Source organism: Trinickia sp. EG282A, from assembly GCF_040965455.1.
In the GTDB taxonomy this organism is placed as follows: Bacteria; Pseudomonadota; Gammaproteobacteria; order Burkholderiales; family Burkholderiaceae; genus Trinickia; species Trinickia symbiotica.
This window is the reverse complement of the sequence record NZ_JBFRCC010000007.1, coordinates 56,326-111,219: the sequence shown is the minus strand read 5'-3', so window position 1 is coordinate 111,219 and position 54,894 is coordinate 56,326. Positions and strand designations below refer to the sequence as shown.

The window sequence follows — 54,894 nt, the reverse complement described above, 5'->3', positions numbered from 1 at the left end:
CGGTTTTGGCTGTTTTTTGCCCAAGCGGTGACGGTGCTGCTCGCGCTCATGTTCATCGTGGTGACGCTCAAGCCGCAATGGCTGCAGCGGCAGGGGCAATTCGGCAAGCAGCTCGCCTCGCCGATCGTCGCGCTGCGGGAAGTCGCGCCGGGAACGGGCTCGAGCTCGGCCGTGACCTCGTATGCCGACGCCGCCCAAAAAGCGATGCCGGCCGTCGTCAACGTTTTCTCCGGCAAGGGTGGATCGTTGCCGCCGAATCCGCAAGCGAACGACCCGCTGTTCCGGTACTTCTTCGGCAATCCGAAAGGCGGCAAGGAGCCGCAGGACGAGCCGGCGACGAACCTCGGCTCGGGCGTCATCGTCAGCTCGGAAGGCTACATTCTAACGAACCAACATGTCGTCGACGGGGCAGACGAGATCGAAGTCGCGCTGGCCGACGGCCGCAGAACGAATGCGAAAGTAGTCGGCGTCGACCCCGAAACCGATCTCGCCGTGCTCAAGATCAACATGTCGAACCTGCCGACGATGACGCTCGGCAGGATGGACGAGGCCCGCGTGGGCGACGTCGTGCTCGCGATCGGCAACCCGTTCGGGGTCGGCCAAACCGTCACCATGGGCATCATCAGTGCGCTCGGGCGCAATCACCTCGGCATCAATACGTTCGAGAACTTCATTCAGACGGACGCGCCGATCAATCCCGGCAACTCGGGCGGCGCGCTGATCGATGCGCACGGCAATCTGCTCGGCATCAATACGGCGATCTACTCGCGCTCGGGCGGCTCGCTCGGGATCGGCTTCGCGATCCCGGTCTCGACGGCCAAGAGCGTGCTCGAAAGCATCATCACGACGGGCGCCGTCACGCGCGGCTGGATCGGCGTCGAGCCGCAGGATGTGACACCGGCCATCGCCGAGTCGTTCGGACTCGAGCAAAAGGGCACGATCGTGGCCGGCGTGCTTCAGGGCGGGCCTGCCGACAAGGCCGGCATCAAACCCGGTGACGTGTTGCTCAACGTGAACGGCCAGGACATAACGGATACCACGCGCCTTCTCAACGTGATCGCGCAGATCAAGCCTGGCACCGACGCCAAAATCCGCCTGAAGCGGAAGAACAAGGAAATGGAAGTCAAGGTGACGATCGGCAAGCGCCCGCCCCCGCCGAAGCAGGCCAGCGACGAGAATTCGCAGCCCGACGAATGAGCCGAGGCCGCAAGCCGAGCGCCGCGCGGGCGGCGCTCGATCAGCTCGCGGCGTGCTCTTTATCGGCGAGCGCGCGGTCCTTACCGACCAGGAACCGCGCCGCGATGATGCCGGCCTCGTAGAGGACGATCAGCGGCACGGCCAAAATCAACTGCGAGAAAACGTCGGGCGGCGTCACGACGGCCGCGACGATGAACGCCCCCACCACGACGTAGGGCCGGATCTCCTTCAGCTTCTTGATCGTCAGCACGCCCATCCGCACGAGCAAGACGACGACGATCGGCACTTCGAACGTCACCCCGAACGCAATGAACATCGTCAGCACGAAACTCAGGTAGTTGTTGATGTCCGTCGTCATCTCCGCGCCGAGCGGCGCGTTGTAGTGCGCCATGACGCGAAAGATCGTCGGGAATACGACGAAATAGGCAAAAGCCATCCCGCAGAGGAACAGCACATAGCTGCTGCCGACGAGCGGCGTGACGAGCCGCTTCTCGTGCTGATAAAGGCCCGGCGCGACGAACGCCCAGATCTGGTAAAGGACGAACGGCAAAGCGATCACGAGCGCCACGACCATCGTGACCTTCATCGGCACGAAGAATGAGCCCGTCACGTCGGTCACGATCATCTTCCCGCCGGCGGGCAGATTTTCCATCAGCGGCCGCGCAAGCAAGCGGAAAATGTCGGGCGCCCAATAGACGAGCGCGACGAAGACGACGATGACGGAAATCCCCGCCCGGATGATCCGGTCGCGCAGCTCGACGAGATGCGAGATGAAGGTTTCCTCGGGGCCCCCGTCGTTCGGATCGTTGGGGCTGTCGGGTTTGTTGGGGTCGCTCACACCGGCCCTCGTTGGAATATCGTCACTTGCGGCATCGAAAGGGGAAAGACGGGAAAGGCGGCTCGCACGCGCGCTCTGAATCAGAGAAAGCGCTTCGGCGTACGCAAGCTCGCCGGCGTGTGGCGCGCCACGCGCGCGGCGCCCGACTGTACGTGTATGCGGCGCGCCGTCGCGCGTTTATACCAGACGGGCGTGGCAAGCCGCTTCGCCCGCCAATTGCGCCGCTTCTCCGCGCCGAGCGCACCACCGCCGTTGCCGGGCATGCCGAATGGCGGCGGGTCGGCGGCGCCCGCCGTACCGGCGTCTTCGATGGCAGCGGACGCCCCGCTGGCGATGCTCGGCGACACCGAGGTGCCCGCCCGCCAAGCGTCGGTCAATTCGGTTTCCTCGCGCTGCACGGTCTCGTGGATCTTGTTTTCGACGTTGCGCGCCGCCGATTCGAAATCGGTCTTCATGCGGCGCAGCTCGTCGAGTTCAATTTCACGCGTGACTTCCGCCTTCACGTCGTTGATATAGCGCTGCGCGCGGCCGAAGAGCGCGCCCGCCGTGCGCGCGACGCGCGGCAGCCGCTCGGGGCCGAGCACGACCAGCGCCACCACGCCGATCAAGGCCATTTTGGTCAGACCGAGGTCGAGCATCGGCTTCGTTCTTCCGTCGTCAGGTCATCGGACGCCCACGCGAGCGGCCCGCATCAGCGATAGTCGCTCGAGCGAACCTTTTCCTTCGCCTCGACGTCCACGGCGCCGTTCGGCAACTCGCGCCGCTCGCTCGTCGATGCGGGGGAAGCGGGCGTCTCGCCTTCCTTCATCCCTTCCTTGAATCCCTTCACGGCGCTGCCCAGATCGCCGCCGATATTGCGCAGCTTCTTCGTCCCGAAGACGAGCGCCACGATCAAAAGCACGATCAGCCAGTGCCAAATGCTCAACGAACCCATGTGAATCTCCTGAAACCCTTGAAGAGCGCGACGCGCTTAACCCATCCGCTGCCACGGGCGCGGCCCGGCAAGCAGATGCGCGTGCAGATGGTAGACTTCCTGTCCCCCGCCTGGCCCCGTATTGATCACCGTGCGAAAACCCGTCTCGCCGCCGGTATAGGCGCAGCCGAGTTTATCGGCGAGGCGCGCCACCAGAACCATCATTCTACCAAGCAGCGGGGCATCGCTTTCATCGCAATTCGAGAGCGTATCGATGTGCCGGCGCGGAATCACGAGAATATGCGTGGCCGCGGCCGGGCGGATGTCCTTGAAAGCGAGAAATTCGTCGTCCTCGTGCACTTTCGTGCTCGGAATTTCGCCGGCGGCGATCTTGCAAAAGAGGCAGTTTTCGTGGCTCATGGTCTTCCCGGTGAATGGGGCGCGGCGGCGTCGATCAGAACCACGCGCGCGGCTCGAGCGGCTTGTTGTCGTACAGATACAGCCAGCCCTTGACGATACGGTACAGCATCCAGATGGAAACGGCTCCAAGGATGACAAAGCCGACGACGACGAAGACGAGGGCCCAGCCGATCACGTAGCCAATCAGCCCGAGCCAGAACGTCCGGATCTGCCATTCGAAGTGCGCCGCATACGGCGTCCCGGCCGCGTCTGGCCGCTTCACGTAGTCGATGATGATCGCGACGAGCCCGGAGATGCCGCCCGTGAACCAATGCACCGCATAGAGCCCATAAAGCACGTGCGTCAGCGTGCGAATGCGGTCCGCATCGGCCGTGCCGCCATACGAAACAGGTGAACGTCCGCCTGGATCTTCCATCTTCGCGCCTCTCCCCTTCCGAAACCGCTCGATCGATGATCGATCGAAGCTCGCTCGTGCCGATGTTGGCCGGTTGTTGCCTTCTAAATTTTATCCGCCGTTCTCTTCCCGTTCACGGCGCTTTCTCAACGCCTTCTCTTCGATGCCCGACATCCCCTCGCGGCGCTCGAGCTCCGCGATGACATCGGCCGGGCTCAGCTCGAAATGCGAGAGCATGACGAGGCAGTGGAACCAGAGATCGGCCACCTCGCCGACGAGCGCGGCCGGCGCGCCGCCCTGGCGCACATCCTTCGCGGCGAGCACGACCTCGGTCGCTTCCTCGCCGATCTTCTTCAGCACCGCATCGTCACCCTTGTGAAACAGGCGGGCAACGTACGAACTCTCGGGATCGCCGCCCTTGCGGCTATCGATCACGGCCGCAAGCCGCAGCAGCGTATCTTCGGTCGATTGCATCAGTGGTGTCGCTTCATTGAATCAGTGAATCGGAACCATGTCGATCGACGAGGCGGGCGAACCGGCCGGCTCCGTCGACACGATCGCTCAGCCGCGCCCGCAGCCGAGCTTATCGGTAAATATGCTCGGGGTCTTTCAGCACGGGATCGACGGCCACCCAGTCGCCCTCGTCGGCCGTGCCCTCGAATTTCTGAAAGAAGCAGGAATGTCGGCCCGTGTGGCAGGCGATGCCCGACACCTGCTCGACTTTCAGCAGCACGACGTCCTCGTCGCAGTCGAGCCGCACTTCGCGCACATGCTGCACATGGCCCGACTCCTCGCCCTTGAACCAGAGGCGCTGACGCGAGCGGGAAAAATAAACGGCGCGGCCCGTCTCGATCGTCTTTGCGAGAGCCTCACGGTTCATCCACGCGAACATCAGCACGTCGTTCGTCGAAGCTTCCTGTGCGATCACCGGAACCAGGCCGTTCGCGTCCCATTGAACCTTGTCGAGCCACGACTTGTCGGGCGCAATCATCTGAACCTCCGGGCAGCAGCGAATGGAATGAGCGTGAGCAATCGTTCCATCTCACTGTCTCACGGGAATGCCTTGTTCGGCCATGAAGCGCTTGGCCTCGCCCACCGTATGCTCGCCGTAGTGGAAGATGCTCGCGGCCAGCACGGCGTCCGCGTGGCCTTCGACGATGCCGTCGGCCAAGTCCTTCAGCGAGCCGACGCCGCCCGAAGCGATGACGGGCACCGGGACCGCGTCCGATACGGCGCGTGTCAGCGCAAGATCGAAGCCGCTCTTCGTCCCGTCGCGGTCCATGCTCGTCAACAGGATCTCGCCGGCACCGTAGTCGGCCATTTGCTTCGCCCACTGCACGGCATCGAGCCCGGTCGCCTTGCGCCCGCCATGCGTGAAGACCTCCCAACGCGGCGTCTCGCCTTCCGCCGAGACGCGCTTGGCGTCGATCGCGACGACGATGCACTGCGAGCCGTACTTGCCGGCCGCATCGCGCACCAATTGCGGATTGGCGACGGCCGACGAGTTCATGCTGATCTTGTCCGCGCCGGCGTTGAGCAGCCGCCGCACGTCTTCGACGGCGCGCACGCCGCCGCCGACCGTTAGCGGAATGAAGACCTGCGAAGCGACGGCCTCGATGATCGGCAGAATCAGATCGCGGCCGTCCGACGTGGCCGTAATGTCGAGAAACGTGAGCTCGTCGGCGCCTTGCTCGTCGTAACGATGCGCGATCTCGACCGGATCCCCGGCGTCGCGCAGCTCGACGAAGTTCACGCCTTTGACGACTCGCCCGGCGGTTACGTCGAGACAGGGAATGATGCGTTTAGCTAGTGCCATATTGGTGCAAGTGCCGCTGAAAGCCCGCCCGGCCAAGGCGGATGCCATCGTGAATGTTCGTGACCGGACCGGGCGGCCACACCTCTTGGGCGGGTAGCCGCCGGCCGCGGCAGCGCGCGAAGCGCCGTTCGGTCAAGCGTCGTCCGATTCCCGCAATGTATCGGCGCGCGTTTGCGCCTGGGCGAAATCGAGATCGCCCGAATAGATCGCGCGCCCACAAATGACGCCCTCGATGCCTTCGTCCTGGACCTCGCACAGTGCGTCGATATCGGCGATGCTCGAAAGCCCGCCGCTCGCGATCACCGGGATCTTGACCGCGCGCGCGAGGCGCACCGTCGCGTCGATATTGATGCCCTGCAGCATTCCGTCGCGGCCGATGTCGGTATAGATGATCGACTCGCAACCGTAATCCTCGAACTTGCGCGCCAGATCGACGACTTCGTGGCCGGTGAGCTTGCTCCAGCCGTCCGTCGCCACTTTCCCGTCCTTCGCGTCGAGCCCGACGATGATATGCCCGCCGAAAGCCGTGCAAGCATCCTGCAGGAAGCCGGGATTCTTCACGGCGGCCGTGCCGATGATCACGTACGAAAGGCCGTCGTCGAGATAACGCTCGATCGTCTCGAGATCCCGAATTCCGCCGCCCAGTTGAACGGGGATTTCGTTGCCGACTTCCTCGATGATCGCGCGAATCGCCTCCTCGTTCTTCGGCTTGCCCGCGAACGCGCCGTTCAAATCGACGAGATGCAGCCGCCGAGCGCCGCGCTCCACCCAGTGCCGCGCCATCGCCGCGGGATCCTCGGAGAATATCGTCGCTTGGTCCATATCGCCTTGTTTCAGGCGCACACACTGACCGTCCTTGAGGTCGATGGCGGGAATCAGCAGCATAGCAATCGCGTTAAGTCTGGGATGAGTTGGAGATCGGCGGCCCGGGCCGCGAACCGTTTCGCTAGTTTAGTACAGTCTCGAAGCGCTTCGGCCGGCGTGCCGGCGCAAAATCTGGCAAGCAAATTCACGAATTCATGGATTCCAATGCACGAAATTGCGGTAGACACGCAAGCCTGCGTCTGCGCTTTTTTCGGGGTGAAACTGGGTGGCGAACAAATTGTCGCGCGCCACGGCCGACGTAAATGGATTGCCGTAGTCCGTTTCCCCCACGCTATGCGCGCGATTGTCGGGCACGACGTAGTAACTGTGCACGAAATAAAAAAAGCTTCCGTCGGGCACGCCGTCCCAGAGCGGGTGCGAGTGCACCTGACGCACGCGGTTCCAGCCCATTTGCGGCACCTTGAAGCGCGAGCCGTCGTCCTGCAGCCGGCCTTCGAGCGCGAACCGCACGACTTTGCCATGAATGAGGCCGAGACCGTTCGTGTCGCCTTCCTCGCTCCAATCGAGCAGCATCTGCTCGCCGACGCATACGCCCATCAGCGGCTTCGTGCGCGACGCCTCGAGCACCGCCTCCTGGAGCCCCGACTCGCGCAGCGAGCGCATGCAGTCGGGCATCGCGCCCTGCCCGGGCAGGACGACGCGCTCGGCAGCGCGTATGTCCTCGGGGCGATCGACGATGGCCACGTCGGCTTCGGGCGCCGCCTTTTTCAGCGCCTGCTGCACGGAGCGCAGGTTGCCCATCCCATAGTCCACAATTGCAATTTTCTTCATCGCGATCTTTATCGCACCAAAATAGCCGTGTCGAAACAGCTACCGTAAATTAGGCAACAACGCCTTCAACCCGTCGACGATGAACTCGACCGCGAGCGCCGACAACATCAAACCCATCAACCGCGTACCGATATTGATACCGGTTTGCCCGACCCAGCGCGCAATCGGCTCGGCGAGCCGCAGGGACAGGAAGCAAATCACCGCCAGCACGGCGCCGATCACGACGAGCCCAATCCGGTCGTACCAGTGGTGAGCGCTCGCCGCGTAGACGATCACCGTGCTGATGGAGCCCGGCCCCGTGAGCAGCGGGATCGCGAGCGGCACGACCGCGATGCTGTTCTTCGACTCCGCCTCATCGCGCTCTTCGGCCGTGGCGCGCGTATTGCCGATTTGCGCATTGAGCATGTTGACGGCCATCAGCAGCATGATGATGCCGCCGCCCACCTCGAGCGAGCCGACCGAGATGCCGAAGAAGCTGATGATCTGCTGGCCGAGCACCGTCGTGATCGCGATGACGCAAAACACGGAGATCGAGGCGATCCGGATTGTGCGTCGCCGCTCGCCCTCGGACTGCTCCGAAGTGAGACTCAAGAAAAACGGCACCGCGCCGACCGGATTGATCAGCGCGAGCAACGAAATGAATGATTTCAGAAAATCCATCGCAAGCCGGTCGGCGCGTCCTGCGCGCCGGTCGCTCGTTCCTTGGGGTTTGCCGCCCTATCCCAGTCGCTATAGGCTGCCTTTGGTCGACGGGACCTGCCCCGCCGCGCGTTCGTCCAGCTCGGCGGCCATGCGCAGCGCGCGGCCGAAAGCCTTGAAGACCGTTTCCATCTGATGGTGAGCGTTGAGCCCGCGCAGATTGTCGATATGCAGCGTGACGCCCGCGTGATTCACGAAGCCGCGGAAAAACTCGATCGACAGATCCACGTCGAATGTGCCGATCCGCGCGCGCGTGAACGGCACATGGAATTCGAGGCCCGGACGGCCCGAGAAATCGATGACGACACGCGAGAGCGCCTCGTCGAGCGGCACGTAGGCATGACCGTACCGGCGAATCCCTTTTTTGTCGCCGATGGCCTTGGCCACGGCTTGGCCGAGCGTGATGCCGGTGTCTTCGACGGTATGGTGATCGTCGATATGGAGGTCCCCATGCGCCTCGATCTCGAGGTCGATGAGCCCGTGCCGCGCAATCTGATCGAGCATGTGGTCGAGAAACGGCACGCCCGTCGCGAGCTTTTGCTCGCCGGTGCCGTCCAGATTGATCTTCACACGGATCTGCGTTTCGCTGGTATTGCGAACGACTTCCGCCACACGCATGGAAAACCTCGAATCAAGCGGGAAATAAGTTGCTTCGAAAAACAAGAATGAAGTGCGGCAGTCCGGCGCGGGCGCCTCGCTTGGGCGCCCTGCCTCAGGCCCGCTTTTCAGTCTTTACTTCAAAACCAGTTTGAGCGCCGCGAGCATTTGCGCGTTTTCGTCCGGTGTGCCGACCGTCAAGCGCAGGCAATTCGCAAGCAATGGGTGGATTTTACTCACGTTTTTGACCAAAATCCGCGCCGCGAGAAGGGTTTCGAACACGGCGTCCGCGTCGGGCACGCGCACGAGCAGAAAATTGCCCGCGCTCGGAAAGACGGTGGTGCCCGGCAATGCCGCCACGGCATCGGCAAGGCGGGTCCGTTCGGCCCGCAGATCGGCGGCCTGAACCTCCAGCACATCGTCGATGTGATCGAGCATGAACTCGGCGGCGGCCTGCGTTAGAACGTTGACGTTGTAGGGGGGCCGAACCTTGTCGAGCTCGTCGAGCCAGACAGGCGAGCCCGCGAGGTAGCCGAGCCGGATGCCGGCCAGACCGAGCTTCGACACCGTTCGCATGACGACGACATTGCCGAATTCGAGCACGCGCGGCAGCCAGCTCTTTTGCGCGAACGGTTGATAGGCCTCGTCGATGACGACGAGGCTTTGCCCCGCCGCCGCGATGATGCGCTCGACGTCCTCTTCGGGATAGAGCGTGCCCGTCGGATTGTTCGGGTACGCCAGATAGACGACGGCCGGCCGATGCTCGGCGATCGCGGCCAGCATCGCCTCGGTATCGAGCGTGAGATCGGCTCGGTGCGGCACGCCGACGAACTCGATCTGCGCGAACTTCGCCGACATCTGATACATCACGAAGGCCGGCACCGGCGCGAGCAGCTTCGCGCCGGGCTTGGCGCAAGCGACGGCGATCATGCTGATGATCTCGTCCGAGCCGTTGCCGAGCAGCACGGCGCAGCCGGACGGCACACCCATCACGCGCTTGAGCTTCTCGATCAGCGCGGCGGGCCGCGGCGCCGGATAGCGGTTCAACGCCACGCCGGCCAGATGCTCGCCGAGCTGCCGCGCGAGCGCGTCGGGCAGCGTATAGGGGTTCTCCATCGCATCGAGCTTCACGAAGCCCGTCGCATCGGGAACCGGGTAGCTTGTCATCGCCAGCACATCGCCGCGGATGACGTCTTTAGGTGTCGTCATAATCATTCAGCCGGTTGCCCGGCCCGTGTCCTTCCTGGCCGTTTGGTCTTTCGCTTCACCCAGTTTGCTTCATTCGGTACTCGGCACTCTTCGCATGTGCCGGCAACCCTTCGCCATAAGCAAGCTCGGCCGCGATCTCGCCGAGCGTCTGCGCGCCCTCGGCACTGACTTCGATCACGCTCGAGCGCTTGAAGAAATCGTAGACGCCGAGCGGCGACGAAAAGCGCGCCGTGCGCGACGTCGGCAGTACGTGGTTCGGCCCGGCGCAGTAGTCGCCGAGGCTTTCGCTCGTGAAGCGGCCGACGAAGATCGCGCCCGCATGGCGAATCTCGTTCGCCCACTGCTGCGGGTCGAGCGCCGAAATCTCGAGATGCTCGGGGGCGATCCGGTTCGCGATCGCGCAGGCCTCGGCCATGTCCCGCACCTTCACGAGCGCGCCGCGATCTTCCAGCGAGCGCTGGATCACGTCGCGGCGCGGCATCGTCGGCAGGAGCTCCGCGATTGCGTCCTCGACGCGCGCGATGAACGCGTCGTCGGGCGCGAGCAGAATCGATTGCGCAAGCTCGTCGTGCTCGGCCTGCGAGAAGAGATCCATCGCGACCCAGCGCGGATCGGTCGTGCCGTCGCACAGGACCAGAATCTCGGAAGGCCCGGCGATCATGTCGATGCCGACCGTGCCGAACACGCGGCGCTTCGCCGATGCCACATACGCATTGCCGGGGCCGCAGATCTTGTCGACCGCGGGCACCGTCTCGGTGCCATACGCGAGCGCGCCGATCGCTTGCGCGCCGCCGATCGTCAAGACGCGATCGACGCCGCCGATGAGCGCGGCCGCCAGCACGAGCGGGTTCTTCACGCCGTCGGGCGTCGGCACGACCATGACGATCTCGCGCACGCCGGCCACGCGCGCCGGCAAGGCATTCATCAGCACCGACGAGGGGTACGCGGCCTTGCCGCCCGGCACGTAGATCCCCGCACGATCGAGCGGCGTCACCTTCTGACCTAGCACCGTGCCGTCGGCCTCCGTGTACTGCCAGCTATGGCTGCCGCATTCGATCTTCTGCTTCTCATGGTAGCCGCGCACGCGCGCGGCCGCCGCTTCGAGCGCCGCGCGCTGCTTCGGCTGGAGACTTTCGAGCGCCGCCTCGAGCTCCGTGATCGGCAGCTCGAGCGCGGCGACGCTCGACGCGTCGAGCCGATCGAAGCGGTTCGTGTACTCGAGCACCGCCGCGTCGCCGCGCCGCTTCACGTCGGCAAGAATCTGCGCGACGGAGCGCTCGATCGCCTCGTCCTCGCTCGCCTCGAAGGCGAGCACCGCCGCGAGCGCCGCATCGAAGCCGGCGGCGCTCGAATCGAGTTTGCGAATCTTCAGAGACATGCTGGTATCCGTTCCGGTAAAAGCGCGCCGATCTCGTGACCGTTCGGCGCCGCCGTTTTACGCCTGGCCGCCGCCGCGCCGCGACGCGCTCTCGAACGCATCGAGAAACGGCTCGAGCGCCGAGCGCTTCAGCTTCAGCGCAGCCTGATTCACCACGAGGCGCGACGAGATCGGCATGATCTCCTCGACCTCGACGAGGTTGTTCGCGCGCAACGTCCCGCCGGTGCTGACGAGATCGACGATCGCATCGGCCAGCCCGACGAGCGGCGCGAGTTCCATCGAGCCGTAGAGCTTGATCAGGTCGACGTGCACGCCCTTCGCCGCGAAATGCTCGCGCGCCGTCTGCACGTACTTCGTCGCAACGCGCAGGCGCGCGCCCTGGCGCACCGCGTTCGCATAGTCGAAGCCGGCTTTGACCGCCACCGACATCCGGCAGCGTGCGATGTTCAGATCGACGGGCTGATAAAGGCCGCTGCCGCCGTGCTCGATCAGCACGTCCTTGCCGGCCACGCCGAAATCGGCCGCGCCGTACTCGACGTAAGTCGGCACGTCGGTCGCGCGCACGATGATGACGCGCAAGTTCGGCGCGCTCGTGCCGAGAATCAGCTTGCGCGAGGTCTCGGGGTCTTCCGAGACCTGTACGCCGGCCGCGGCGAGCAGCGGCATCGTTTCCTCGAAAATACGCCCCTTCGAGAGCGCGAGCGTCAACTGCGGCGCACTCATGCGAAGCTCCCCACGCCCGCGGCATTCGCCGCGCTGCCGGTGAGGCGGCGCACGTGGGCGCCGATCTTCGTCAGCTTTTCCTCCATCCGGTCGTAACCGCGATCGAGGTGATAGATACGGTCGACGAGCGTCTCGCCCTCCGCGACAAGCCCCGCGATGACGAGGCTCGCGGAGGCGCGCAGGTCCGTCGCCATCACGGTCGCGCCCGACAGCTTCGGCACGCCCGCGACGAGCGCCGTGTTGCCGTCGACGCTGATGTTCGCGCCGAGCCGGTTGAGCTCCTGGACGTGCATGAAGCGGTTCTCGAAAATAGTCTCGACGACTTGCGCCGCCCCCTCGGCAATCGCATTGAGCGCCATGAACTGCGCCTGCATATCGGTCGGGAATGCCGGGTATTCGGAGGTGCGCACCGACACGGCCGTCGGACGGCGGTGCATCCGCACGCGGATCCAGTCGTCGCCTTCCTCGATCGTCACGCCGGCTTCGCGCAGCTTCGCCGTCACGGCGTCCAGCGTCTCGGGGCGCACGTCGCGCAGCGTGACGTCGCCGCCGGCCGCCGCCACCGCGCACAGGAAGGTGCCGGCTTCGATGCGATCGGGAATCACGGCATGACGCGCGCCATGCAGCTTATCGACGCCTTCGATCACGAGCCGGTCCGTGCCGATGCCCTCGATCTTCGCACCCATCGCGACGAGCAGACGCGCAAGGTCGTTGACCTCGGGCTCGCGCGCCGCGTTTTCGAGGATCGTCTGCCCCTCGGCGAGCGCGGCGGCCATCAAAAGATTCTCGGTGCCCGTGACCGTGATCATGTCCGTGACGATCCGCGCGCCCTTCAGGCGATTGGCGCGCGCCTCGATGTAGCCGTGCTCGATGCTGATCTCGGCGCCCATTGCCTGCAGGCCCTTGATGTGCTGATCGACGGGGCGCGCACCGATCGCGCAGCCGCCCGGCAGCGATACCTTCGCGACGCCGAAGCGCGCAACGAGCGGTCCGAGCACGAGGATCGATGCGCGCATCGTCTTCACGAGGTCATAGGACGCGACGGGATTGTCGACATGGGTCGCGTCGAGCGCGACCGCATCCCCCGCCGTCTCGGCGCGAACGCCCATCTGCGTCAGCAGCCTGAGCGTCGTGCGCACGTCTTTGAGGTCCGGCACGTTCTCGAGATGGATCGGGTCGGCGGCGAGCAGGCTCGCGCAAAGAATCGGCAGCGCCGCGTTTTTCGCGCCCGATATGCCGACCTCGCCGGAAAGTGTCCGGCCGCCTTCGATCGCAAGCTTGTCCATGCTCATTTGTCCCTGGTTGGCTTCGCCCTCGGCCCTGCTCGCTGCCGCGGCGCTGCCGGCGCCGCTCGTTTCGTCTTGTGTAATGCGCACTACGGTTCCTGAATTATGCGTTTTGCCATTCGGCCGGCGTGAGCGTCTTCATGCTCAGCGCGTGGATTTCCGCCCGCATGCGATCGCCGAGCGCCGCATAGACGAGCTGATGACGTTGAATCGGGCGTTTGCCCTCGAACGCCTCGGAGACGATCGTCGCAAAGAAGTGCTGGCCGTCGCCCTCGACTTCGATATGGGTGCACGGCAGCCCCGCCGTGATGTATTGCTTGACTACCTCGGGAGTCGGCAACATGGTTCAAGCTCCTTGCTTGGTTCGGGTTCCGCGCGCCAGTATGCGTGCCCACGGGGACTTCCTTCGGGGCGTGGGGGTCCGTTTCATTGTCAGTGGCGCAGCTTGTAGCCCGATGCGATGAGACGCATCGCGAGCGCAGCGATCAGGACGAAAAACGCGGCCACGACGGCGAGGCTCGCCAGCGGATCGACGTCGGACACGCCGAAAAAGCCGTAGCGAAAGCCGTCGATCATGTAAAAGAACGGGTTCAGGCGCGACACCTGGCGCCAGATGTCCGGCAGCGTGTGGGTCGAGTAGAACACGCCCGAAAGAAACGTGAGCGGCATGATCAGGAAGTTCTGAAACGCCGCCAATTGATCGAACTTCTCGGCCCAGATGCCGGCAATGAGACCGAGCGTGCCCAGCAGCGCCGAGCCGAGCGCGGCGAATCCGATGATGAAGAGCGGCGCGGCGAACGTCATCGGCACGAACCAGATCGTGACGATGAAGACGCCGAAGCCGACCGCGAGTCCGCGTACGACTGACGCGAGCACATAGGCGCTGAACAGCTCCCAATGCGTGAGCGGCGGCAGCAGCACGAAAACGAGGTTGCCCGTGATCTTCGACTGAATCAGCGACGACGAGCTGTTCGCGAACGCGTTTTGCAGCACGCTCATCATGATGAGGCCGGGGATCAGGAAGCTCGTGTATCCGACGCCGGGGTAGACCTCGACATGGCCGCGCAACGCATGGCCGAATATGGCCAGATAAAGCAGCGCCGTGACGACAGGCGCGAGCACCGTCTGAAAAGAAACCTTCCAGAAGCGCAGCGTCTCCTTGTAGAACAGCGTGCGAAAACCGCTCATGACGGTTCGCTCCGGCGCGGCGGATGAAGTGAGCGTGGGCCGCATCATGCCAGCCCCTCGACGAGCTCAGGTCCGCTCATCAACTGAACAAAAACGTCTTCGAGATCAGCCTTGCGCACGTCGATTTCCTCGAACGTACAACCGGCCGCCCGGCAGCGCGCGAGGATCGGCTCGACCTCGTCATAGCTCGACAGCCGCAGCAAATGCTGGCGCGCGCCCGAGGCCGACGGCTCCACTTCCAGCGCGCGCAGCTCAACGGGCAGCATGCCCGCGGCGAGCCGCACGAACAGCTGCATCCCGGCGAATCGCGCGAGCAGCGCACTCGTGCTGTCGAGCGCGACCACCTCCCCTCGGCGCAGCATCGCGATGCGATCGCACAGCGATTCGGCTTCCTCGAGGTAATGCGTGGTCAACACGATCGTATGGCCCTCGCGATTGAGCCTCGAAATGAATTTCCAGAGCGTCTGGCGCAGCTCGACGTCGACGCCGGCCGTCGGCTCGTCGAGCACGATGACGGGCGGCCGGTGCACGAGCGCCTGCGCGACGAGCACGCGGCGCTTCATGCCGCCCGACAGCGCGCGCATGTTCGCGTCGGCTTTCTCGGTCAGATCGAGATTCGCCATGACCTCGTCGATCCAGTCGTCGTTGCGGCGCAGTCCGTAATAGCCCGACTGGATGCGCAGCGTCTCGCGCACCGTGAAGAACGGGTCGAACACGAGCTCTTGCGGCACCACGCCGAGCGAGCGGCGCGCCCCGCGGAAATCGGTCACGACATCGTGCCCGAGCACCGACACGCTGCCTTCGTCGGCGCGCGCCAATCCCGCAAGGATGCTGATCAGCGTGGTCTTGCCCGCGCCGTTGGGGCCGAGCAGGCCGAAGAATTCGCCCTCGTCGACCGTCAAGCTGACGCCTTTGAGCGCTTGCAGTGCCTTGTAGCGCTTCTTGACGTTGCGGATCTCTATGGCTGACATGGATGTGCGCGGCCTTTACCGGCGGCGCGCCTTGGTTCGACGTTTGAATGCTGGCAACGCGGCTGGCGATATTCGACGCCTCGAGAGCCGCTGCCCCGTTCGTCCGGGTCTGGCCGTCCCCCGAAATGCGGGGCGGAACGGATGTCCGGAAAAACGGTTGATTATAGGCCAACTCTCCGTTGGCCGACTGGGTGCGGGATCGCTCGCGGGAAGAGGCGGTCAGCCGATGGCTCGGCGACCGTCAGGAGGCTGTCGAAGCTGGCCGAAGGGAGGGGGATGGCGACGCGCCCGTCCGCCGCCGAGCTTCAACTTTCAGAGTTCGGCCGTGGCCCCTTCCTGCGAGCGTCGATGTCGCGCCGCTACGAGCCCAAGGACGCCGTAAGCCTCGGCAAGACTCGCGAGGCCGGCGGGAAGATCGACGATGTCGAAGTCGCCGCCGCGCGCTTCGGCCGCGCGCCGCCAGGCGAGCAGGACGGCGAGCGCCGAGGAATCGAACTCGGCGAGCGGCGAGCAGTCGACGCCCGACGCGCCGTCCGCGATGCTCGCGAGCCCGGCGGCGAGCGCGGCTTTCGCGCTCGCGTGCGTGATGGTCGTACCGGTCGTAAAGCGATTCATCGTGCGGTTCACGTGGCTCAAGTCGGCTGCTTGCCGGCCGCGAGCTGCTCGTTGCGCTGCGTGAGGAAGTCGATCAGGCCCTGCACGCCGCCCTGGTTGATCTTCTCCGTGAATTGCTGCTGATAGGCCTGAATGAGCCACGCGCCCGCCACGTTCAGGTCGTAGACGCGCCAGCCTTCCGGCGTCTTGTAAAGACGATAGTCGAGCTCGACGGGCTGCCCGTTGCTGACGACGGAGCTGCGCACGACGACGTCGGTATCGGTCGGCGAGGCCCGGAACGGCTTGAACTCGATCTGCTGATCGCGGAATTGCGAGAGCGCGCCCGAATACGTGCGGATCAGCAGCATCTTGAACTGCTCGACCATCTGGTCCTGCTGCTGCGGGGTCGCGGTGCGCCAGGCGCGGCCCATCGCGAGCTGCGTCGTGCGGCGGAAGTCGGTGTACGGCAGGATTTCCTGATTCACGACCTGCGTGATGCGGTTGATGTCGCCGCTCTTGATCGACTTGTCGATGCGCAGCGTGTCGAGCACGCGCCCGGTCACCGTCTTGATCATGGTGTCCGGATTGCTCGTGTCGACGTTGTTGACCGCCTGTTGCGCAAAACCGGCATTAGAGAAAGAAACGAACGCGGCAAACAGAGAAATCAGAAAGAATCTTTTCATCGTCAATCCTAAGTTCCGTGAAAGCTCGGTTACAGTACCGTGCAAGTTCGAGCCGGGTCCAGCCCGATCGAGCAAGATTCGTGTCGAACTGTTACGTCCCCACGCGTCACCGAGCGCGCGCGGAGGCGGTTTCACTTCAGCATGCGAATCACCGGGAAGCCGGTGCGCGGCGGCGGCGGGACATACTGCTGGCCCGGCACCGTTTCGCCGTCCGGCCCGCCGAGCGGCGCCGGCGCGGCCACGCCCGACGCTCCCGACGCCGCTTCAGCGGGCAGCGCAGCCGTGGCGCCCGAAGCAGCCGACGGGGCGGCCGGCGCCGCGCCGGCCGGACCCGATGCGGGGGCCGGTGCCGGCGTCGGGGCCGCGCCCGACGACCCATCATCATAATTCGGCGGCGGCTGCTCGTAGCTCGGAGCGGCGCCGTCGCCGCCGGAAATCAGGAAGCGCCGCCGCTGCAGATAAGCACCGCGGATGAACGAATATTTGTCGATCGCCGCGGCCTGGAGCACATCGGTTGTCCCAAGTAGATTCGCGCGCGTGTTGATGAGATTCACACCGTAAAGCGCCCAGCTGACCGACGACGGCTGGACATAGCTGAGCGGATTCCCATAGTAATCGACGACGAGCCCGGCCGCGTCGCGCACCGTGCTAGGCCCGAGCAGCGGCAACACGAGGTAAGGACCCGACGGCACGCCGTAATGCCCGAGCGTGATGCCGAAATCCGACGAGTGCTTCGGCAGCTTGGCCAACGTGGCGACGTCGAAGAGGCCGCCGACGCCGAAGATCGTATTGATCGTGACGCGCATGATGTCGCCGACGCCGTCCGCGATCTTGAGCTGCAGCAGCTCGTTCGCGGCGATGTAGACGTCGCCGACGTTCGAGAAGAAGTTCGTGACGCTCTTGCGCACTGGATCCGGCACCACGCGCTGGTAGCCCTTCGCCACCGGCTTCAGCGCGTACGTGTCGACGGTGTCGTTGAACTTGAACACCCCTCGGTTGAGGCTCTCGAGCGGGTCTCCGGGCGTGGGCGTCTGGACGGACGCACAGCCGGCGAGCGCCGCTGCCGCAATGGCCAATGCCACGTTTTTTACGTGCGTGGTCTGCATTATTTTTCTCCGTTATGTCGGTGCCTGCCGTGCCCTTGCGACACTCCGATGCCGGGCAGCGAAGAAAGCGCGGGTTTCATCTCAGCCTCCGGCGCCCGATGCGGGGGCGCTAGCCGATGCCGGTGCGGGAGGCGGTACCGCGGGAGCGGCTGCCGGCGCAGCGGGCGGCGTCGCCGCAGAGCCGCCCTTCGACGCACCCATGTCGGCCGCCTTCCCGTAGAGGAACTGCCCGATCAGGTTCTCGAGCACGATCGCCGACTGCGTCATCGAGATCGTGTCTCCGGGCTTCAGCATGTCGCTGTCGCCGCCGGGCTCGAGGCCGATGTACTGCTCGCCGAGAAGACCGGAAGTCTGGATCCTCGCCGACGAATCCTTCGGAAATTCATATTGCTTGTCGATATCGATCGTAACGACGGCCTGATAGGTGTTCGTATCGAATCCGATCGACCCCACGCGGCCCACGACCACGCCGGCGCTTTTCACCGGCGCGCGCACCTTGAGGCCGCCGATGTTGTCGAATTTGAGCTTCACAGGGTACGTCGCCTGAAACGAGAGCGAGCTCATGTTGCCGGCCTTCAACGCAAGAAACAGCACGGCGGCAAAGCCCAGCAGCACGAACAAGCCGACCCAGAAGTCGAGAGCAGTTTTTTTCATCGTCATCCCAGAAACAATCGCGGGCGCGCCCGCGATGCCATCCGCGTCCTGAAGACGCCGGTAATCCACTATGCCAATTGACGCCGGCGCGAAGCGCGCTAGCTGAACATCAACGCCGTCAGAATGAAATCGAGGCCGAGGACGGCGAGCGAGCCGTAGACAACCGTGCGCGTCGTCGCGCGCGAGACGCCCTCGGGCGTCGCCTTCGCCTCATAGCCCTGAAAGAGCGCGATGAACGTGACGGCGAAGCCGAACACCACGCTCTTGACGACGCCATTGCCGACATCGGCCCAGACGTCGACGCCGCCTTGCATCTGCGACCAGAACGCACCCGCGTCGACGCCGATCATCAGCACGCCGACGATGTAGCCGCCGATGATGCCGACAGCGCTGAAGATCGCCGCGAGCAGCGGCATCGCGATGATCCCGGCCCACATGCGCGGCGCGACGATCGTGGCGAGCGGATCGACGGCCATCATTTCTAAAGCCGTCAATTGCTCGCCCGCCTTCATGAGGCCGATTTCGGCCGTGAGCGACGTGCCCGCGCGGCCCGCGAAGAGGAGCGCCGTGACGACCGGGCCGAGCTCGCGCACGAGCGACAGCGCGACGAGCAGGCCGAGCGCGCTCTCCGAGCCGTAGCGGTTCAGCGTGTAATAGCCCTGCAAGCCGAGGACGAAGCCGACGAAGAGCCCCGACACGGCGATGATGAGCAGCGAATAGTTGCCGACGAAGTAAATCTGCTTGATGACGAGATTCGGCCGCCGCAGCAATGCGAACAACTCGAGCACGAGGCGCGCGAAGATGCGCGTCGCGTAACCCGTGCGGGCCACGCCGTCGAGCACGCGGCGCCCGAGCAGACTGACGAGGCCGATCATGCGCGGTCTCCGGCAACGCCGAAATCGGCGGCAAGGGGCGCCTTCGCCGGATAGTGGAAACGGAACGGGCCGTCGGGCGCGCCATCGATGAATTGCCGCACCATCGGCTCCTTCGATTCGCGCAGCTGGGCCGGCGTGCCTTCGGCCAGCACGGAGCCGTTCGCGAGAAAGTAGACGTAATCGGCGATCGCAAACGATTCGGGCACATCGTGCGTGACGAGAATCGACGTGGCGCCGAGCGCCTGGTTGAGCGTGCGAATCAGATTGGCGGTGATGCCGAGCGAAATCGGGTCAAGACCGGCGAACGGCTCGTCGTACATCATCAATTCGGGGTCGAGCGCGATGGCGCGCGCGAGCGCGACGCGGCGCGCCATGCCGCCCGAAATCTGCGACGGTGCCAGATCGCGGGCACCCCGCAGGCCGACGGCATTGAGCTTCATGAGCACGAGGTCGCGAATCAGCGGCTCGGGCAAGTCCGTATGCTCGCGCAGGGCGAAGGCGACGTTCTCGAAGACGGTCATATCGGTGAAAAGCGCACCGAACTGGAACAACATGCCCATCTTCCGGCGCAGCGCGTAAAGCCCTTCGCGACTTTCCTTGCCCACGTCGCGGCCATGAAAAAGCACTTCGCCGCGGCGCGCGCGCTCGAGGCCGCCGATGAGGCGCAGGACTGTCGTCTTCCCGCCGCCCGACGCGCCCATCACGGCCACGACCTGGCCGCGCGAAAACCGCATGTTCAGGTTCGACAGAACGAGACGGTCCTCGTCGTAGCCGAAATCGACGTTGCGCAACTCGAGAATGGGCTCGGATGAAGAAGGCGGCACGAAGCGGGCGCTCCCTTTATGCGGAAGCGGAATTATAGGGCCTTAGGGAAAACACTGTCGTGACGCAGCGTTACTCCGGTGCAAAAAGACCGTTACCGATTTGCAACGATGCGCTCGAGCGCCGCCACGGCGGCCGCCGGATCGTCCGCCCCCGTGATCGCGCTGACGACGGCCGCGCTGCCGACGCCCGTCGCCAGCACGGCCGGCAGTTTGGCGACGTCGATGCCGCCGATGGCCACGAGCGGGACGGCCCCGTCGACGAGACGCACATAGCGCGCCAGTCGCGCCAAGCCTTGCGGCGCGGTCGCGACCGTCTTCGTGGCCGTCGGAAAAACGGCGCCGAAGGCAACGTAGCTCGGGCGAAAATGCAGCGCGCAGAGCATCTCGTAATAGCCGTGCGTCGAAAGGCCGAGCCTGACGCCGGCCGCCGCGATTGCCGCGAGATCGGCCGTCTCGATGTCCTCCTGGCCGAGATGGACGCCGTAAGCGCCCGCATCGATGGCTTCGCGCCAATGGTCGTTGATGAAGACCCGCGCGCCGTGCCTGCGGCCGGCCGCGACGCTCTCGGCAATCTCGGCCGCGAGCGCCGGGCTCGCCTCCTTCACGCGAAGCTGAACCGTCGACACGCCGAGATCGAGCACGCGCTCGACCCACGGGGCGCTCGGCATGACCGCGTAGAGCCCGAGCCGGTCCGGGCAGCGCGCGAACGGCTGCGCGGGCGCCGCCGGCAGGCCCTCGACGCGCGGAAACCGCGTGAGATCGGCGGGCCAGGCGTCTTCACGCGCCGCATCGGCTTCGTCGCCGTCGCGCCAGGCGAGCGCCAAGACGAGCGCGTCGCGCGCGTCGAAGCCGCAGTCGAGAAAACTCGCGAGGGCGGCCAGCCAGTCCTCGGCGAGCGGCCCGGTGAGCGCGTAACGGCCTTTCACGGTCGTGAGCCGCGCGCCGTGCTCGTCCGCATCGATGACGCTCGCGCCCGCGGCGAGCCATTTCGCCCGGTCGGCAGGATCCGCGCCATGCTCGCGCTCGCCGGTGGCGACGATGAGATCGCCCGCGCGCGGCGTGTCGGGCGGCGTCAGGCAGATGCGCCAGGGCTCGCTCGCCGGCGGCCAGTCGCCCAGGCGCGCGCGAATGCGCTCGGCGGCTTCGGTCAACTCGTCGGCCGGCGGCCAAAAGATCTCGCGGTCGGCGAAGGCAAGTGTGCGCGTCATGCGTGGCTCCCGTGGCCGGGCGATCAGCCCGGATTCTGATGCCAGAACGGCATGCCGACGACGGGCGTGCTCGCCTGCGCGCTGTCGCGCTCGTCCATCGGCCCCGCCCGATAGGCCGCACGTCCCGCCTCGACGCCCATCGCGAACGCGCGCGCCATCGCGGCAGGGTCGGTAGCCTGCGACACGGCCGTATTGAGGAGCACGCCGTCGAACCCCCATTCCATGACCTGGCACGCGTGCGAAGGCACGCCGAGCCCCGCATCGACGATGAGCGGCACGTCGGGCAGGCGCTCGCGCAGCACACGCAGGCCATACGGATTGACGATGCCCTTGCCGGTGCCGATGGGCGCCCCCCACGGCATCAGCGCCTCGCATCCGACATCGACGAGACGGCGCCCCACGACGAGATCCTCGGTGCAGTACGGCAGCACTTTGAAGCCGTCCTTGACGAGGCGCGCGGCCGCCTCCACGAGTCCGATCGGATCCGGCTGAAGCGTGTAGTCGTCGCCGATCAGCTCGAGCTTGACCCATTCGGTCTCGAAGACTTCGCGCGCCATATGCGCCGTCGTCACGGCTTCGTCGATGGTCTGGCAGCCGGCCGTATTGGGCAGCAGCGGCACGGCGTGCCGCTTGAGCAGATCGAAGAAGCCCGCCTCGGCCGTATCGGCCTGCATCTGGCGGCGCAGCGCGACCGTCACCATGCCGGGCCGTGCCGCCTCGATGGAATCGGAGAGCGACGCGAGCGACGGGTAGCGCGAGGTGCCGAGCAGCACGCGGCTCGCGAAGGCGACACCGTAAAGCGTCAGCGGATCGGCAGCGGAAGCGGAAGTCATTGAAGAATCCTCAGGCATTGAGCAAGCAACGGGCGACGGCGGCGGTCCCATCGAAACGGAACGATCGCGCGCTCAGCCGCCCGCGACGGGATGAACGATGTCGAGCCGGTCCCCCGGGTTCAGCATGCGCGCCGGATGCTGCGCGCGCGCGACGAACTGGCCGTTGAGCGCAACGGCGAACGGCGGCCGCGCGCCGAATGCGGCGAGCGCGTCGGCCACGGTTGCGCCGTCGGGCAACGTGAGTGGCTTGTGGTTGATCTCGATTTCCATGTTTGCAAACTACATCGGTTCGGCCGAATGACTTCGATATCCGGGTTGCCGGCGCGCCTCGCACAGCAGTTGACGCCCGGAACCGCCCGCCCCTTCGTGCTCACTGAAATGCAGCATTTGCGCCCAGCGGGCCTGATTGCGCCACTCGTCGAAGCCGTCGGCGTCCGTCACGCGGCGCGCGAGGACGGCGGTGGCCAGCTCGGCCGCCGTACGCGCGACTTCGGGCGCGATCATATAGCCGTGACGATAAAGACCGTTGACGGCAATCGTTGCCGCCCCATTCCAGACGATCGCCGGACGGTGGTCGGGCAATGTCGGGCGGCACTGCGCGTTGAGCTCCACGATACGTGCCTCGCCGAAGGCAGGATGCACGGCGAACGCCGCTGATAGAAGCTCGAGCGCTGAGCGCACGGTGACGGGCGACATGTCCTCGCCCTCGATCTCGGTCGCGCCGATCACGAAAAGCCCTCGCTCCTTCGGCGCAATGTAGATCGGATAACGCGGATGCAGCATCCGCACGGGGCGCGTGAGCGCGACATCGGGGGCGTGCACGCGAACGACCTCGCCACGAATGCCGCGCAACGCCGGCAGTGCCGCCTTGGCGCCGAGGCCGCGGCAGTCGATCGTCACGTGAGCGGCCGGCAATGCCCCATCCGCGACGGGCGTGTTCCAGTGCGAGGCTACGCCGCGCGCTTCGAGCCCCGCTGCAAGCGCCGCGAGCACTTGCCGATTGTCGAGCTGGCCTTCGCGCGGCAGCAGCAAGCCCTGGTTGAAACGCCCGGCGAGCGTGGGCTCGGCGGCGGCAAGCGCGGCGCCGTCGAGCGTGGTAAGGCCACCATCGGCCACGAGCGAAGCCGGCGCGTTCGCGCGCACGCGGCGCTCGAACAACGCAGCCTCGGCCCGATCGGCGCGGTGCCAGACGACGAGCGTGCCGTTGCACTGGAAGAACACCGGCTCGGGCAGCTCGGCGATGAGTTGCGGCCAGAGGGCGAGCGAGGCCGCGCCGAGTTCGACGAGAAGCGGCTCGGCGCTCGCCGCTTCGGCGAGCGGCGCGAGCATCGCGGCCGCCACCCAGGCCGCCGCGCCGGTGCCGGCCGCGTCGCCGCGCTCGTAGAGGGCGACGCGATAACCGTCGCCCGCGAGGAGCCAGGCGACGAGCCGGCCGCATAGCCCGCCGCCGAGTACGGCGAAATCGGGACGCGCAGCTGAAACGACTGAAGATTGAGCGGTCATCGGATCGATCCTTACCGTACGGATCACCGTACAAAGGACGAAACCGGTGCTGGGGCCGACCGAGCCTGGGGAAATGCGCCGCAGCAATGCGGGCGCGGCCCGGTGGAAAGCGGAACGTCCGCCATGAACGTCCCACGCAGATCCGGTGAGAAACTTCCCGCGCCGGTATTACCCGGATCGGGTGCGAAGGGTCTCTCTCAGCCTCGCCTGAGCGCGGTCACGCCGCGCGTCACTGCACGAAGCACCCCTGTTTCGTCGTTGGCCATTAGACCACAAAAGACGAAGTGGCCGCAAACGGCCGTCGGCCTCCGGCTCTGGCACAATGTGCCGACTACGTGTACGTGAGCGCCTGCATTGGCCGAGGAGCGGCCGTTTCGGTCCCGCCCCGTTAAGCCTCTTTTAAGAGCTCGGCGAAACAATGCTTGCCGTACTTCGCGCGCATCCCGCTCCACGAGCCGGTTTCGATCGAGAATTCCATGACCCCATCCAACGCTGCTTTTTCCCTGCGCGGCAGAGCGCCGCGTGACACCGATTCCATCTCCGCATGGAGCCTGATCAAGCCGTACTGGGTCTCCGAGGAATGGAAAGTCGCCTGGGGGCTGCTCGTCACGATCATCGCAATGAATCTCGCGATCGTCTGGATCAACGTACGGTTGAACAGTTGGAACGCGCAGTTCTACAACGCGCTGCAGGAAAAAGACGTCAGCCACTTCCCGCATTTGCTCGTCGTCTTCACGGTCATCGCGTTCTCTTACATCATCCTTGCGGTCTACCGCACGTACCTGCGCCAGATGCTCGGCTTCCGCTGGCGCCAATGGATCACCAACCGCTTTCTCAACGAATGGTTCGGGGAGCGCGCTTTCTATCGCATCGAGCGCGATCGGCTCGCCGACAACCCCGACCAGCGGTTGAGCGACGACCTGCAATCGTTCGCGACGACGACGCTCAGTCTTTCGCTCGACCTGCTCTCGACCGTCGTGACGCTCATCTCATTCGTGACGATCCTTTGGACGATCGCGGGAGCGTTGACGGTCACGCTCGGAGGCACGCCGCTCACCATTCCCGGCTATATGGTCTGGGCCGCCGCGCTCTACGCGCTCGGCGGTTCGCTGCTAATTAAGAAGGTCGGCCATCCGCTCGTGTCGATCAACTATCAGCAACAGCGCGTCGAGGCCGATTTCCGCTTCGGGCTCATCCGCGTGCGCGAGAACGCCGAGCAGATCGCGTTTTATAACGGCATCGACACGGAAAACACGAACGCCCGCGGGATATTCGCGCGCATCCGCGACAACTGGTGGCTCATCATGAAGTACACGAAGCGGATGAACTTCGTGCTGAGCTTCTACGGCCAGATCGCGATCATCTTTCCGATCGTCGTCGCCTCGCCGCGCTACTTCGCCGGGGCGTACACGATGGGCGTCCTTATGCAGATCGCGCAGGCGTTCGGCAGCGTCAGCGATTCGTTCTCGTGGTTCATCAACAGTTACTCGTCGCTCGTCGAATGGCGCGCCACCGTCAACCGTTTGCGCGAATTCAAACGCGTCATGCGGGCGACGCATCTCAAAGAATCGGTGCTGCCGTCCACCGCGCGCGGCGGGATCAACCTGCACTACGTCGATTCCAGCTCACTCTCCACGCACGGACTCGAGCTCGCGTTGCCGAAGGGCACGCCGCTCGCGACGATCTCCGATCTCGTCATCGAGCCGGGCTCGCGCTGGCTCGTGCGCGGGCCGTCCGGCTGCGGCAAGAGCACGCTGCTGCGTGCGTTCGCCGGCCTCTGGCCGTTCGGCGACGGAGCCATCGACGTCCCGGTCGGCGCGAAGACGATGTTCGTGCCGCAGCAAACCTATTTGCCGATCGGCACGCTCAAAGCGGCGCTTACGTATCCGGCGCAAGCCGATGTGTTCAGTGACGAAGCGTGCCGTGAAGCGCTCGTCGCGTGCCGGCTCGACGACTACGTCGACAGGCTCACTGAATCGGCCCACTGGACCCGCGTGCTCTCGCCTGGAGAGCAGCAGCGGCTAGCCGCCGCGCGTGTGCTGCTGCACAAGCCCGATTTCGTTTTTCTCGATGAAGCAACGAGCGCGCTCGATCCAGGCAACGAAGCGCACGTCTATCGACTGCTCAACGAACGGCTGCCGGCCACGGCGATCGTCAGCGTCGCGCATCGCGAATCGCTCGCGGCGTTTCATCCTCACACGCTCGATATCGAGCGCCACGAGGAACGCGCGGTGGCCTGACGCGAGGCGGGGAGCCGATAACAAGCAGTCCGAAACATCTCGAAAGCGCCTGCAAGCACCCGCAACAGCCCGAAAGCAGTTGCCGGCCAGCCAGGTTGTTCGTGGCTTCGGCGCGGCTCGGCTGCGGCGATTATCGATGGTAAGCGAGGGACGCAAGACGGTTTTCGATCGACGCGTTGCGCCTCGCGATCGATCCCATCCATCGCCCCATCGGAGTCCCGCCCATGTCGCTCGTGCATCGCGCGCCGACCGTCGCCGTCGCGGCTGCCGCCACGCTTGGCATGAGCGGCTGCGCCTGGACCCTCTTTACGGCCCTCGACGCAGCCGGCTCGACCGTCCAGGCAGGCTACGCGATCGCCGCGAATTACTCCTCACCGGCCTTCGTCACGGGTAGACCGGCACTCGTCCACACGGTCTGCATCGAGATCAATCCGAACGTCTCGGCCCTCGACCTCGTGCCGGCGCTGCAGCTCGCGCTGGAGCGACGCGGCGTGAACTCGGGCGTCTACAACCCCGGCGCGTCGCCGGCCAATTGCGAGGCCGAGCTCACTTACTCGGCGTCGGTCGCGTACGGCCGTCGCCCGTACGTGCCGCGATCTATCGCCTATCTGGCGGAGATCGATCTCACGTTGATCGAGCGCGGCCACATCCTCGTCACGGCCCGCTACGAGGCGGGCGAGCTCGATCTGAACCGATTCTCGAGCGCATCAGGGAAGGTGAAAGGGCTCATCGACAAAATGATCGTCGAGCGCGGCGTCGAATCGGCCTCAGCGTTGAGCTCGCCGCTCGCCGATTGAGTGCGGCGCAGTCAGTCGGCGCAATGGCATCGAAAGCACGGCTTCGGCAGCGCTCTGCCCGCCGACGAGCACGCGCAGTAAGGATTCGAAAGCAGTCGGCGCTTTTCCGGATGCCGCGCTCTCTTTTAACATCCGGCCATGAACCCCTCGATTCTCGTCGTCGACGACGACCCTGTCGTGCGCGAGCTATTGCGCGACTATCTCGGGCAGCGCGGCTACACGGTCTCGCTGCTCGAAGACGGCATGGGGCTCGGGCGCGCGCTCGAAGCCGAACGCCCGGCGCTCGTCGTACTCGACATCATGATGCCCGCGCTCGACGGCGTCAGCGCTTTGCGCGCATTGCGCGTCGCGGGCAACGACGTGCCCGTTATTTTGCTGACCGCGCGCGACGACGTGATCGATCGCGTGATCGGCCTCGAGCTCGGCGCCGACGACTATCTCGGCAAGCCCTTCGACCCGAGCGAGCTCGTCGCGCGCATCCGCACGGTCTTGCGGCGCCGCGGCTCGCTCGTGCCGGGCGCACCCGAAGCGCGTGCGCCTTATCGCTTCGGCCGCTTCGAAGTGAGCTTCGCGACGCGCGAGCTCTTTCGCGACGGCGAGCGGATAGCGATCAGTACGAACGAGTTTGCGACGCTGAAGGTGTTCGTCACGCACGCGATGACCGTGCTCTCGCGCGCGCAGCTGATCGAAAAGCTGCATGGCGGCGCCCAGACGCATCGCAGCCGCAGCCTCGACGTGTCGATCTGGCGGCTGCGGCAAATCATCGAGAGCGATCCATCCGAGCCGCGCTACGTGCAAACCGTATGGGGTCGCGGGTATGTCTTTGTGCCGGCGGGCGACGTCGGCGCGGCCGAGCGCTGCCTGCCTGCCGATACCGATGCGTGAGTGCGCCCGCGCCGAGCGCTTCTAGAAAATCACCGCGCTCAGGAACATTCGCTGCAGCCAGCTCATCGTCGTCGTGTCGTTGAGCGCGCCAAAGCCGGCCTCTTCGATGCGCGCGTTGGCTACCTTGTTCGATTCCACGTAATTGCCGGACTCGATATCTTTTGGATTGACGACGCCCGAGAGGCGCAGGCGCTCGCGATTCCCTTTCAGCGCGATCACCTTCTCGCCGGCGACGACGAAGTTGCCGCTCGGCGTCGTGCCGATCACCGTGACGGCCAAGGTCCCTGACATACCGCGCGCGTCGACGATGCTGCCGGTGCCGCTGAAATCCGAGCTCGTGGAGCCGACGTTGAACATCTTCGCGAGCCGCTGCACGGCTTTGTTCGCCCCGTCAGCCGCCTGGGCCGTCATATCCGCCGAACGCTTGCCCGATGAGTCGGTGCTGTCGTTGGCCGAATAGCTTTCCGCGAGGCGAATCGTCAACACGTCGCCGATGTGCTGAGCGCGCGGCGTTTCGTACAGGACGAGCGGCGCGCCGGCTTGATAGATGGCGCCCATCGTATTGACCGTCACGGGCGCGGCCGAGAGCGGCGGGTTCATCGGCACATCGACGATCGACGCGTTCGGGTGGCCGAGGATGCAAGCGCTGAGCGAAGCGGTCAGAGCGACGGCCGCGCCGAGCACGGCAATGAGGCGAGCGGAGCGTAATGCGGACATTGACTTTCCTCGAACCAGGCGAAGGGAGAACCGACAACCGAGCCGAGCTTCATACCGCATCGGCGCTATCGTCGAGCCAGCGGCGCGCGACCGACTTCAGCCATGCGTCGGGATCAGCGAGCAAGTACGTCAGCGTTGCGTTGTGGCTCGCCGGCAGGTAGCAGAGCGTGATCGAGCTCAGCTCGTTGCTCCAGACGTAGATCGGAGCAGCCCCGCGCGACGGGTCCGGCGCCGCATCCGTCGCCAGACGCGGCTTTCCATAGCGTTGCGCGAGTGCCTCGCGCAAGTCTCGCGCGACGCTTTCGTCGACGACGAACGACATCTCATAGAGGCGATACTCCCGTTGTCCTGCCGTGCGCGCAAAACGCAGCACGTGATCCTGCGCGAGCGAGCCATCGACGACGGCCTGCGAGCGCCGCCAGCCGTCCGCTGTCCGGTGCGCCCAGCGGCAAGCCACCGTGACGCTCTGGTCCGAATGCAGCTCCATGCCGAGCGCGCCCGCCGCAACGTCGGTCTCGCAAACGGGCACGCTGCCGGGCGGCGTTGCCCGGACCATGGGGCCCGCGCGGAACTCATCGAGCGTAATGCCGAGGGCAATGCCGCGAAACGCGAACGGCTTCGACTGCTGCGCGGCCTTCTCGATGTGGACGGCGGGCACGCTCGCCCGCCGCGACTGCGCGGGCACTGCTGCCGGAGCGCCAAGGCAGGCGCCCGATGAAATGGCGGCGGCGATGAACGCCGCGCCGATGAACGATACGAGTCTCATGGCTCGGGACTCACTCATCAACGGACATGCAACTCACTAGTCGATCACCGATGCGCACGTGTCGAACGGCGTCGCGGCCACGTCGCCGACACCGGGCACGACCTTGAGCGTCGCGGAGACGACCCGGCAGGGAAACGCGGCCAAACCGCAGCCGCCGATCGACAGCATCAACGCCGCCGCGCCAGCCCAGCAGGCCCCGCGACGCGCCGCTTTGCGCAAGCGCTGCAAGCGCGCACGCGGCGCGCGAGTGTGCCGGCGCCGCAAGTGGGCCGCGCTCACGCCGTCGTATTGACGTGATTGCCGACGAGGCCCGTCGCACTCGGCGACGATGACTTGGAGGTCAGATCACTCGACGAGGAAGTGTCTGTCTTTGCGGTGCCCGCGGGGCGCGATGCAGCGGGTTTCGTCGCGCTCTTGGTAGGCGAAACGGTCGACAATGGCGTCGGACTGCCGGAAGTTCTTTGAACGGTCATCGCTTGGCCTCGTTTTCTGCTCGTTTAGGAAGTCGATCGGAATGCAGTGCTCGCGAGACGCTTCGTTCCACGAAGCTTTCGGCAACGGCGCGGCACTGCCATACGACGCATTCTCGAATCGCCGCGGAACGTCCGATCGGCCAAGAAACGCGCCGATTCATCCGGTCGTTACGGCGCGTTTCGATTGCGCGGAGAATCCTTTCCGGCGGAGCGATTCGGTAATAAAAGCGGGGCGGGAAACGCAAGAGAAGCTCGGATTTCGCCAATACGAAAGCGCGTGGGACGCTTATGCCGGCGAGCGCATCACGGATGCCGCCCGGCCGTGAAGTAAGCCTTGGTAAGGAACGACCGGCCCTTTGCGTCCCGGCTCAGTCTAGAATTCCGGAATGAGTCAACAGGTCCTCATCGTCGACGACGACCCCGTCGTGCGTGATTTGCTTTGCCGTTTCCTGCGGGACAACGGTTTCGAGGCGTCCGTACTGCACGACGGCACCCATCTGGCCCGCCGGCTCGAACGCGAGCGGCCGTCGGTCGTCGTGCTCGACATCATGATGCCGCAGACAGATGGGCTGCGCGCGCTGACCGCCTTGCGAGCGGCGGGCGACGACATTCCCGTCATTTTCGTCACCGCGCGCGGCAGCGTGACGGACCGGATCCAGGGCCTGTCGCTCGGCGCCGACGACTACCTGACGAAGCCGTTCGATCCGCGCGAACTGCTCGCGCGCATCCAGACGGTGCTGCGGCGGCGCGGCCCTTCGACGACGAGCGCGCCGGAGGCGCGCCAGCGCTACCGCTTCGGGCGCTTCGAGCTCGATTTCGTCACGCGCACGTTGACGCGCGACGATCAACGGCTGCCGTTGCGCGACAGCGAGTTCGCGCTCTTAAAGATCTTCGCGAACAATCCGTACAAGGTGCTCTCGCGCGTGCTGATCCACGATCTTGTGCACCGCGACGACCTGCCGTTTCGCGATCGCAGCCTCGATGTGCCGATCTGGAGGCTGCGCCGCGTGATCGAAGACGATCCGGCCAACCCCTGCTATGTACAGACCGTGCGCGGCAAGGGCTACGTTTTCGTGCCCGACGCCGACGGCACGCCGTTCAGCGAGCAGGCCGCCGGCGAGGCGGCCGAACCGTCCGCCGGTCAGCCTGCCCCACCGTCCGGCCCTCCGCGCTCTGCCCAGTCCGCCGACGAGTCCGCCGCCGGCCGGTGATCGCCGATGAGGAATCCGCTCAATACGTTGTTCGGCAGGATGGCGCTGCTGTCGATGGCCGTATTGTTCGCGATTCAGGCCGGCTGGTTCGTGCTGATGGCGCGGCAGCCGCATCACGAGGTCGATGGCTTCGCGCGCGGCATTCTTTTCGCGTTGCAGGCCGTCAACTCGGAAACGAGGGATAGTGCCGAGCTCGCGCCTGCGTTGCGCGTGCATCTGATGCCGACGTGGAACGTGCCGCCGACGATCCACCTGCATACGCCGCGCACGAGGCCGTTGGTCGAGCTGACCGCCCATCTGCGTCCGCACCTGCCGTCCGGCACCGAGTTCGCCGCGGACGACCTGCGCCCGCCGCGCCTCTGGGTGCGATTCCCCGGCAAGTCGATGTGGGTCATCGTGCCCGTCAACATTCCGCCGCCGCCGCGCTTTCTGATCGAAGGCGTGTCGATGCTCGCCGCGGCGATCCTGCTTTCGCTCGGGGCTGCGTGGCAGATGCAGCGGCCGCTCGCCCGCGTCGCGCACGCGGCCGCCGCGTTTGGCGCGGGCCAGCGGCCTGATTCGGTCGACGAGAGCGGGCCGCGCGAGTTGCGCGATCTGATCGCCTCTTTCAACGACATGATGCGACGGCTCAACGAAGCCGGCGACGATCAGGCGGTGATGCTCGCGGGCGTTGCGCACGATCTCAAAGCGCCGCTGACGCGGCTCAAGCTGCGCGCAAGCGTATTGATCGCCGAGGAGGAGCGGGCCGGGCTCATCGAGGATGTGGATTCGCTGACGAGCATCGTCCAGCAGTTTCTCGAGTTCGCTGGCCAAACGCCCGAATCGGGGCCGCCCGTCGAAGTCGACGCGTTCATTCGCAAGCAGTTCTGCAATTCGGACGATGCGCCGGCCGACACGCCGCTCTTTGCGCTCGATCTGAAATCGGGACCGCAGTTCATGCTGCCGCGCACGCTGCTTGATCGGCTCATGACGAATCTCGTCGACAACGCGTTCGAGCATGGGGAGCCGCCTGTCGAAATCTCGACGTCGCGTGAGGAGCGGCATTGGATCATCGATGTTCGCGATCATGGTCCGGGCATTCCGGAGGACCGGATGGCGGCGGCGATGAAACCGTTCGTGCGGCTGGACCCGGCGCGCGGCAGCGCGGGCCATTGCGGACTCGGGCTGGCGATTGTGACGCGGCTCGCACGAGATCGGGGTGGGCGCTGCGAGCTCAGCAACGATGGCGGCGGTGGGCTGCGTGTGCGAATCGCGTTGCCGGTGCCATTGGCGTTGCCTGCGCCATTGCCTCAGCCGGCGCGGCACGAGGCGCAAGTGGAGCCGCATGCATATCCGGACGAGCCGCCGCCGATTGCGGTTGGCGTTGCGGGCGGCGAGCTTACTCCGCCTTACCGGCGGGCCTGAAGCGACCGGGGCGGACTTATAGTGGGGGCCTGGCATCTCCGCAAATGCCAGCCCCTTTAGGTCCGCCCTGTATGGCCGGGGCGGACCTTTTTTTCGCATCCATCAAAGGATCGAGCGAGGAAACAGGGGAGCGCTATCGAGCTGGGCTTATCCCCGGACAGAGCATCTAACTCTCTATACAACCAGCCGATCATGCAACCGATCGATCTGATCCGGCGAAAGCCCCAACCCCTGGGTCAGATAGGCGTTCATCGTCCCGAACGTCTCATGCACCTGATCGAAGGCGACCTGTAGAAAGCTCGGTTGCACGCTGTAAGCAGGCGCATTGGCCAGCGCCGCCGTCTGCCCGCTCTGCGTCGACACCGCCGCGACGCGCGCCGAAATCGAGGCCGCCGCGTAAGTATTCGACAGCAAGTAATCCTGCATGATCACGTCGAACGGCACGTTGGCGATGCTGAGAAGCAGCGCGGCGGCCCATCCGGCTCTGTCCTTCCCGTAGCTCGAGTGGATCACCTGGACACCGGTCGTTGCCGCCAGTTGAGTCAATAACGCACCGAAGCCCTGGCGCTGCGCGGCGCCTAGCACGTAGTCACGCTGCGCGCGCTCCATCGCAGCGATCGCGTCCGCCGGTGTGTCATACGCCGGTGACGCCACGTCGTCGGCGCCGATCACGTTGATCGTTTGATAGCCCGCACCCACGGGGAGCGCATCCGACGTTCGCGCGACCTCTCCAGGCGTGCGCAAGTCATACACCACCGCGATGCCGAGTGCGTCGAGCGTCGCCTTATCGGCCGCGCTGGGCGCCAGGACGTTCGAACGGTAAAACACGCCCCGTCGCACGACCTTGCCGTCAATCGTCGGATAGCCGGCCGCCGCCCCGCCCACATCGCGAAAGTTTTCGACCGAGGCCAGGCGCGGCGTCACCGCCGCATCGCCCGAACCGGGTCCGCCTCCACCACACGCCGATAGCAATGCGCTGCCGGCGCCGGCAAGCATCACGCTCGCCGTCCCCTTCAGGAACGTGCGGCGCGAGCGGCATACATCCTCAGTCGCGGTCCGCTGCGGAAGGTGGATGTCGAAGTCGATGCGTCCGGAAGACGAATCGACTTTGGCGGTCAGAGTCATCGAAATGGTTAAGGACAAGTAGCGGATGCCGGCGAGCCGGCAGAACGAAAACGCAAACGCACTCGTGCCGCGAAGCGGCAAATCGCAAGGTTATCGCGTCCAGAAAGCTTTGGATGCCAAATGTAGCAATCGGTAAGAGACAGAAAGGTGACGGACGTCGCGCCACTCATGGGTTGCATTGCACATCGATCCGCCATGTCGATGCCGGCACCCCCGAACACTCCGCCCCAAAGAACGCTTCAACGAAGCGTCCAGTCGAATCAGTCCGCCGGCACGCGCGCTGACGCAAGCGCACGATAGCGAGCGCCACGACGCTCGAGGGTGCTCGAGTAGAGGGTCAAGGTGTCGAAGCGCGAGACATAGCCAGGTTCAGCCACCGTCTCGCCTCGCCGATCCGCAGTGCCGTCCGATCGCGCAGCCGGCGCCGCGATCGGCTTCGCGTTACGAGGCAGCCGCGCAAGCGTGACGTGCGGAAGAAACGGGCGATGGTCGTCGATCGGCAGCCCGAGCCCCGCAACGAGCGTCCGCACACGCGATTCGATTTCGGCGAGCGCGTCGGACACAGCAAAAGAAACGACGGCGAGGCGCGGATGCGACCGGTTCGGCCAATATTCGAACCGCTCGACGTTGAGCGCCGGCAGCGGCACGATCACGGATGGCAGCGCCGCCGTCAGCAAAGCGCCCTTCTCCGGCGAGATAGAGCCGAGAAATGCCAGCGTCAGATGCAATTGATCGACGGGAACGCGGCGCACGGCGACGTCGAGCGGCATCGCCGCAAACGTCTCGCGCGTCGATGCATCAGGGACGAGCGCGATGAAGCAGCGATGCCAATCATCGCGCTCGGCCACCGGCGACATCGGCGTCGTCAGCGCGGAAGCTCCGAGCTGCCCATCAGGTAGGCGTCGACTGAGCGCGCACATTGGCGGCCTTCCCGAATCGCCCAAACGACGAGCGACTGCCCGCGGCGCATGTCGCCGGCCGCGAACACCTTGTCGACGGACGTGTAGTAGGCGCGCTCGCCCTCGGTCGTCGCGCGGATATTGCCGCGCGCGTCCTTGTCGACGCCGAAGGCATCGAGCACGGGCGAAGCAGGCTGGGTGAAGCCCATGGCGAGCAGCACGAGGTCGGCCTTTAATTCGAACTCGGAACCCGGCACTTCCTGCATCTTGCCGTCCTTCCATTCGACGCGCGCCGCCACGAGCTTCTCGACCTTGCCGTTCTTGCCTTCGAAGCGCTTCGTCGCCACGGACCAATCGCGGCTGCAGCCTTCTTCGTGCGAAGACGACGTGCGCAGCTTGACCGGCCAATACGGCCAGACGAGCGGCTTGTTCTCTTCCTCGGGCGGCTGCGGCAAGAGCTCGAACTGAGTCACGCTCTTCGCACCATGACGATTCGATGTGCCGACGCAGTCGGAGCCCGTATCGCCGCCGCCGATCACGATCACATGCTTGCCCTTGGCAAGCAGCTGATCGGCCACCTTGTCGCCGGCGTTGACCTTGTTCTGCTGCGGCAAGAACTCCATCGCGAAGTGGATGCCGGCCAGCTCGCGCCCCGGCACGGGCAGATCGCGCGGCGTCTCCGAGCCGCCCGCGGCGATGACGGCGTCGAACTTCTCGAGAAGCTCTTCGGGCGTGATCGTCTCCTTGGCCGTGTTGCCGATGTGCGACGGCAATGCATCCTTTCCGACGAACACGTTCGTGCGGAACGTCACGCCTTCGCCTTCCATCTGCCGCATGCGGCGGTCGATGAGCCACTTCTCGAGCTTGAAGTCAGGAATGCCATAGCGCAACAGCCCGCCGATGCGATCGTTCTTCTCGAAGACCGTCACTTCATGGCCCGCGCGCGCAAGCTGCTGCGCGGCGGCGAGGCCGGCAGGCCCCGAGCCCACGACGGCAACTTTCTTGCCGGTCTTGTTCTTGGGCGGCTGGGAGACGACCCATCCTTCGGACCAGGCCTTGTCGATGATCGCGTGCTCGATCGACTTGATGCCGACCGGATCGGCATTGATGCCGAGCGTACAGGCCGCCTCGCACGGCGCCGGACAGATGCGGCCCGTGAACTCGGGGAAGTTGTTCGTCGAATGGAGGACATCGATCGCATGCCGCCAGTCCTGGCGATAAACGAGATCGTTGAAGTCCGGGATGATGTTGTTGACGGGGCAGCCGTTGTTGCAAAACGGAATGCCGCAATCCATGCAGCGCGCGCCCTGAATCTTCGCGTCCTCGTCGCTCAGCGCGAGAACGAATTCCTTGTAATGCTTGACGCGCGCGAGCGGCGCTTCGTACGCCTCGTGGCGGCGTTCATATTCGAGAAAACCGGTTGCCTTGCCCATGGGGTTCTCTTGTCTTGATCCAAATCGTCGTATCGGGGGCCGGCGGGCGCCGCCTGCGCGTGGTGCGCATGCGGCAAGCCTCGATGGCATCGTATCTATCGCCCGCTCGCTCCGGTGACTCCGGCACCGCGAGGCGAACGGGCGCGTTCAGGTGCGCGTGAGCGCAGCGCTCACGCCGCGAGCACCTCGCTGGCGGCCTTCTTCGCTCCGAGCTCGGCGAGCGCGCGCTTGTACTCGGTCGGGAAGACTTTGACGAACTGCCGGCGCGACGCGTCCCAATCCTCGAGCAGCGCCTTCGCGCGCGGTGAGCCCGTGAACTGGAAGTGCCGCTCGACGAGCCCCTTGAGCAGCGCCTCGTCGGTCATGCCCGTGTGCCAGAGTGCGCGATCGACCGTGCGCTCCTGCTCGGCCTGCTGCAGCACGGGCTCGAGCGCGACCATCGACTTGTTGCACTTGCCCGCGAACGTGCCTTCGGGGTCGTAGACGAACGCAACGCCGCCCGACATCCCCGCCGCGAAATTGCGGCCCGTCTCGCCGAGCACCACGACGGTGCCGCCCGTCATGTACTCGCAGCCGTGATCGCCCGTTCCCTCGACGACAGCGGAAGCCCCAGAGTTGCGCACGCAGAAGCGCTCACCGGCCACGCCGCGCAGATACGCCTCGCCCTCGATCGCGCCGTACATCACCGTGTTGCCGCAGATGATGTTTTCCTCGGACTTGCCGCGGAAATCGTTCGTCGGGCGAATGATGATGCGACCGCCCGAGAGGCCCTTGCCGACGTAGTCGTTGCCGTCGCCGACGAGATCGAGCGTGATGCCGCGCGCGAGGAATGCGCCGAAGCTTTGCCCCGCCGTGCCCTTCAACTGGATATGGATCGTGTCGTCGGGCAACCCGTCGTGACCGTACTTCTTCGCGATCATCCCCGAGAGCATCGCGCCGACCGTGCGGTTCACGTTGCGCACGGGCTGGATGAACGAAACATGCTCACCGTTCTCGATGGCCGCGCGCGACTTCTCGATCAGCGTGTGATCGAGTGCGCGCACGAGGCCGTGATCCTGCTCCTCGACGTGCCGGCGCGCGATGTCGGCCGAAACCTTGGGCTGATAGAAGATGTTGGAGAAATCGAGGCCGCGCGCCTTCCAATGCTCGATGCCCTTCTTCATGTCGAGCAGATCCGCGCGGCCGATCAGGTCGTCGAACTTGCGGATGCCCAGTTGCGCCATGATTTCGCGGACTTCCTCGGCGACGAAGAAGAAATAGTTGACGACGTGCTCGGGCTGGCCCTGGAACTTCGCGCGCAGCACCGGATCCTGCGTGGCGACGCCGACCGGGCACGTGTTCAGATGGCACTTGCGCATCATGATGCAGCCCTCGACGACGAGCGGAGCCGTCGCGAAGCCGAACTCGTCGGCGCCGAGCAGCGCACCGATCACAACGTCGCGGCCCGTCTTCATCTGGCCGTCGGCCTGCACACGAATACGGCCGCGCAGGCGGTTGAGCACGAGCGTCTGCTGCGTCTCGGCGAGGCCGAGTTCCCACGGCGTGCCCGCATGCTTGACCGACGAGAGCGGCGACGCGCCCGTGCCGCCATCGTGACCGGCGATCACGACGTGGTCGGCCTTGGCTTTGGCGACACCGGCCGCGACCGTGCCGACGCCCACTTCGGAGACGAGCTTCACCGAGATGCTCGCAACCGGGTTCGCGTTCTTCAGATCGTGAATGAGCTGGGCCAGATCCTCGATCGAATAGATGTCGTGATGCGGCGGCGGCGAGATGAGGCCGACGCCGGGCACCGAATAGCGCAGCTTGCCGATGTACTCTGAAACCTTATGGCCCGGCAGCTGACCGCCCTCGCCGGGCTTCGCGCCCTGCGCCATCTTGATCTGGATCTGATCCGCCGAGGCGAGGTACTCGGCCGTGACGCCGAAGCGGCCCGAAGCGACCTGCTTGATCTTCGAGCGCAGAGAATCGCCTTCCTTGAGGGCGATGTCGCGCACCACTTCGCTGCCGATCACCGAGGCGAGCGTATCGCCGTTCTTGATCGGAATGCCGCGCAGCTCGTTGCGATAACGGTTCTCGTCCTCGCCGCCCTCGCCCGTGTTCGATTTGCCGCCGATGCGGTTCATCGCGATCGCGAGCGTCGCGTGGGCCTCCGTGCTGATCGAGCCGAGCGACATCGCACCGGTCGCGAAGCGCTTCACGATGTCCTTGGCCGACTCCACCTCGTCGAGCGGAATCGCCTTGGACGGCTCCACCTTGAATTCGAAAAGGCCGCGGAACGTCATGTGACGGCGCGTCTGATCGTTGATCAGATGCGCATACTCCTTGTACGTCTGATACGAGTTGCTGCGCGTCGAATGCTGGAGCTTGGCGATCGCATCGGGCGTCCACATGTGGTCTTCGCCGCGTACGCGGTAAGCGTATTCGCCGCCGGCGTCGAGCATCGTCGAGAGCACCGGGTTATCGCCGAACGCCTCGCGGTGCAAACGAACGGCCTCCTCGGCGACCTCGAAAAGACCGATGCCGCCGACCTTCGAGGCCGTGCCCTTGAAGTACTTCTCGACGAGATCGCTCGCGAGCCCGACCGCCTCGAAAATCTGCGCGCCCGTGTACGACATGTAGGTCGAGATGCCCATCTTCGACATCACCTTCTGCAGGCCCTTGCCGACCGCCTTCGTGAAGTTGTAGATGGCTTTCTCGGGCGAGAGATCGCCCTTCATGCCCTGCGCCATCTGCACGAGTGTTTCCATCGCGAGGTACGGATGGACCGCTTCCGCGCCGTAGCCCGCGAGCAGCGCGAAGTGGTGGACTTCACGCGCCGAGCCGGTCTCGACGACGAGGCCCGTGCTCGTGCGCAGCCCCTGCGAGACGAGGTGCGTATGGATCGCGGCCGTGGCGAGCAGCGCCGGAATGGCGACGTTCTCACGATCGGTGCGGCGATCCGACACGATCAGGATGTTGTAGCCGGACCTCACGGCATCGACGGCTTCGGCGCAAAGCGACGCGAGGCGCGCCTCGATGCCTTCCTTGCCCCAGGCGATCGGATAACAGATGTTGAGCTCGTACGAGCTGAACTTGCCGCCCGTGTACTGATCGATCGAGCGGATCTTCGCGATGTCCTTGAAGTCGAGCACGGGCTGCGACACTTCGAGGCGCATCGGCGGGTTGATGTTGTTCGTGTCGAGCAGGTTCGGCTTCGGACCGATGAACGAGACGAGCGACATCACGAGGTTTTCGCGGATCGGATCGATCGGCGGGTTCGTGACCTGCGCGAAGAGCTGCTTGAAGTAGTGATAGAGCGTCTTGTTCTTGTTCGACATGACCGCGAGCGGCGAGTCGTTGCCCATGGAGCCGACCGCCTCCTCGCCCTGCTGCGCCATCGGCGCCATCAGGAACTTGACGTCCTCCTGCGTATAGCCGAACGCCTGCTGGCGGTCGAGCAGCGCCGCCGCCTCGCGGCGCTCCGTGACGATGTCCTCGGCCTTCGGCTCGATCTCGTCGAGCTTGATGCGCACGGCATCGATCCAGCTCTTGTACGGCTTGGCGTTCGCGAGGTTGTCCTTGAGCTCCTTGTCGTCGATGATGCGGCCGTGCTCCATGTCGATGAGGAACATCTTGCCCGGCTGCAGACGCCACTTCTTGACGATCTTCGATTCGGGGATCGGCAGCACGCCGGCCTCCGAAGCCATGATCACGAGATCGTCTTCGGTGATGACATAGCGCGCGGGGCGCAGGCCGTTACGGTCGAGCGTCGCGCCGATCTGGCGGCCGTCCGTGAACGCGATCGCGGCGGGGCCGTCCCACGGCTCCATCATGGCGGCGTGATACTCGTAGAAGGCGCGCCGATTGTCGTCCATCAGCGTGTGCTGCTCCCACGCCTCCGGGATCATCATCATCATCGCGTGCACGAGCGGATAGCCCGCCATCACGAGCAGCTCGAGGCAGTTGTCGAACGAGGCCGTATCGGACTGGCCCGGGTAGATCAGCGGCCAGAGCTTGTGCAGATCGTCGCCGAGCACCGCGCTCGCGATCGCGCCCGTGCGCGCGTTGAGCCAGTTGACGTTGCCCTTCACGGTGTTGATCTCGCCGTTGTGCGCGATCATCCGGTACGGGTGCGCGAGCTCCCAGGCCGGGAACGTGTTCGTCGAGAAGCGCTGGTGCACGAGCGCGAGCGCGGAGACGACACGCTCGTCCTGCAGGTCGCGATAGTAGACGCCCACCTGGCCCGCGAGCAGCAAGCCCTTGTAGACGACCGTGCGCGCCGACATCGACGGCACGAAATACTCCTTGCCATGCTTGAGCTTGAGCGCCTGGATGCGGTGGCTCGCCGTCTTGCGGATCACGTAGAGCTTCCGCTCGAGCGCGTCCGTGACCATGATGTCGCGGCCGCGGCCGATGAAGATCTGACGAATGACGGGCTCGGAGGCCTTGACGGCCGGCGATATCGGCATCGCATGATCGACGGGCACGTCGCGCCATCCGAGGACGACCTGGCCCTCCGCCTTCACCGTCCGCTCGAGCTCCTGCTCGCAGGCAAGACGAGACGCATGCTCCTTGGGCAGAAAGATCATGCCCACGCCGTACTCGCCGGCGGGCGGCAACGTCACGCCCTGGCGCGCCATTTCCTCGCGATAGAACGCATCGGGAATCTGGATCAGGATGCCGGCGCCGTCGCCCATCAGCGCATCGGCGCCGACGGCGCCGCGGTGATCGAGATTCTCGAGAATCTTGAGCCCTTGCTGAATGATGTCGTGAGTCTTCGCGCCCTTGATATGCGCGACGAACCCGACGCCGCAGGCGTCGTGCTCGTTTTGCGGGTCGTACAGACCTTGCGCCGCAGGGACCGAAGTCATCGGTTGCTGTTCGTTCATGGGGACACCGTCCTGTAGGGGGCCTCGAAAGGGTCGTTCTCAAAGGGCTGAGCCGCAGTTTGCCCGCGCGGCCGCTCTCGATAGGGCCGCAGGGAAGGCGCATTGCGCCGAAGAAAAACCGTCGGAAATCGGAATATACGCGACGAATCAATAGAATAGCAACAAAAATCGGGTGATGCGACCCCAATTACTGCGGCGCATTCAAACGGTGCCGTTTTATTGGGGACGTATCAAAAAGGGGCGCAAAAAACGGCACGCTGAACGTGCCGTCCGCGACCCTCTCGTATTCATCATTGCTGAAACCGCAGCCAACCGACGCCCTACCGCGCATTCAATAGGCGAACTCACCCCGCTTGCGGCTCACGCATGCGTGGGCAGGCGGCGGCAAGCAGGTTCCAACCGCGAAGCAGCGTTATTGCGTCTGCGGCGTCTCGCGCACTTTCTTCGGCCGGCCGCGCGGCAGCGGCGAGACGCGCCGGTTCGCCGCCCTCGCCGCCCACTCTCGATACGACTCGCCGCCGAGCACCCATCCTTTCAGCGTCGCCTGCTGCAGCTCGTTCGCCTCGCGCTCGTCGAGCGGCTGCTCGCAAAGCTCCTTGTAGGCGCGCTGCCGCTCGAACGGCGTATTGCCGAGCGACCAGTAAAGCGGGTGGTCCGTGACGAGACTGTCTACAGCAACGCCGATGTGATGCCGATAACTAGACCATCGATAGTCTTCCGCCGACGTCACGAGGCGCTCACGAACCGGACAAAGCTCGATTACGCGACTCGCAAGCAGGAAGTAGCGCTCTCCTTCGATGACGGTCGCGCGATAGCGACCTTCCCAGAGGGTGCCCCGCCGCGAGTAGCGGCGGTTGAAGTGCGCCACGTAGCGCCTGCCGACCGCCTGCATCGCTTTGGGCAAGCTCGATTCGTCGCTCGGCGTGACGAGGAGCTGCACCGCGCCCGGCATCAGCACATAGGCGTGGACGCCGAGGCGGTGGTCGCGCGAAGCGGCTTTCAAGCAATCGACGAATAGCTCGTAATCCTGCTCGTCGACGAAGGCGGGCTGCTGATCGAGTCCGCGCAGGATCACGTGCTGCGGCTGTTCGGGGACGTAAAGACGTGCAAGCCGTGCCATGCTGGATTCCGTTAAGAATGTTGGTGATGACCCGAAGGGACGAGGCGGCGCACGAGCCGCCGCGGTTCCTCGAGCGGTTCCGCCGCAAGCGCGCCCCGCTTAGGGAGAATGCTCTAACGAGCGCACTTGGTCTGACTCAATCCTTTTACTCATAATAGGCGGGCCTTTTATGGAGGAAGACGCATATGAAACTAAAACAGGCCACTACGGGGGCCGTCGTGGCGCTCGCCTGCGCGACGGCTGCACATGCACAATCGGCCGGCACGTTCTACGTCACAACAGGGTGGTTCCATCTCTCGCCTCAAAGTTCCAGTGACCAGTTGAAGGTAATCAGCCAGGGCGGCACGCCCATCAACCAATACCAGCCCAACACCGGCGCCCGGATCGACCAGTCCGACACGCTCGGGCTGTCGCTCGGCTACTTCGTCACCGATCACCTCGCCGCGGAGTTCGAACTGGGCATTCCGCCGAAGTTCGAAATCAACGGCGCCGACGGATTCTCGCAGTTCGGCAAACTCGGCAGCGCGCGGCTCTGGAGCCCGGCCCTGCTCTTCAAGTGGAACTTCCGGAAGCCGGACGACAAGTTCCGCCCCTACGTCGGCCTGGGCGTCACGCGCGTCTGGTTCACCGATGCGCAGATTACGAACACCACGTTCGAATCAGGCGTCCTGGGGGGTCCGACCACCGCATCGGCAGATCGTTCCTGGGCGCCCGTTTTCAATCTCGGCTTCAACTACAACTTCACCAAGCATTGGTTCGCCGGCCTGTCCGTGTCCTACATTCCGGTCAGCGCGACGGCCGACTTCACGACGTCCCCGTCCGGGCCGCTTGGTACAACGCTACGCACGCAAGCAAAGATCAGGCTCGACCCGATCGTGACCTACGCGAAGATCGGCTACGCCTTCTAGCCTAGTTCAACTCGGGCCGCCCGGCGACCGCGCTGGCGCCGCCGCACCCGCGGCGGCGTCGCCGCCGGCCGTCCAATCGAACCGAATCACTTTTCTACGCGTGTTTCGTCCCATTTTTACGCATGCGCTCGTACCCTCATACGAACCATGGGTCCTGAGCGCGGGCGCCTTCGGCTAGCCGCCGGCTGGCATCGATGTTGCGGCTCGTGGCATTCCCCGCTCTTCGAACGGGGCCTCATCCCGTTATAGGAAAGAAGCTGACGGAGCGACCATGACCGCACTACCGAATACGCGAGACGCGCTCGAAACAACGTGGCAGAGCACGGGACGACACGCCCGCCGTATCGCCCGCCATAGCCGCAACGCCGCCGAGGACATCGGAGGAGAAATGCGCGAACTACTGTCGGAACTGGAGGAAGCCCTCTCTGAAGGCGCGCAGGCCGACGCCGCCCAATTGCGCGAGCAATTGAGGAAACGCATCGACGTGACGAGAGCGCGGCTCGACGGCGCTCGCGCAACGATGCGCACGCGCGCAGTCAACGCGATGGCAGGCGCAAACGACTACGTACGGGAAAACCCCTGGGAAACCGTTGCCGTCGTGGGGGGCCTCGCCCTGCTCACCGGCTGGCTCCTCGCGCGCAGCCGGTGACATAGCCGCAAGCCGCTACGTGAGTGTGTGCTCACGTAGCAGCCACGAAGTCCGCACCGATAAGGTCGATGCGGTCGGTGCAGATCGTGTCGACGCCCCACTGCGCGAGTTCGCGCGCACGTGCCGGATCGTTGACTGTGTAAGCGAGGATGAAGAGCCCCTCGGCCTTGATCTGCTCGACGAGCCGCGCGTCGAGTTTGCGATGATCGGCGTGCAACGAGACGCACTCGAGCGCGGCCGTCTGTGAACGCCAATCTTTGGGCACGCCGCCGAACAGCAAGCCGCGCGGCAGCGCCGGGGCCGCGTCGCGCGCAGCCGCGAGCGCCTCGAAGGAAAACGACGACAGCAGCGGCGGCAACCTCGCGCCGGCCCAAAGCCGCGCGGCCTCCGCGGCCACGCGTCGCCCAGTCGCCACCTCGCGCCCCGGACACGGCTTGATCTCGACATTCGCGGCGAGTCCGAGCGCCGCGCAGCGTGCGGCGACCGCATCGAGCGTCGGCATCCGCTCGCCCGCGAAACGGGCGTCGAACCAGCTCCCGGCATCGAGCACCTCGAGTTCGGCATAGGTCATGCCGGCCGCGGCTCCGCGTCCGTTCGACGTGCGGTCCACTTTGTCGTCATGGAGCAGGAAGACGACGTCGTCGGACGAGAGCTTCGCATCGAATTCGATCATGCGCAGCTCGAAACGCGCGCCCATATCGATCGCCGCCAAGGTGTTCTCGGGCGCGAGCGCGCCGCCGCCGCGATGCGCGACCACGCGCGGGTAAGGCCAACTGATTGTCTTCATCGTCATCTGGGTTTCACTCGTTGCGCCCTTCGCCACCGCTCTCGCTTCGTCGCTTGCGCTCGCTGCTCTCCCGATGGCATTTCAGTTCGCTCGCCTGCCCGTAGCGGGATCGAAGAAATGCAGATGTTCGGCCGGCAAAGCGGCCGGCAGCGTCTCCCCGCGCGTCGGCCGCTGTCCGTGCGGAAGGCGAATCGTCACATCGTGGTCGCCCCAGCGCCCATGCGCCAGATTGTCCGCGCCGAGCAGCTCGCACGAATCGACGAGGAGCGATGCGCGAGGCCCGTCCGCGCGCGGCGTCATGTGCTCGGGCCGAATACCGAGAATCCACTCGCGCCCGCCCTCGACCGTGCCGCCGATGGCCTGCGCGCCGTCGAGCTCGAGGATCGGCCCGCCACCGGCCACTTCAAATCGGTTGCCCTCTTGCGACAGCCGTCCTGACACGAGGTTCATCGCCGGCGAGCCGATGAAGCCCGCTACGAAGACCGTCGCCGGACGTTCATAGACTTCCGTCGGCGCGCCGATTTGCTCGGCATGCCCGCGATTCATGACGATCACGCGTTCCGCCAGCGTCATGGCTTCGACCTGATCGTGAGTGACATAGAGGCTCGTCGTTGCGAGCCGCGCATGCAACCGCTGGATCTCGAGCCGCATTTGCACGCGCAGCTTCGCGTCGAGATTCGAAAGCGGCTCGTCGAAGAGAAAAACGGCCGGCTCGCGCACGATTGCGCGGCCCATCGCCACGCGCTGTCGCTGTCCGCCCGAGAGCTCGCGCGGGCGCCGCGACAGCAACGGATCGAGCTCGAGAATCTTCGCGGCCGCCGCCACCCGCGCATCGATCTCGGCGCCGCTCACGCCGCGGATCTTGAGCCCGTAGGCCATGTTTTCGCGGACGCTCATATGCGGGTAGAGCGCGTAGTTCTGAAACACCATCGCGATGTCGCGATCCTTCGGCTCGAGGCCGTTGACGACGCGCTCGCCGATTTTGATCTCGCCCTCGGATACGCTTTCGAGCCCCGCGACCATGCGCAGGAGCGTCGACTTGCCGCAGCCCGACGGGCCGACGAGAACGACGAATTCGCCGTCGCCGATTTCGACGTCGATGCCGTGCAGCACGTATTGCTTGGCATCGTAAGTCTTGCGCACGCGGTTCAAGCTCAATGCAGCCATTCGGTTCGTTCTCCCGAGATCCTGATCCTTAGATAGTGCCCTGGCGGCCGCCGCTCGCGGGACGCCACTTTCATTTTTCCGAATCGACGAGACCCCGCACGAACCATCGCTGCATCACGATCACGATGACGAGCGGCGGCAGCATCGCGAGCAGCGTTGCCGCCATCACGTAATGCCATTCGGTGGCGGTGTCGCCGTTCCCGATCATCGACTTGATGCCGACGACAGCCGTCGTCAGCGACTGATCGCTCGTGATCAGAATCGGCCAGAGATACTGATTCCAGCCGTAGATGAACGTGATGACGAAGAGGGCAGCAATGTTCGTCTTCGAAAGCGGCAGGACTACGTCGCGGAAAAAGCGCAGCGGCCCGGCCCCGTCGATGCGCGCCGCCTCGATCAGCTCGTCCGGCAGCGTCATGAAGAACTGGCGGAAGAGGAACGTGGCCGTGGCCGACGCGATGAGCGGCAGCGTCAATCCCGCATAGCTGTTCGTCAGATGCAGTGACGACACGACCTGCACGGTCGGAAAGATCCGCACCTCGACCGGCAGCATCAGCGTGATGAAAATCAGCCAGAACGCCGTGTTACGCAACGGGAAGCGAAAGAAGACGATGGCGTAGGCCGACAGAATCGAGACGGCGATCTTGCCGATCGAGATCGCGAGCGACATGACGAGACTGTTCATGAGCATCCGTCCGAACGGACTCGCCGCGTTGCCCGTACCGTGCGTCCATACGTGAACCAGGTTTTCGAGCAGATGCGTGCCCGGCATCAGCGAGAGCGGCACCGAGAAAACCTCGCGCTCGCTCATCGTCGCCGCGCAAAAGGCGACGTAGACGGGAAAGGCGATCACCAAGATGCCGGCGATCAACACCGCGTGGCAAAAGAGATCGAAGCCTCTTCGATTCTCGATCATCGGAACTTGCTCCGTGAAATCACGTGTATTGCACCTTGCGTTCGATGAAGCGGAACTGGATCACGGTCAGCGCGACGACGATCACCATCAACACGATCGACTGCGCGCCCGAACTGCCGATATCGAGCCCTTGAAATCCTTCCGCGAAAATCTTGTAGATGAGCGTCTTCGTCGCCTGCGCGGGGCCGCCTCCGGTCGCCGCGTCGATGACGGGGAACGTGTCGAAGAACGCGTAGACGAGATTGACGACGAGCAGAAAGAACGTCGTGGGAGACAGCAGCGGCAGCGCGATGCCGAAAAATCGCCGGACGGGGCCCGCTCCGTCGATCGCCGCAGCCTCGATCAGCGAGCGCGGAATCGCCTGTAGCCCCGCATAGAAGAACAGGAAGCTGTAGCTGACCTGCTTCCAGACGGAGGCGAGCACGACGAGAAACATCGCCTGGGAGCCGTTGAGCGCGTGATTCCAGACGACGCCGCCCTTCGCGAGCGCGTACGTGATGAGGCCGATGCTCGGATTGAAGAGAAAGGCCCATAGCACGGCCGCGATGGCCGGCGCCACGGCATACGGCCAGATCAGCAGCGTCCGATAAGCCTTGGCGCCGCGCGTCACGCGATCCGCGCAAGCGGCGAGCAACAGCGAGACGACGAGGCCCGAGCCCGTCACCAGCGCGCTGAAGATCAGCGTCGTCTTGAACGAATCGAGGTACAGCGGATCCGCGAACAAATGCGCGAAATTGGCGAAACCGACGAATTGGCTCGAAGTGCCGAACGCGTCCTGCATTTGCGTCGACTGCCACAGCGCGACACCGGCCGGCCACAGAAAGAAGACGGCGGTGATCGCGAGCTGTGGCGTGACGAGCAGATACGGCAGCGGACTCGCGGCGAAGCGGGACCGGGAACGTTCGCTCATGGCCGGCGCGTGTTACGTGCCCGATTGCTCGAAGCGGCGCAGCAGCTCGTTGCCACGCGACACCGCCGAATCGAGCGCATCCTTGGGCGTCTTCTTCTGCGCCCAGACCTGCTCGAGCTCTTCGTCGATGACCGTGCGGATCTGCGGCATATTGCCGAGACGCAGCCCCTTGGTGAAGGGCAGCGGCGGCTTGTTCAGCATTTGCTTGGTCGCCGTGTCCGCGCCCGGATGCTGCGCGTAAAAACCGTGCTGCTCCGCAAGCTCGTACGCGGCTTTCGTGACCGGCAAATAGCCCGTATCCTCATGCCACTTCGCCGCAACCGCCGGCGAGCTCAGATAGGCGAGGAATTTCGCGACACCCTTGTAGACGTTCGGATCCTTGCCCGCGAGCACCCAGAGGCTCGCGCCGCCGATGATCGCGTTCTGCGGCGCGCCCTTCACGCTCGCATCGTAGGGCATCATGCCGGTGCCGAAGTCGAACTTCGCATATTTGCGGATGTTCGCGAGCGAGCTCGACGAGTTCGTCATGATGCCGCAATCGCCGCTGTAGAACTTCGAGTTCGCCTCGTCCTTGCGGCCGGCGTAGGTGAACGTGCCTTCCTTGGCCATCTTCTGCAGCATGGCGATATGCGCGATCTGCTGCGGCCCGTTGAACTCGAGCTTGGCGTCCGTGCCGTCGAAGCCGTTGTTCTCGCTCGCGAACGGCAGGCCGTGCCAGGCGCTGTAGTTCTCGAGCTGGATCCAGCTTTGCCAGCCGGTCGTGAAGCCGCACGACATGCCGGCCGCCTTCAGCTTCGCGGCATCGGCAGCCACTTCTTCCCACGTCTTGGGCGGCTGGTTCGGATCGAGGCCCGCCTTCTTGAACGCATCCTTGTTGTAATAGAGCACCGGCGTCGAGCTGTTGAACGGCATCGAAACGAGCTCGTCCGTCTTCGCGTCGCTGTAGTAGCTGGCGACCGTCGGCACGAACGCCTTTTGGTCGAGCGGCACGCCGGACTGCTTGAACACGTCCGTCGCCGGGATGATGGCCTTCTTGGCCTGCATCATCGTGGCCGTGCCGACCTCGTACACCTGCAGGATTGCCGGCGCGTTGCCGCTGCGATAGGCCGCGATGCCGGCCGCGAGCGTCTGATCGTAGGTTCCCTTGAAGACCGGCACGATCTTGTAATCGCTCTGGGAGGCATTGAAGTCCTTGGCGATGTCGTTGACGCGCTCGCCGAGCGCCGCGTCCATCGCATGCCAGAACTGAATTTCCGTCGCCGCAATGGCGCCTTGGCTGGCCCCGGCGGCGAGCGCCGCGCCCAACGCCATCGAACGAACCCACGTCGAACAACGCTTCATTTGTCTTCTTCTCCTTGGAAAATGACACCCGGCCTGTAGGCCCGCGTGGCATATACCCCGCAACGACGTGCCCGCTTTCGCGTCCACGCCCATCTCGCGAGGCTTGCGGTCAGTGGACCGGGCCTCGCCGTCCTTCGGCAGACCGGGCAGTCTATTGGTCGTTTATGACAAAAAGACGTTGGTATTCCTTGAGCGCGTATCGATCCGTCATGCCGGCGATGTAATGGGCAATGCGCCGCGGCTGATCGGTCGGATCGTCCGCGATGTAATCGGGTGGCAAAAGCCGCGGATCGTCGGTGAACGCCTCGAAAAGCCCCGTAATGACGCGCCGCGCCTTGTTGGCCATCCGCATGACGCGGTAGTGGCGGTAAAGATTCTTGAAGAGAAAGCGCTTGAGCTCGGCGGCCTGCGCGGCGATGGGCTCGCTATGCGCGACGAGCGGCGGCGCCGCGCGCACGGCGTCGAGCGAATCGGGCGCGTGCTCGAGAAGATTGCGACGCGTCGCCTCGATGAGGTCGACGATCAGCGTGTTGATGATGCGGCGCACCGTTTCATGCACGAGCCGACGTCCATCGAGCCGCGGATGCGCGCGCCGGGCCTCTTCGTAGTGTGTCTGCCAAAGCTCCACTTCCGCGAGCTGCTCGATCGTCAGCAGTCCTGAACGAAGTCCGTCGTCGACATCGTGATTGTTGTAGGCGATTTCATCGGCGATGTTGGCGATCTGCGCTTCGATTGAAGGGCGCCGCCCCTTCAGGAATCGCTCGCCGAGCTCACCGAGCTTCGTCGCATTCTCTCGCGAGCAATGCTTGAGAATGCCCTCGCGCGTCTCGAAGCAGAGATTGAGTCCGTCGAATGCGCCGTAATGCTCTTCCAGTTCGTCGACGACAGCGAGGCTCTGCAGGTTATGCTCGAAGCCGCCATACGCGCGCATGCAGTCGTTCAACGCATCCTGCCCGGCATGGCCGAACGGCGTGTGGCCGAGGTCGTGCGCGAGCGAAATCGCTTCGACGAGATCTTCGTTCACGCGCAGGTTGCGCGCGACCGAACGCGCGATTTGCGCCACTTCGAGGCTGTGCGTGAGCCGCGTGCGGAAAAGATCGCCCTCGTGATTGACGAAAACCTGTGTCTTGTATTCGAGGCGCCTGAAGGCCGTGGAATGGACGATACGGTCGCGATCGCGCTGGAATTCGGTGCGCGCGATGGGCGGGGGCTCCGGGTAGCGCCGGCCGCGCGAGCGCGACGAATGAGCGGCGTACGGAGCGAGATGCGCTTCGAGCATCGCGACCGTCGGTGCGCCCAATAGGCCAGGCGACGGCTCCTCGCGCGCTTCGGTTCGCGACGCGCCGGTCGATTCTTCATGCGTCGGCATCTGCTTCACCTTCCTCCGCTTCCTATTCCAACGTCACGCCAGTTTGGTGTCCTCGGCGCTTGCCATCGCATCCGCCGCTCGAGCGAGGTCAGCCACTTGCGGCGAGCGTCGCGCGCAGCGCCGCCTCGGGCGCGCTCGTGATCAGCGGCTCACCGAGTCGCTTCAGAAGGATGAACTTGATCGTGCCCGCCTCGGCCTTCTTGTCGCCCTTCATCAATTCGATATAGCGCTCTTGGCCGAGCGCCGGCGCACGCACCGGCAGGCGGGCGGCCGAGACCAGGGCAAGCAGGCGCTTGCGCGAGGCATCGTCCAAATGCCCGAGCCGCACCGATAGATCGGCCGCCATCGCCATGCCGCAGCCGACGGCTTCGCCATGCAGCCATTCACCGTAGCCGAGACCCGCTTCGATCGCATGACCGAACGTGTGACCAAAATTGAGAATGGCGCGCAAGCCGCCCTCGCGCTCGTCGGCGGCGACGACCGACGCCTTGATCTCGCAGCAGCGCTTGATCGCATGCGCGAGCGCGTCGGCGTCACAACGATTGAGCGCCTCGACGTTCGCCTCGATCCATTCGAAGAACGCCGCATCGGCAATCGCGGCCGTCTTGATGACTTCGGCGATGCCTGCCGCCAGTTCCCGCTCGGGCAGCGTTCGCAAGGCGGCCGTATCGGCCACGACGGCGAGCGGCTGGTAGAAGGCGCCGATCATGTTCTTGCCGAGCGGATGATTGATGCCCGTCTTGCCGCCCACCGACGAATCGACCTGCGAGAGCAGCGTCGTCGGCACCTGGATGAAAGGTACGCCGCGCATGTAGCTGGCCGCCGCGAAGCCCGTCATGTCGCCGATCACGCCGCCGCCCAGCGCGATCAGCGTCGTTTTGCGATCCGCATGCCGCTCCATCAGCGCATCGAAAATGCGGTTGAGCGTTTCCCAGTTCTTGTAAGCTTCGCCGTCGGGCAGAACGACCGTCGATACCGTCTTGCCGAGCGGCGCGAGCGCCGCTCGCAACCGGTCTCCGTAAAGCGGCTCCACGGTCGTGTTCGTCACGATCGTCACGGTGGCACCCGCGATGTGCGGCGCGAAGAAATCGGTGCGGCCGATGAGATCGGCCCCGATCTGAATGGGATAGCTGCGTTCGCCTAAATCGACACTGACCGTAATCATCGAGGAGTTGCTCCGCTAAGCCTCGTCAAGAGTTGACCTGCCGGTTGATGCCGGCCATTTCGAGTTGCATGAGGACCATGTTGACGAGCCCGCTCACCGACGGCCGCCCCGTTTCGACGACGAAATGGGCGCATTCGCGATAAAGCGGGTCGCGCAGTTCGTAAAGCGCCTCCAGCTTCGCCTTCGGATCTTCGGTCTGGAGCAACGGCCGGTTTTTGTCCTTGCGCGTGCGCAGCCAAAGATCGTGAGGATTCGCCCGAAGATAAACGACCAGGCCGCGCGTGTGCAGCAACTCCCTATTATTCGGACGCAAGATCGCTCCGCCGCCCGTGGCGAGCACGATGGACTGGCGCGCCGTCAACTCGGCGATCATCTGCGCTTCGCGCTCGCGAAAGCCCGCCTCTCCCTCCAGCTCGAAGATGACGGGGATGCGCGCGCCCGTGCGCGCCTCGATTTCATGGTCCGAATCGAAGAACGGCCGATCGAGCCGGCGAGCCACGGCGCGTCCCACGGTGGTCTTGCCGGCCCCCATGAGTCCCACGAAGAAAATATTGGTGTCAGCGCCCCGCTCTTGCAACGGTATTCCTCTGATTGATTCGGACAAAGTTCGTGGCGCAGCTTACTGGCAAAGCCGCAAGCTTGTCGAGTGCGCCAGCCGGCCGCGCCCGGACGGCCCGCCCGGAGCCCGCGCCGGCGCGCTCGCCACTGTCGCCAACGTTTCCGCATGGCCGGCCGGGCTCAATCGAGTTCGACGACGCGCGGAGTGATGAAAACGGCAAGCTCTTTCGCTTGCTCACGCTGCGCCCGATGGCGGAAAAGCGCACCCAAAATGGGTATTTTGCCCAACACTGGCACGCCCGTCACATCGTCGCGGTCCTCGGTCTCGTAAATCCCTCCAATCGACACCGTGCCGCCGTCCTCCACCTCGACGCGCGTGTGCACGCGTTTCGTGTCGATGGCGGGTCCGGCGGCCGTCTCTTGTCCAACGCTGTCCTTCGCGATTTCGAGGTCCAGAATCACTCGCCCGTTCGGCGTGATCCGCGGCTCCACGTCGAGTTTGAGCGTCGCCCGGCGAAATTGCACGCCGACGCCGTTGCGCACCCGGGCCTGATAAGGGATCTCGGTACCTTGCTCGACCATGGCCTTGGCCCGGTCGGCTGTCACGACGCGCGGGCTCGACACGATCTGGCCCCGCCCCTGCGCTTCGAGCGCCGAAAGCTCGGTCGTGATGAGGCGCGTGGCCCGCGCGGCGAAAAGCGCGAGGCCGACCGTGGCCGCATCGAAACCGCCGAGCGCGCGGGCCGAAAGGTCATGGACGACGCCGTCTTTGCCGCCGGCGAGGCCGAGCGCGTGCGCTCCCGCGCCGCCGCCATCCGCTTTCGCACTGGTCGAGTATAGCGACAGCCGGGCGCCCAGATCGCGCGAAAACCCGCGCACGCCCTCGACGATGCGCGCTTCGATGAGCACCTGACGCGTCGGCTTGTCGAGCTCGGCGATCAGGTCGGCCACCTGGGCGAGACGAGCATCGAGGTCCGTCACGAACAACAGGTTCGTACGTGCGTCGGCCATCGCGCCCCCGCGCTTGGAGAGGACACGTTGCGCGCCAGGTGCCGTCAGCAGACGCTGAACATCCTCGGCGCGCGGATAGCGCAGCGCGAATGTTCTGCTCGAGAGCGGCTCGAGATCGGCCGCCCGCGCGTGCGACTCGAAGCGCTGACGCTGACGCGCCGCGAGCTCCGCGAGCGGCGCGACCCAGATCACGTTTCCGCGTCGCGCCATCGCGAGCCCATTCACATCGAGCAGCGTGTCGAATGCGGTACGCCACGGCACGTTATCGAGGTGAAGCGACACCAAGCCGCGCACTTTCTCGCTGGCCACGATGTTGAGGCCCGTGAAGCGCGCAAACGCTTCGAGGACGTCCGCGAGCTCCGCCTGACGGAAATGGAGGGTGATCGGTTTGTCGTCGTCCGCGTTACCGTCGTTCTCGCCGATCCGGCCTTTATGCGAGTCGCTGACGCGCGCAGCCGGAGCGAGCGGCACAGGCGGCCCCTCCAGCGCCTGCCGCGGACCCGGCAACGCCTGGCCGGGCTGTTCATCCGGCGTCGCGGCGGTTTGGCCAACGCCAGTTGACGGAAATTCGCGAGCGCTAACCGAAGGGCGCGCTTCGCCGACATCGGCGTCGGGTCTCGCGCCGATGTCGGCCGCGCCGGGGCCGGCACCATCACTATTGCGGTCACTGACGCGATCCAGGTCATCGTCGTTGCTATCTTCGCCGTCGTCGTAAGCGGCCTGGTAGGACACGGCGCCCGTCATCGCCGGTGGCAGCGGCGGCAGCGGCGGCAATGCTGCGTGGGCGAAAGCGACGGCCATGGACGAAGCGGCGGACAGACAGACCAAAATTCGCCGGTTCTTCATGAGATCGTTTCCTTCTCGAGCTTCATCACGCGCCGTTGTTCTCCGCTTGCGAGCGTCACGCCGCGCGCGTCGATACTGACGACCTGCTCCGTACCTATCGTCTGGCCCGGCCAGTAGATGGCCACGCCATCGGCGGTCGCGAGCAAGGCGAGCCCATGGGCGCGCGCTTGCTCGTGCATGAGGCCGACCAGACGGATCTCGGTCGCGGCCGTTCCCGCACGCCCGCCCGGCGCAGCGGCGAACGGATCGGCGAACAAGTCCGGACCGCCGACGGCTTTCACGGCCTCGGCAATCGTCGCGTCATCCGCGAGCGAGTCGCCAGGCAGTGCGTCGTACACCTGCAGTGTCGCGTCGATCGCGAGTCCGTTTTGCGCGGGCTCGAGCTGTAGTGCAACCGGCACGGCCAGCGCCGGGAGTTCCGACAACGCCCGCACGAACGCAAGAAGCGCGGCGAAGTCGCCCTTTGCCGCGACCCGCACGGCCCTCGCCGCCCGAATACCGTCTGAGCCGGCCGCGCCCGGTTCGAGGGCGCTCAGCATCATGCCGCTTCGCTCCGCGAGAGACGAAATGGCCTGCCACATGGCTGTCGGCGAGCGAGACGCCGCATCGCGAGAAGCATCGCTATGGCTTGCCGCCTCTTTCATCGCCGGCAACCGCTCGAGGGCGGCGCGCGCCTCTTCGACACGTCGCTCAAGATCCGCCAACTCGGCTCCGCTGCCCGCCGTCGCACCGACGCCGGCCGCGCGCCAACCGTGCGCGCCGAGTGCGAACGCGGTGGCGGCAAGCGCGACGCACGCAATGAGCCGATGCGCCCCACTCCAACGCTCGAGAGGCGACGCAAAGCTTGCGAGCCATCGAGGGAATTGCCGCCCGTGGGCCGCCGGTCGGTGCGCCGCACGTGCCATCCCGCGGAAGAATCCGCCACCGTCTTTCTTCGCAACCGCGATCATCGGCGCCCCCGGATCGAGTCTCTGTTGCTCGACGGAGCGTCGGCAGGCCCCTCGCCCTCCCACTGCAGCCGTGCCGCGATGTCCACGGCGGAAGGGCTGCCGGCGCCGGCGGCCGATCTCCAATGCGTTATTTCAGCCACTCGAACGCCATGCGCCCGCCCCAATCGCTCGATCCATGCGGTAGCGGCGAGAGCGTCGACGGCAGTCGCGTCGAGGGCGAGCCCCTTGCCGGTCAGCGTCAAACGACGCAGCACGACGCCGGCATTCGGCGCGCGGCTCAGCGTCTCGGCGATACCGAGAAACCGGGCGCGCGGCTTCGCCAGTTCCGCGCCAATCGCCTTGCGCTCGCGGGCCCCCGCGCCCGCACGCTCGAGTTGCCGGTACTCGGCAAGCGGCGCCGCGAAGTCGGCAAGCAGCGCTTTCAGCTCGGCGCGCCGCCGCATCGAACCCGATGCCCCGAATGCATCGTCCCACCCGGTCCATGCGAGCGCGGCGAGAGCGCCGCACAGCACAACCGCGGCCGACTCCGCGATGAGCCGGCGACGCCGGCCGCGCGTCAGGTGTTGCCGGTAGGGCAGTAAATTGAAGCCGCCGATACGGATGCCGACAGGCTGCCCGCCCCGGCCGGGCAACAACCTTGCGATCATTCGTACACCCCGCGCAGGGCGAGTCCGAACGCGACGGCGAACGTCGGGGCCTGCGCCCAGCGATAGGCGTCGCCCAACCGATGGTGCGCGTTTGCATCGAGAAACGACGCACACTCGAATGGGAACACCGTGCAACCGAGCAGATCGCCCACGTCGGCGAGCGT

At 65.2% G+C, this 54,894-nt stretch carries 56 protein-coding genes, 2 pseudogenes and 1 riboswitch (2 of these 59 cut by a window edge); of the genes and pseudogenes, 9 read left to right on the top strand and 49 right to left on the bottom strand.

All coding sequences use genetic code 11. The features are described from left to right. On the top strand, positions 1–1,197 hold the 3' portion of the coding sequence (locus tag AB4Y31_RS28255) for a Do family serine endopeptidase (protein WP_018440386.1). The gene continues 9 nt to the left of window position 1, outside the view; only the last 1,197 of its 1,206 coding nucleotides appear in the window; its start codon lies beyond the left edge, outside the window; it ends in the stop codon at positions 1,195–1,197. A 40-nt stretch (positions 1,198–1,237) separates the two neighbouring features. Here the strand turns inward: AB4Y31_RS28255 and tatC are convergent, their stop codons facing one another. The 29 genes from tatC to AB4Y31_RS28110 all read right to left on the bottom strand — a co-directional run bounded on the left by tatC (position 1,238) and on the right by AB4Y31_RS28110 (position 23,565). Next, on the bottom strand, positions 1,238–2,035 hold the full coding sequence (gene tatC, locus AB4Y31_RS28250; RefSeq protein ID WP_368676876.1) for a twin-arginine translocase subunit TatC: 798 nt from the start codon (positions 2,033–2,035) through the stop codon (positions 1,238–1,240). An 80-nt stretch (positions 2,036–2,115) separates the two neighbouring features. After that, positions 2,116–2,673, bottom strand: coding sequence for a Sec-independent protein translocase protein TatB (gene tatB, locus AB4Y31_RS28245; RefSeq protein ID WP_368676875.1), 558 nt, complete (start codon positions 2,671–2,673; stop codon positions 2,116–2,118). Positions 2,674–2,726: 53 nt separating this feature from the next. Next, positions 2,727–2,969: a Sec-independent protein translocase subunit TatA gene (tatA, locus tag AB4Y31_RS28240; protein WP_368676874.1), complete on the bottom strand. Its 243-nt coding sequence runs from the start codon at positions 2,967–2,969 to the stop codon at positions 2,727–2,729. A gap of 36 nt (positions 2,970–3,005) precedes the next feature. Beyond that, the gene (locus AB4Y31_RS28235; protein WP_107153085.1) at positions 3,006–3,368 is read right to left on the bottom strand and encodes a histidine triad nucleotide-binding protein; all 363 of its coding nucleotides are present in this window, start codon (positions 3,366–3,368) and stop codon (positions 3,006–3,008) included. Positions 3,369–3,402: 34 nt separating this feature from the next. After that, positions 3,403–3,783 (bottom strand): DUF4870 family protein, encoded by a 381-nt coding sequence (locus tag AB4Y31_RS28230; protein WP_368676873.1) that lies wholly within the window; start codon positions 3,781–3,783, stop codon positions 3,403–3,405. A 90-nt stretch (positions 3,784–3,873) separates the two neighbouring features. Beyond that, entirely contained in the window at positions 3,874–4,239 is a 366-nt protein-coding gene (locus AB4Y31_RS28225; protein WP_026229615.1) for a phosphoribosyl-ATP diphosphatase, read from the bottom strand. A gap of 106 nt (positions 4,240–4,345) precedes the next feature. After that, positions 4,346–4,753 (bottom strand): phosphoribosyl-AMP cyclohydrolase, encoded by a 408-nt coding sequence (gene hisI / locus AB4Y31_RS28220; protein ID WP_018440393.1) that lies wholly within the window; start codon positions 4,751–4,753, stop codon positions 4,346–4,348. A gap of 51 nt (positions 4,754–4,804) precedes the next feature. Then, on the bottom strand, positions 4,805–5,578 hold the full coding sequence (gene hisF / locus AB4Y31_RS28215) for an imidazole glycerol phosphate synthase subunit HisF (protein ID WP_368676943.1): 774 nt from the start codon (positions 5,576–5,578) through the stop codon (positions 4,805–4,807). 132 nt (positions 5,579–5,710) lie between these two features. Continuing rightward, positions 5,711–6,463, bottom strand: coding sequence for a 1-(5-phosphoribosyl)-5-[(5-phosphoribosylamino)methylideneamino]imidazole-4-carboxamide isomerase (hisA, locus tag AB4Y31_RS28210; protein ID WP_018440395.1), 753 nt, complete (start codon positions 6,461–6,463; stop codon positions 5,711–5,713). 132 nt (positions 6,464–6,595) lie between these two features. Beyond that, positions 6,596–7,234 (bottom strand): imidazole glycerol phosphate synthase subunit HisH, encoded by a 639-nt coding sequence (gene hisH, locus AB4Y31_RS28205; protein ID WP_368676872.1) that lies wholly within the window; start codon positions 7,232–7,234, stop codon positions 6,596–6,598. Between the two features lie 39 nt (positions 7,235–7,273). Further along, positions 7,274–7,894 carry a YchE family NAAT transporter gene (locus AB4Y31_RS28200; RefSeq protein ID WP_368676871.1) on the bottom strand — a complete coding sequence of 207 codons (621 nt, stop codon included), beginning with the start codon at positions 7,892–7,894 and terminating at the stop codon, positions 7,274–7,276. 69 nt (positions 7,895–7,963) lie between these two features. Continuing rightward, entirely contained in the window at positions 7,964–8,551 is a 588-nt protein-coding gene (gene hisB, locus AB4Y31_RS28195; protein ID WP_107153078.1) for an imidazoleglycerol-phosphate dehydratase HisB, read from the bottom strand. Between the two features lie 114 nt (positions 8,552–8,665). After that, positions 8,666–9,739: a histidinol-phosphate transaminase gene (gene hisC / locus AB4Y31_RS28190; protein ID WP_368676870.1), complete on the bottom strand. Its 1,074-nt coding sequence runs from the start codon at positions 9,737–9,739 to the stop codon at positions 8,666–8,668. 55 nt (positions 9,740–9,794) lie between these two features. Further along, positions 9,795–11,117 carry a histidinol dehydrogenase gene (gene hisD, locus AB4Y31_RS28185; RefSeq protein WP_368676869.1) on the bottom strand — a complete coding sequence of 441 codons (1,323 nt, stop codon included), beginning with the start codon at positions 11,115–11,117 and terminating at the stop codon, positions 9,795–9,797. Between the two features lie 57 nt (positions 11,118–11,174). Beyond that, positions 11,175–11,840: an ATP phosphoribosyltransferase gene (hisG, locus tag AB4Y31_RS28180; RefSeq protein WP_018440401.1), complete on the bottom strand. Its 666-nt coding sequence runs from the start codon at positions 11,838–11,840 to the stop codon at positions 11,175–11,177. Then, complete coding sequence (murA, locus tag AB4Y31_RS28175; protein WP_368676942.1) at positions 11,837–13,126, bottom strand: UDP-N-acetylglucosamine 1-carboxyvinyltransferase; 1,290 nt, start codon at positions 13,124–13,126, stop codon at positions 11,837–11,839. Before murA ends, hisG begins: the two co-directional genes overlap by 4 nt. A 103-nt stretch (positions 13,127–13,229) precedes the next feature. Continuing rightward, positions 13,230–13,469 (bottom strand): BolA family protein, encoded by a 240-nt coding sequence (locus tag AB4Y31_RS28170; protein ID WP_018440403.1) that lies wholly within the window; start codon positions 13,467–13,469, stop codon positions 13,230–13,232. 89 nt (positions 13,470–13,558) lie between these two features. Further along, positions 13,559–14,314 carry an ABC transporter permease gene (locus AB4Y31_RS28165; RefSeq protein WP_026229617.1) on the bottom strand — a complete coding sequence of 252 codons (756 nt, stop codon included), beginning with the start codon at positions 14,312–14,314 and terminating at the stop codon, positions 13,559–13,561. A gap of 44 nt (positions 14,315–14,358) precedes the next feature. Further along, the gene (locus tag AB4Y31_RS28160) at positions 14,359–15,285 is read right to left on the bottom strand and encodes an ABC transporter ATP-binding protein (protein ID WP_368676868.1); all 927 of its coding nucleotides are present in this window, start codon (positions 15,283–15,285) and stop codon (positions 14,359–14,361) included. 312 nt (positions 15,286–15,597) lie between these two features. Beyond that, the gene (locus AB4Y31_RS28155) at positions 15,598–15,921 is read right to left on the bottom strand and encodes a lipid asymmetry maintenance protein MlaB (RefSeq protein WP_368676867.1); all 324 of its coding nucleotides are present in this window, start codon (positions 15,919–15,921) and stop codon (positions 15,598–15,600) included. Beyond that, positions 15,918–16,562 (bottom strand): phospholipid-binding protein MlaC, encoded by a 645-nt coding sequence (locus tag AB4Y31_RS28150; protein WP_368676866.1) that lies wholly within the window; start codon positions 16,560–16,562, stop codon positions 15,918–15,920. Before AB4Y31_RS28150 ends, AB4Y31_RS28155 begins: the two co-directional genes overlap by 4 nt. A 131-nt stretch (positions 16,563–16,693) precedes the next feature. Continuing rightward, entirely contained in the window at positions 16,694–17,668 is a 975-nt protein-coding gene (locus tag AB4Y31_RS28145; protein WP_368676865.1) for a VacJ family lipoprotein, read from the bottom strand. Positions 17,669–17,749: 81 nt separating this feature from the next. Beyond that, the gene (gene mlaD / locus AB4Y31_RS28140; RefSeq protein ID WP_368676864.1) at positions 17,750–18,322 is read right to left on the bottom strand and encodes an outer membrane lipid asymmetry maintenance protein MlaD; all 573 of its coding nucleotides are present in this window, start codon (positions 18,320–18,322) and stop codon (positions 17,750–17,752) included. 98 nt (positions 18,323–18,420) lie between these two features. Next, positions 18,421–19,197 (bottom strand): lipid asymmetry maintenance ABC transporter permease subunit MlaE, encoded by a 777-nt coding sequence (gene mlaE / locus AB4Y31_RS28135; protein WP_018440410.1) that lies wholly within the window; start codon positions 19,195–19,197, stop codon positions 18,421–18,423. Beyond that, entirely contained in the window at positions 19,194–20,021 is an 828-nt protein-coding gene (locus AB4Y31_RS28130; protein WP_368676863.1) for an ABC transporter ATP-binding protein, read from the bottom strand. Before AB4Y31_RS28130 ends, mlaE begins: the two co-directional genes overlap by 4 nt. Before the next feature lie 92 nt (positions 20,022–20,113). Next, positions 20,114–21,229 carry a thiamine phosphate synthase gene (gene thiE / locus AB4Y31_RS28125; protein WP_368676862.1) on the bottom strand — a complete coding sequence of 372 codons (1,116 nt, stop codon included), beginning with the start codon at positions 21,227–21,229 and terminating at the stop codon, positions 20,114–20,116. Between the two features lie 23 nt (positions 21,230–21,252). Then, a complete protein-coding gene (locus tag AB4Y31_RS28120; protein ID WP_368676861.1) occupies positions 21,253–22,062 on the bottom strand; it encodes a thiazole synthase in 810 nt (269 codons plus the stop codon). A gap of 72 nt (positions 22,063–22,134) precedes the next feature. Then, positions 22,135–22,332 (bottom strand): sulfur carrier protein ThiS, encoded by a 198-nt coding sequence (thiS, locus tag AB4Y31_RS28115; protein WP_018440414.1) that lies wholly within the window; start codon positions 22,330–22,332, stop codon positions 22,135–22,137. A 9-nt stretch (positions 22,333–22,341) separates the two neighbouring features. Then, the gene (locus tag AB4Y31_RS28110; RefSeq protein ID WP_368676860.1) at positions 22,342–23,565 is read right to left on the bottom strand and encodes an FAD-dependent oxidoreductase; all 1,224 of its coding nucleotides are present in this window, start codon (positions 23,563–23,565) and stop codon (positions 22,342–22,344) included. A 137-nt stretch (positions 23,566–23,702) separates the two neighbouring features. Then, positions 23,703–23,824: riboswitch (TPP riboswitch) on the bottom strand. Between the two features lie 217 nt (positions 23,825–24,041). Here AB4Y31_RS28110 and AB4Y31_RS28105 point away from each other — a divergent pair. The 3 genes from AB4Y31_RS28105 (at position 24,042) to AB4Y31_RS28095 (ending at position 27,487) form a co-directional block, all read left to right on the top strand. After that, the gene (locus tag AB4Y31_RS28105; RefSeq protein WP_368676859.1) at positions 24,042–25,805 is read left to right on the top strand and encodes an ABC transporter ATP-binding protein/permease; all 1,764 of its coding nucleotides are present in this window, start codon (positions 24,042–24,044) and stop codon (positions 25,803–25,805) included. 224 nt (positions 25,806–26,029) lie between these two features. Further along, positions 26,030–26,602 carry a hypothetical protein gene (locus AB4Y31_RS28100; protein ID WP_368676858.1) on the top strand — a complete coding sequence of 191 codons (573 nt, stop codon included), beginning with the start codon at positions 26,030–26,032 and terminating at the stop codon, positions 26,600–26,602. A gap of 138 nt (positions 26,603–26,740) precedes the next feature. After that, positions 26,741–27,487 (top strand): response regulator, encoded by a 747-nt coding sequence (locus AB4Y31_RS28095; protein ID WP_368676857.1) that lies wholly within the window; start codon positions 26,741–26,743, stop codon positions 27,485–27,487. A gap of 21 nt (positions 27,488–27,508) precedes the next feature. On the opposite strand, the gene AB4Y31_RS28090 is transcribed toward AB4Y31_RS28095, so the two are convergent. From AB4Y31_RS28090 to AB4Y31_RS28080, 3 genes are read right to left on the bottom strand one after another with little or no spacing between them, the layout of a single operon-like run. Next, positions 27,509–28,204: a flagellar basal body L-ring protein FlgH gene (locus tag AB4Y31_RS28090; RefSeq protein ID WP_368676856.1), complete on the bottom strand. Its 696-nt coding sequence runs from the start codon at positions 28,202–28,204 to the stop codon at positions 27,509–27,511. A 49-nt stretch (positions 28,205–28,253) separates the two neighbouring features. After that, a complete protein-coding gene (locus tag AB4Y31_RS28085) occupies positions 28,254–28,970 on the bottom strand; it encodes a hypothetical protein (protein WP_368676855.1) in 717 nt (238 codons plus the stop codon). Positions 28,971–29,006: 36 nt separating this feature from the next. Continuing rightward, positions 29,007–29,189, bottom strand: a complete 183-nt coding sequence (locus tag AB4Y31_RS28080; protein WP_368676941.1) for a DUF6726 family protein — start codon at positions 29,187–29,189, stop codon at positions 29,007–29,009. Between the two features lie 114 nt (positions 29,190–29,303). On the opposite strand from AB4Y31_RS28080, the gene AB4Y31_RS28075 reads away from it, so the two are divergent. From AB4Y31_RS28075 to AB4Y31_RS28065, 3 genes and pseudogenes are all read left to right on the top strand, one after another. Then, the gene (locus tag AB4Y31_RS28075; protein WP_368676854.1) at positions 29,304–29,435 is read left to right on the top strand and encodes a hypothetical protein; all 132 of its coding nucleotides are present in this window, start codon (positions 29,304–29,306) and stop codon (positions 29,433–29,435) included. A 394-nt stretch (positions 29,436–29,829) separates the two neighbouring features. Further along, positions 29,830–30,543: pseudogene (locus AB4Y31_RS28070) on the top strand (response regulator); the annotation flags it as partial. A gap of 117 nt (positions 30,544–30,660) precedes the next feature. Further along, positions 30,661–32,058 carry an ATP-binding protein gene (locus AB4Y31_RS28065; protein WP_368676853.1) on the top strand — a complete coding sequence of 466 codons (1,398 nt, stop codon included), beginning with the start codon at positions 30,661–30,663 and terminating at the stop codon, positions 32,056–32,058. A gap of 174 nt (positions 32,059–32,232) precedes the next feature. On the opposite strand, the gene AB4Y31_RS28060 is transcribed toward AB4Y31_RS28065, so the two are convergent. From AB4Y31_RS28060 to AB4Y31_RS28040, 5 genes are all read right to left on the bottom strand, one after another. Next, positions 32,233–33,183, bottom strand: coding sequence for a tyrosine-protein phosphatase (locus tag AB4Y31_RS28060; RefSeq protein ID WP_368676852.1), 951 nt, complete (start codon positions 33,181–33,183; stop codon positions 32,233–32,235). A 260-nt stretch (positions 33,184–33,443) separates the two neighbouring features. Then, positions 33,444–34,031 (bottom strand): RNA 2',3'-cyclic phosphodiesterase, encoded by a 588-nt coding sequence (thpR, locus tag AB4Y31_RS28055; RefSeq protein WP_368676851.1) that lies wholly within the window; start codon positions 34,029–34,031, stop codon positions 33,444–33,446. 17 nt (positions 34,032–34,048) lie between these two features. Continuing rightward, positions 34,049–35,515 (bottom strand): glutamate synthase subunit beta, encoded by a 1,467-nt coding sequence (locus AB4Y31_RS28050; RefSeq protein WP_368676850.1) that lies wholly within the window; start codon positions 35,513–35,515, stop codon positions 34,049–34,051. 170 nt (positions 35,516–35,685) lie between these two features. Further along, on the bottom strand, positions 35,686–40,386 hold the full coding sequence (locus tag AB4Y31_RS28045) for a glutamate synthase-related protein (protein ID WP_368676849.1): 4,701 nt from the start codon (positions 40,384–40,386) through the stop codon (positions 35,686–35,688). 412 nt (positions 40,387–40,798) lie between these two features. Further along, the gene (locus AB4Y31_RS28040) at positions 40,799–41,506 is read right to left on the bottom strand and encodes a transposase (RefSeq protein WP_018440430.1); all 708 of its coding nucleotides are present in this window, start codon (positions 41,504–41,506) and stop codon (positions 40,799–40,801) included. Between the two features lie 185 nt (positions 41,507–41,691). Here AB4Y31_RS28040 and AB4Y31_RS28035 point away from each other — a divergent pair, with 185 nt between their 5' ends. Both AB4Y31_RS28035 and AB4Y31_RS28030 read left to right on the top strand, forming a co-directional pair. Beyond that, the gene (locus AB4Y31_RS28035; RefSeq protein WP_020566156.1) at positions 41,692–42,414 is read left to right on the top strand and encodes an OmpW family protein; all 723 of its coding nucleotides are present in this window, start codon (positions 41,692–41,694) and stop codon (positions 42,412–42,414) included. Between the two features lie 271 nt (positions 42,415–42,685). Further along, positions 42,686–43,063 carry a YqjD family protein gene (locus AB4Y31_RS28030; RefSeq protein ID WP_018440432.1) on the top strand — a complete coding sequence of 126 codons (378 nt, stop codon included), beginning with the start codon at positions 42,686–42,688 and terminating at the stop codon, positions 43,061–43,063. A 31-nt stretch (positions 43,064–43,094) separates the two neighbouring features. On the opposite strand, the gene ugpQ is transcribed toward AB4Y31_RS28030, so the two are convergent. The 12 genes and pseudogenes from ugpQ to pilM form a co-directional block, all read right to left on the bottom strand. Further along, on the bottom strand, positions 43,095–43,856 hold the full coding sequence (ugpQ, locus tag AB4Y31_RS28025; RefSeq protein WP_368676848.1) for a glycerophosphodiester phosphodiesterase: 762 nt from the start codon (positions 43,854–43,856) through the stop codon (positions 43,095–43,097). A gap of 75 nt (positions 43,857–43,931) precedes the next feature. Next, on the bottom strand, positions 43,932–45,017 hold the full coding sequence (locus AB4Y31_RS28020; RefSeq protein ID WP_018440434.1) for a sn-glycerol-3-phosphate import ATP-binding protein UgpC: 1,086 nt from the start codon (positions 45,015–45,017) through the stop codon (positions 43,932–43,934). Between the two features lie 70 nt (positions 45,018–45,087). Continuing rightward, a complete protein-coding gene (gene ugpE, locus AB4Y31_RS28015) occupies positions 45,088–45,933 on the bottom strand; it encodes a sn-glycerol-3-phosphate ABC transporter permease UgpE (protein ID WP_368676847.1) in 846 nt (281 codons plus the stop codon). A gap of 19 nt (positions 45,934–45,952) precedes the next feature. Further along, positions 45,953–46,843 carry a sn-glycerol-3-phosphate ABC transporter permease UgpA gene (ugpA, locus tag AB4Y31_RS28010; protein WP_368676846.1) on the bottom strand — a complete coding sequence of 297 codons (891 nt, stop codon included), beginning with the start codon at positions 46,841–46,843 and terminating at the stop codon, positions 45,953–45,955. A gap of 12 nt (positions 46,844–46,855) precedes the next feature. Continuing rightward, on the bottom strand, positions 46,856–48,184 hold the full coding sequence (gene ugpB / locus AB4Y31_RS28005; RefSeq protein WP_368676845.1) for a sn-glycerol-3-phosphate ABC transporter substrate-binding protein UgpB: 1,329 nt from the start codon (positions 48,182–48,184) through the stop codon (positions 46,856–46,858). Between the two features lie 151 nt (positions 48,185–48,335). Further along, a pseudogene (locus AB4Y31_RS28000) lies at positions 48,336–49,478 on the bottom strand (deoxyguanosinetriphosphate triphosphohydrolase); the annotation flags it as partial. A gap of 163 nt (positions 49,479–49,641) precedes the next feature. Continuing rightward, positions 49,642–50,718 carry a 3-dehydroquinate synthase gene (aroB, locus tag AB4Y31_RS27995; RefSeq protein ID WP_368676844.1) on the bottom strand — a complete coding sequence of 359 codons (1,077 nt, stop codon included), beginning with the start codon at positions 50,716–50,718 and terminating at the stop codon, positions 49,642–49,644. Between the two features lie 25 nt (positions 50,719–50,743). Then, positions 50,744–51,250, bottom strand: coding sequence for a shikimate kinase (locus AB4Y31_RS27990; RefSeq protein ID WP_035468561.1), 507 nt, complete (start codon positions 51,248–51,250; stop codon positions 50,744–50,746). A gap of 206 nt (positions 51,251–51,456) precedes the next feature. After that, a complete protein-coding gene (locus tag AB4Y31_RS27985; RefSeq protein WP_368676843.1) occupies positions 51,457–53,133 on the bottom strand; it encodes a type IV pilus secretin PilQ in 1,677 nt (558 codons plus the stop codon). Continuing rightward, positions 53,130–54,083, bottom strand: coding sequence for a hypothetical protein (locus AB4Y31_RS27980; RefSeq protein WP_368676842.1), 954 nt, complete (start codon positions 54,081–54,083; stop codon positions 53,130–53,132). Before AB4Y31_RS27980 ends, AB4Y31_RS27985 begins: the two co-directional genes overlap by 4 nt. Then, positions 54,080–54,730, bottom strand: coding sequence for a PilN domain-containing protein (locus AB4Y31_RS27975; protein WP_368676841.1), 651 nt, complete (start codon positions 54,728–54,730; stop codon positions 54,080–54,082). Before AB4Y31_RS27975 ends, AB4Y31_RS27980 begins: the two co-directional genes overlap by 4 nt. After that, positions 54,727–54,894 carry the final stretch of a pilus assembly protein PilM gene (gene pilM, locus AB4Y31_RS27970; protein WP_368676840.1) on the bottom strand. 876 nt of this gene lie beyond the right edge of the window, so 168 of the gene's 1,044 nt are visible here — the last part of the coding sequence; its start codon lies beyond the right edge, outside the window — the gene reads right to left on this strand; it ends in the stop codon at positions 54,727–54,729. Before pilM ends, AB4Y31_RS27975 begins: the two co-directional genes overlap by 4 nt.

Excerpts from the sequence above, each read along its gene's own strand:
- tatB (WP_368676875.1), bottom strand. The coding sequence starts at position 2,673 with ATGCTCGACCTCGGTCTGACCAAAATGGCCTTGATCGGCGTGGTGGCG.
- tatA (WP_368676874.1), bottom strand. The coding sequence starts at position 2,969 with ATGGGTTCGTTGAGCATTTGGCACTGGCTGATCGTGCTTTTGATCGTG.
- AB4Y31_RS28235 (WP_107153085.1), bottom strand. The coding sequence starts at position 3,368 with ATGAGCCACGAAAACTGCCTCTTTTGCAAGATCGCCGCCGGCGAAATT.
- AB4Y31_RS28230 (WP_368676873.1), bottom strand. The coding sequence starts at position 3,783 with ATGGAAGATCCAGGCGGACGTTCACCTGTTTCGTATGGCGGCACGGCC.
- hisI (WP_018440393.1), bottom strand. The coding sequence starts at position 4,753 with ATGATTGCGCCCGACAAGTCGTGGCTCGACAAGGTTCAATGGGACGCG.
- hisF (WP_368676943.1), bottom strand. The coding sequence starts at position 5,578 with ATGGCACTAGCTAAACGCATCATTCCCTGTCTCGACGTAACCGCCGGG.
- hisA (WP_018440395.1), bottom strand. The coding sequence starts at position 6,463 with ATGCTGCTGATTCCCGCCATCGACCTCAAGGACGGTCAGTGTGTGCGC.
- hisH (WP_368676872.1), bottom strand. The coding sequence starts at position 7,234 with ATGAAGAAAATTGCAATTGTGGACTATGGGATGGGCAACCTGCGCTCC.
- AB4Y31_RS28200 (WP_368676871.1), bottom strand. The coding sequence starts at position 7,894 with ATGGATTTTCTGAAATCATTCATTTCGTTGCTCGCGCTGATCAATCCG.
- hisB (WP_107153078.1), bottom strand. The coding sequence starts at position 8,551 with ATGCGTGTGGCGGAAGTCGTTCGCAATACCAGCGAAACGCAGATCCGT.
- hisC (WP_368676870.1), bottom strand. The coding sequence starts at position 9,739 with ATGACGACACCTAAAGACGTCATCCGCGGCGATGTGCTGGCGATGACA.
- hisD (WP_368676869.1), bottom strand. The coding sequence starts at position 11,117 with ATGTCTCTGAAGATTCGCAAACTCGATTCGAGCGCCGCCGGCTTCGAT.
- hisG (WP_018440401.1), bottom strand. The coding sequence starts at position 11,840 with ATGAGTGCGCCGCAGTTGACGCTCGCGCTCTCGAAGGGGCGTATTTTC.
- murA (WP_368676942.1), bottom strand. The coding sequence starts at position 13,126 with ATGGACAAGCTTGCGATCGAAGGCGGCCGGACACTTTCCGGCGAGGTC.
- AB4Y31_RS28170 (WP_018440403.1), bottom strand. The coding sequence starts at position 13,469 with ATGTTGCCGACTCCCGAGGTAGTCAAGCAATACATCACGGCGGGGCTG.
- AB4Y31_RS28165 (WP_026229617.1), bottom strand. The coding sequence starts at position 14,314 with ATGAGCGGTTTTCGCACGCTGTTCTACAAGGAGACGCTGCGCTTCTGG.
- AB4Y31_RS28160 (WP_368676868.1), bottom strand. The coding sequence starts at position 15,285 with ATGTCAGCCATAGAGATCCGCAACGTCAAGAAGCGCTACAAGGCACTG.
- AB4Y31_RS28150 (WP_368676866.1), bottom strand. The coding sequence starts at position 16,562 with ATGAAAAGATTCTTTCTGATTTCTCTGTTTGCCGCGTTCGTTTCTTTC.
- AB4Y31_RS28145 (WP_368676865.1), bottom strand. The coding sequence starts at position 17,668 with ATGCAGACCACGCACGTAAAAAACGTGGCATTGGCCATTGCGGCAGCG.
- mlaD (WP_368676864.1), bottom strand. The coding sequence starts at position 18,322 with ATGAAAAAAACTGCTCTCGACTTCTGGGTCGGCTTGTTCGTGCTGCTG.
- mlaE (WP_018440410.1), bottom strand. The coding sequence starts at position 19,197 with ATGATCGGCCTCGTCAGTCTGCTCGGGCGCCGCGTGCTCGACGGCGTG.
- thiE (WP_368676862.1), bottom strand. The coding sequence starts at position 21,229 with ATGACGCGCACACTTGCCTTCGCCGACCGCGAGATCTTTTGGCCGCCG.
- AB4Y31_RS28120 (WP_368676861.1), bottom strand. The coding sequence starts at position 22,062 with ATGACTTCCGCTTCCGCTGCCGATCCGCTGACGCTTTACGGTGTCGCC.
- thiS (WP_018440414.1), bottom strand. The coding sequence starts at position 22,332 with ATGGAAATCGAGATCAACCACAAGCCACTCACGTTGCCCGACGGCGCA.
- AB4Y31_RS28110 (WP_368676860.1), bottom strand. The coding sequence starts at position 23,565 with ATGACCGCTCAATCTTCAGTCGTTTCAGCTGCGCGTCCCGATTTCGCC.
- AB4Y31_RS28105 (WP_368676859.1), top strand. The coding sequence starts at position 24,042 with ATGACCCCATCCAACGCTGCTTTTTCCCTGCGCGGCAGAGCGCCGCGT.
- AB4Y31_RS28100 (WP_368676858.1), top strand. The coding sequence starts at position 26,030 with ATGTCGCTCGTGCATCGCGCGCCGACCGTCGCCGTCGCGGCTGCCGCC.
- AB4Y31_RS28095 (WP_368676857.1), top strand. The coding sequence starts at position 26,741 with ATGAACCCCTCGATTCTCGTCGTCGACGACGACCCTGTCGTGCGCGAG.
- AB4Y31_RS28090 (WP_368676856.1), bottom strand. The coding sequence starts at position 28,204 with ATGTCCGCATTACGCTCCGCTCGCCTCATTGCCGTGCTCGGCGCGGCC.
- AB4Y31_RS28085 (WP_368676855.1), bottom strand. The coding sequence starts at position 28,970 with ATGAGACTCGTATCGTTCATCGGCGCGGCGTTCATCGCCGCCGCCATT.
- AB4Y31_RS28065 (WP_368676853.1), top strand. The coding sequence starts at position 30,661 with ATGAGGAATCCGCTCAATACGTTGTTCGGCAGGATGGCGCTGCTGTCG.
- AB4Y31_RS28060 (WP_368676852.1), bottom strand. The coding sequence starts at position 33,183 with ATGACTCTGACCGCCAAAGTCGATTCGTCTTCCGGACGCATCGACTTC.
- AB4Y31_RS28050 (WP_368676850.1), bottom strand. The coding sequence starts at position 35,515 with ATGGGCAAGGCAACCGGTTTTCTCGAATATGAACGCCGCCACGAGGCG.
- AB4Y31_RS28045 (WP_368676849.1), bottom strand. The coding sequence starts at position 40,386 with ATGAACGAACAGCAACCGATGACTTCGGTCCCTGCGGCGCAAGGTCTG.
- AB4Y31_RS28040 (WP_018440430.1), bottom strand. The coding sequence starts at position 41,506 with ATGGCACGGCTTGCACGTCTTTACGTCCCCGAACAGCCGCAGCACGTG.
- AB4Y31_RS28035 (WP_020566156.1), top strand. The coding sequence starts at position 41,692 with ATGAAACTAAAACAGGCCACTACGGGGGCCGTCGTGGCGCTCGCCTGC.
- AB4Y31_RS28030 (WP_018440432.1), top strand. The coding sequence starts at position 42,686 with ATGACCGCACTACCGAATACGCGAGACGCGCTCGAAACAACGTGGCAG.
- ugpQ (WP_368676848.1), bottom strand. The coding sequence starts at position 43,856 with ATGACGATGAAGACAATCAGTTGGCCTTACCCGCGCGTGGTCGCGCAT.
- AB4Y31_RS28020 (WP_018440434.1), bottom strand. The coding sequence starts at position 45,017 with ATGGCTGCATTGAGCTTGAACCGCGTGCGCAAGACTTACGATGCCAAG.
- ugpE (WP_368676847.1), bottom strand. The coding sequence starts at position 45,933 with ATGATCGAGAATCGAAGAGGCTTCGATCTCTTTTGCCACGCGGTGTTG.
- ugpA (WP_368676846.1), bottom strand. The coding sequence starts at position 46,843 with ATGAGCGAACGTTCCCGGTCCCGCTTCGCCGCGAGTCCGCTGCCGTAT.
- ugpB (WP_368676845.1), bottom strand. The coding sequence starts at position 48,184 with ATGAAGCGTTGTTCGACGTGGGTTCGTTCGATGGCGTTGGGCGCGGCG.
- aroB (WP_368676844.1), bottom strand. The coding sequence starts at position 50,718 with ATGATTACGGTCAGTGTCGATTTAGGCGAACGCAGCTATCCCATTCAG.
- AB4Y31_RS27990 (WP_035468561.1), bottom strand. The coding sequence starts at position 51,250 with ATGGGGGCCGGCAAGACCACCGTGGGACGCGCCGTGGCTCGCCGGCTC.
- AB4Y31_RS27985 (WP_368676843.1), bottom strand. The coding sequence starts at position 53,133 with ATGAAGAACCGGCGAATTTTGGTCTGTCTGTCCGCCGCTTCGTCCATG.
- AB4Y31_RS27980 (WP_368676842.1), bottom strand. The coding sequence starts at position 54,083 with ATGATCGCGGTTGCGAAGAAAGACGGTGGCGGATTCTTCCGCGGGATG.
- AB4Y31_RS27975 (WP_368676841.1), bottom strand. The coding sequence starts at position 54,730 with ATGATCGCAAGGTTGTTGCCCGGCCGGGGCGGGCAGCCTGTCGGCATC.